Below are 57,671 nucleotides of genomic sequence, written 5' to 3'. Positions count from 1 at the left end.
CGTCAATGTCTTTTCAGGGTCGAAGTATTTTAATGAGAAAGCAAGGGATTTCTTTCCTTGTTCCATTTTTTCACCTTCGTACAGGTCAAATACCTGTACTTCTTTTAACAGCGTTCCTCCAGCTTCGGTAATGACCTTTTTAAGGTCGCCAGCAGCAGCTTCTTTCTCAACAACAAGGGCGATATCCCTTGTGATCGACGGGAAGCGCGGAATTGCTGTGTATTGAAGAGGTGCCGTTTCAGCTTCCAATAAAGCCTTTAGCGACAGCTCGAATACATAAGTCTCTTTCAAATCGAGCGCTTTTTGCATAGTTGGATGAACCTGGCCAATGAAGCCGATCACATTCCCATTCAGCAAAATTTCAGCTGTGCGTCCTGGATGCATTCCTTCCATCACTGCCTTCTGGAATCCGAGCTGGTTATCGAGGCCAAGCTTAGCGACAAGTCCTTCAACGATACCTTTTAGGACGAAGAAATCAACCGGCTTCTTTTCTCCCTGCCAAGGGTGGCTTTCCCAAAGACCAGTAACCGCTGCAGCAAGGTGCTCGCGCTCTTCTGGCAGATCGTCATTGCTGTTCTTAAGGAATACTGCTCCAGTTTCATAGACAGCAGCGCTATCGTTCTGGCGGGCAATGTTATACTTCAGCACCTCAAGCAGCTGAGGCACAATGCTCAAGCGCAAAATGCTGCGGTCTTCGCTCATCGGCATTGCCAGTTCAACAGGTTCTCGCTGATCCAAAGCATATTGAGCAGCTTTTTCAGCACTTGTTAGTGAGTAAGTCACTGCCTGATACAGGCCGGCACCTTCCATGAAACGGCGGACAACACGGCGTTTTTTCTGATATTCAGAAAGATGGCCAGGTGTTGAAGCGCCAATCGGAAGAGTTGTCGGGAGGTTATCGTAGCCAAACAGGCGGCCGACTTCTTCAATCAAATCTTCTTCGATTGTAATGTCCCCGCGGCGAGTTGGCACTGTTACTGTAATTGTATTGTTATCCACAGATGTTTCGAACTTAAGGCGGGCAAAAATGTCTTCGACCTGCTTCATTTCAAGATCTGTTCCCAATACTTTATTGATTTTTTCGAGTGTTGTTGAAACAACAGCTGGTTTGACTTCAAGTGAATCTGCCTCGACAACGCCGCCAAGAAGTTCGCCGCCAGCTAGCTGAATCATCAATTCAGCCGCACGTTCAGCAGCAGGGCGCACTCTCTCAGGATCAACACCCTTTTCGTAGCGTGAGCTTGCTTCACTTCTTAAACCATGGTCTTTTGATGCCTTGCGGATGGCTCCGCCTGTAAAATAAGCCGATTCAAGCAATACTGTTGTAGTATCGCTTCCTACTTCAGAGTTCGCTCCGCCCATAACACCCGCAAGCGCTACTGGCTCAGTTCCGTTTGTAATCACAAGGTGCTCTGAAGACAATGTTCGTTTTGCATCATCAAGCGTTTCAATCACTTCTCCATCCTTCGCACGGCGTACAAGGATTTCTTTCGATCCCAGTTTATCGTAATCGAATGCGTGAAGTGGCTGGCCATACTCCAATAAAATATAGTTCGTGATATCCACGACATTATTATGCGGGCGGATACCTGCAGCCATCAGCCTTGTTTGCAGCCAGACCGGTGATGGGCCAACCTTCACATTTTTGATGACTTTCGCCACGTAGAGAGGATTATCTTCTTTTGCTTCAACTGTTACGTTAATATAGTCATTTGCTTGTTCAGAAGAAGTTTCCGGCTGCGGATTAGGAAGTTTAATGTCCTTGCCAAGAATCGCTCCTACCTCGTACGCAACACCAAGCATACTCATGGCATCTGCGCGGTTTGGCGTCAGACCTAGCTCAAGGATTTCGTCATCCCTGTTTAAAGCTACCAAAGCGTCCTGGCCGATTTCCGTGTCTGGAGTGAAATTGTAAATTCCCTCAGCATACTCTTTAGGCGCGAGTTTGCCTTCGATGCCAAGCTCCTGCAGCGAGCAAATCATCCCATGGGATTCTTCGCCGCGAAGCTTTGCCTTTTTGATTTTGAAGTTGCCAGGAAGAACAGCTCCAACCGTCGCAACCGCAACCTTTTGGCCTTTGCCGACATTCGCTGCACCGCAAATGATCTGAACCGTTTCACCGTTGCCTAGGTCAACAAGTGTTTTGTTCAGTTTTTCCGCATTAGGATGCTTTTCACACTCAAGCACATGGCCAACCATTATTCCGCTCATGCCCTCGTTTAACTTTTCTACCCCTTCAACCTCTATGCCGCTCTTGGTGATTTTTTCAGCAAGCTCTTCCGCTGATACACCTGATAAATCAATATAATCCTGAAGCCATTTATATGATACCAACATGGTTAAATCCTCCTATTCCTTTATTCTTCGACTGAAAATTGCTTCAAGAAGCGGACATCGTTTGTGTAGAAATGACGGATGTCGTCGACTCCATACTTAAGCATCGCGATCCGCTCTGGACCCATACCGAATGCAAAGCCTGTATATTTCTTTGAATCATAGCCCGCCATTTCAAGTACATTCGGATGAACCATTCCAGCTCCAAGAATCTCGATCCAGCCAGTTCCTTTACAAACGCTGCAGCCTGATCCTCCGCAGATTTTACAAGAAATGTCCATCTCTACTGATGGCTCTGTGAATGGGAAGAAGCTAGGGCGCAGACGGATTTCACGGTCTTCACCGAACATTTTCTTAGCAAATACTTGAAGCGTGCCTTTCAGGTCGCTCATTCTGACATTCTCATCGACTACAAGCCCTTCAATTTGCATGAACTGATGCGAATGAGTCGCATCATCGTTATCGCGGCGGTATACCTTGCCCGGGCAGATGATTCTTACAGGACCCTTCCCCTGGTGCTTCTCCATTGTCCTTGCCTGGACCGGGGAAGTGTGCGTGCGCATCAGGATTTCCTCAGTAATATAGAAGGAATCCTGCATATCGCGGGCAGGGTGTCCCTTCGGAAGATTCAATGCTTCAAAGTTATAATAATCCTTCTCGACTTCCGGGCCTTCTTCTACTGTGTAGCCCATGCCGATGAAAAGATCTTCGATTTCTTCAATGATGCTTGTAAGCGGATGATGACTGCCTGTTTTGACAGGTCTTCCAGGAAGCGTCACGTCGATTTGTTCAGCTGCCAATTGCTTCTGTACTGCTGCTTCCTCAAGCTCCTGCTGCTTCACTTCAATTTGCCCAGAGATAGCGTCACGGACCTCATTGGCAAGTGCGCCCATCATTGGCCTTTCTTCAGCAGATAACTTGCCCATTCCTTTTAATACTTCTGTGATTGGACCTTTTTTTCCTAGATAGGAAACGCGAATGTCATTCAATTCTTTAAGGTCAGCTGCTGCAGCGACTTTTTCAAGTGCCTCAGCCTGCAGTTCTTTTAAACGATCCTGCATTGGTAAATCCTCCTTCAAATTCTTCTTTTTTAAACACAAAAAGACCTCATCCCGGATAAAGGGACGAGGTCTTGGTTTTCGCGGTACCACCCTTTTTAACAGGCAATACAATATGTATTACATGTTCGCTTCATTGAGATAACGGCTTTGTGCCGATGCATCTTTACGCTTATAAAAGCGGTCCCGATGCCAACTCGGGAGGTGAACTTCGCTTGCCTGTTCCATAAAAATGCTTCCAGTCACCGGCATTTTCTTCCTGGATGGCCATCTTCAAGCTACTTTTCTCCGTCAGTGTTTTTAAAATATTAATTTTGGTGTTTATTATAGTATATTCTTTGCGCAGTATCAAATGGTTTTAAGAAAAATTGCGCCTATTTAGCGGTTTTCAAATAATATAGCAGGATACCTGCCGCTACTGCGACGTTCAGTGATTCACTGTTTCCGTAAATCGGAATATAAAGATTCTGCGTCGTTTTTGCCAGCAGCTCTTTGTTTACGCCGCTTCCTTCATTTCCTACGAGCAGGGCGAATGATTCAGCAGCTGCTGCCTCTGTAAAAACAGCTCCGTTTTCAAGAGCCGTTCCATAGACTGGGATATTTTCTGCGACTAGCTTGTCAATCCACTCTGTTAGATCACCACTTAGTACTGGCAAATGGAAATGGCTTCCCTGCGCTGAACGAAGCACCTTAGGATTATAAATGTCAACACTGCCCTTTCCGACAATGACAGCATCTAATCCTGCTGCGTCGGCAGTTCTTATCATCGTCCCAAGGTTTCCGGGATCCTGGACAGAGTCGATCAGCAAATATGTTTTCCCGCTTGTAATGGACTGCTTGGGCTGGCTGCAAACCGCAAAAATGCCCTGGGTCGTTTCAGTATCAGCAAGCTGCCTGCTGATTTCGTCCGTCACAACAGTAACAGGAATCGAGCCGTAGTCCCAGCCTGGCGGCATTTCTGTTTTTTCACTTAAAATGATTTCTTCCACATCTTCTTTCATCACAAGGGCTTCTTCTACCAAATGGAACCCTTCAACGAGATATGTACCTGACTTATCTCGCTCTTTGCGCGTCAATAATTTTTTCCACTGTTTAACTTGGGGATTTTTATCAGATTGAATATACTTCAACTCTGGCTCTCCTTTAATATGGCTTGTTCAATTTTACTATTATAGCTCAAAATGAATACATAATAAAACCAAAAATGCTAAACCTATAACCAGTAATGGAAATTTGAAAGGAGTTTGAGCAAGGATGAACCTAAACCTTAGAAATGCTGTCATTACAAATGTCGCTGGAAATTCACAGGATGAGTTGAAGGATACTATTGTAGATGCCATCCAAAATGGCGAGGAAAAAATGCTTCCAGGTCTTGGAGTTTTGTTTGAAGTGATCTGGCAGAACGCATCTGCTGAAGAACAGCAGGAAATGCTCAACGCATTGGAAGAAGGATTGAAAGGAAAGCAATAAAATTGGAAGGACTCCTTCATTTTGAGGAGTTCTTTTTTTAGGTTTCTAGGGTAGGATGCAGCGAAACGGCAAGCTCCTTTTTCCAACAGATGGAAAAAGTAGTGATGAGGCTCTATTTCGTAGTGATCAAGGAACATTTCGTAGTGATAAGTCACTTTTTCGTAGTGATCATGGATCATTTCGTAGTGATAAGCCACTTTTTCGTAGTGATCATGGGTCATTTCGTTGTGATAAGCCACTTTTTCGCAGTGATCATGGATCATTTCGTTGTGATAAGCCACTTTTTCGTAGTGATCATGGATCATTTCGTTGTGATAAGCCACTTTTTCGCAGTGATCATGGATCATTTCGTAGTGCTTGTGACTTTTTCCGGAGTGACTCATATTTATATGGTAGTGATTGTGGTCGAATACGCAGTGATTATATAAAGATTAACAAAAAATGTCCAGGAAACCAGTACTCAAACTGATTTTCTGGACAACCCTATCTTAAATCTTATTCAAAAGTAATCTTTTCAACTGTTTCTTTATCAAGACGCTTGATGACTTCAACGATCAGTTTCACTGCATTTTCATAGTCATCACGGTGAAGCATCGCTGCGTGTGAATGGATATAGCGAGTTGCAATGGTGATTGACAAAGCCGGCACTCCACGATGTGTCAAATGGATGGCACCTGAATCTGTTCCGCCACCCGCAACAGCGTCGAACTGGTATGGGATGTTCAACTCGTCAGCTAAATCGGTAACAAAGTCACGAAGCCCTTTATGCGAAACCATTGAAGCATCATAAATGATGATTTGTGGCCCATCGCCCATTTTGCTTAACGCTTCTTTTTCCGTAACTCCAGGAGTGTCGCCGGCAATACCGACGTCTACACCGAAAGCAATGTCAGGCTGAATCATTTGAGCAGAAGTCCTTGCACCTCGAAGACCAACCTCTTCCTGTACTGTTCCAACACCGTACACAACGTTTGGATGTTCTGCATCTTTAAGCCCCTTAAGGACATCGATTGCAATTGCACAGCCGATGCGGTTATCCCACGCTTTAGCCAGAAGCATTTTTTCATTGTTCATGACTGTGAATTCGAAGTAAGGTACGACCATGTCGCCAGGAGTGACTCCCCATTCCTTCGCTTCGTCACGGCTTGATGCACCGATATCAATGAACATATCCTTGATATCAACAGGCTTTTTGCGCGCTTCCGCAGAAAGGATGTGAGGCGGCTTTGAACCGATTACCCCAGTGATTTCCCCTTTGCGTGTAACGATTGTCACGCGTTGTGCAAGCATGACCTGTGACCACCAGCCTCCAACCGTCTGGAAGCGGATGAATCCTTTGTCATCGATGCTTGTTACCATGAACCCTACTTCGTCAAGATGGCCTGCGACCATAATTTTTGGTCCATTTGCATCTCCGACCTTCTTTGCAACCAAGCTGCCAAGGCCATCAGTAGTCACTTCATCAGCAAATGGAGTTATGTATTTTTTCATTACTTCCCTTGGCTCACGCTCATTGCCGGGAATACCTTTGGCATCGGTCAAATCCTTTAACATTGTGAGTGTTTCATCTAATTTAGCCATTATTTCGACTCCCTTAATATGTAGTTTCGAATCCTATTATACTAGACATGCAGTTTATTGTACAAAAAATTCTGCCTAATATCCTTCACGCTGCCTATCATAATTTACTTCATTTTTCGCAATATATGCCTGTTCAATTTGTCCAGCTGATAACCCGAGCAATTCAGCCAATTTCATATAGCTTTCGAACAACAAGATAAAATCATTTTCCGTGCGGCTTTTCCTGAACCGATGCACAGATTCGTACACTTCAAGGAACTGGCTGCTGGTATTTTTTTCTGCACTAGTTCCTGATGTTATTGAACTGAGACTATCATAACCACACTCAATTCCAAGCGACAGGATAAAGTGGACCCCGTCGACAAACTCCTCTAAAATAACCTGTGCTTCAGAGGAAGGTTTCAAGCTCCAGAACTTGAAGCATCTTGTCTCATTCGCAAGCTCGCCGATTTCCACCAGCAGCGCCAGGACCTTTCTGTCAAATAAGTCCTCATTCTCCAGCCTGTGTTGTGACTCAATATGGCTGTCCAGTTCTTTTTGCATATTAAAAAGCTTTTTAGTATTCATTTCTTAACTCCATCTGTTAAAATTTTTATCCGTAAACCAATCCCAGAGTATAAATTTACGAAATCAGTTAAAAAAAGTATAAATCAAATAGAAATTTGATGAAACTATTTAGAATCTCATTCGTAAATAAGGAAAGTGAGTATTGGAGGGGCAGTCATGATCCTGCTTTTACGTTTTATCATATTGCTTTTATTTATTTTTCTAATATACAGCGCTGTGAAATATTTATTCCATCCAAAAAGAAAATTGGAGCTCGCGCATGAGCAAAAACGATTGTTCTTCCTTGATGACCCAGATAATGTGCGGAAGAATTTCTTATTGACTTATAAGGGCGTTTTATTTGAAGGGGAAAAATATTTGGGTACCACTCAATCTGCTTTCGAAGTCGTATCGATTTTCATCTGGCCAAAAAAGACGGCTGAATTAAAGGGGCTTGTTCTTGAGGATTTCCAGTTCATCGAACGAAAAGTGCGTGAGAGCTACCCTGTAGCTAAAATCGATTGGAAAAGTCCGATCAAAGAATTCATGGCGAACCATGATCAGGATGATGAATCATAGTCGTGCAAAAGTACAGACCAGATAACTTAACCAAAATAAAGCGTCCGACATAGCCGGACGCTTTTTTACGTCGTTGCACCAAAAAATCCCCGTCACTTTATAAAGGATAACTGGCGGCGTAATAAAGAGAAATTAGCGAAATACATGAAACAGGATATACACACCCGGAGAATGCTAGATTCCTGACTCAAAAACAATCTGCAGTAATGACCCATCTCTGTCACATGCCCAGCAATTCTATGATGCTACTAAAGCATTTAAAATAGCCTGAGCCGTTCTACTAATAACGTAAAAACATACACAAAAATACCAGCCTCGATGAGTGCAAGCATAGGCAAGCCATATTTGAACTGAGCATGCTTAGTCTTATGCCTGTAATGCTTCATCCCGGCCCATGCACCAATCGCACCGCCCAAAAAGGCGACATTCCACAGAGTGCCTTCACTTATTCTATATAGATTCTTTTGCGCGCGTTTTTTATCTGCTCCCATGATGAAAAACCCAGCCATGTTCATGACCACGATGATTCCCAGCAAAATCAATACTTCCATTTCCCCACGTCCTTCTAACAGCATTAAAGTATGTAAAATGAATCTTATGGTCCATTATATCTTAAAAGAATTTCGTGATAATACAATAAGGTCATATGTATTGGCCTAAAAAAAGAAAAAACCATCCTCAGGAAGAGAATGGTTGATCTTTTTGGTTAATTACTTGTTGAATTGCTTTTTAGCCGTTTCAGCCAATTGAGCGAATGCATTAGCATCGCTTACTGCAAGTTCAGCAAGCATCTTGCGGTTTACTTCGATACCAGCAAGCTTTAAGCCGTGCATTAAACGGCTGTATGAAAGACCGTTCATGCGAGCTGCTGCGTTGATACGAGCAATCCAAAGTTTGCGGAAGTCGCGCTTCTTCTGGCGACGGTCGCGGAATGCATACATTAAAGATTTCATAACCTGCTGGTTAGCAACCTTGTATAATGTATGTTTGGAACCGTAGTAACCTTTTGCTAATTTAATGATTTTTTTACGACGCTTGCGCGTAACTGTACCGCCTTTTACACGTGGCATGTAATTTCCCTCCTATATAAATCGATCGCTCGAATTTACTTAATGTTGTCAAGCATGTGACGAATACGTTTGAAATCGCCTTTAGAAACAAGTGCAGATTTGCGAAGCTTACGCTTAGCTTTCGTAGACTTGTTAGCAAATAAGTGGCTAGTGTAAGCGTGTGAACGCTTAAGCTTGCCAGATCCAGTTTTCTTGAAACGCTTGGCAGTGCCGCGGTGAGTTTTCATTTTTGGCATTGGGGACTTCCTCCTCGTTACTTTTCTATTTTAGGTGCTAAAACTAGAAACATGCTTCGGCCATCCATTTTTGGATGTGATTCGATCGTCGCTACTTCCTTGCATGCTTCAGAGAAGCGATCCAATACACGCTGACCGATTTCCTTATGCGTTATAGCACGTCCTTTAAAACGGATTGATGCTTTAACTTTATCGCCTTTTTCCAAGAATTTGATGGCATTGCGAAGCTTTGTGTTAAAGTCGTGCTCATCAATTGTCGGGCTAAGACGTACTTCTTTGGTTGTGATGATCTTTTGGTTCTTACGTGCTTCTTTGTCTTTCTTTTGCTGTTCGAATTTGAATTTTCCGTAGTCCATGATCCGGCCTACAGGAGGCTTCGCATTCGGAGCCACAAGTACAAGATCCAGATTAACGCGCGCTGCAATTTCAAGCGCTTCAGTTTTGGTTTTAATTCCTAATTGCTCGCCATTTTGATCGATAAGACGAATTTCGCGAGCACGAATTCCCTCGTTTAGTAACATCGCATCTTTGCTAATAATTAGCCACCTCCAGGGTTTTATCGAATACATCGTCAAGGAGAAGAAGTACATTGCCAAGCTCCAGCCCGTCATCTTGCTCACACTATGACATACGATAGTCTTTTTTTATTTTGCAATAAAAAAAGTGCAGGCGACAACACCCACACTTACGAAAACAAAATAATCAGACGTTTACGTATTACCTGCCAACAGCCTAATGCGTCAGCCAGGTGAGAAGCGGGTGCTTCTTCTTTCCTAAAACTAGTATTCAGTTCACTTTTGCTAATATAACACAAAGAAAAAGATGTGTCAAACGAAACACTTGCGTTAACTGCAACAAAAAGTATTGTATCAAATAGAATTACAGCCTGCAATACTTTTTTTATAAATAATACTCTTTGCGGATAATTTTTTTTATTCTTAAGTATCTTTGGCTTTTTCGAAATTCACATGACTGAGAAATCCGTAAAAATCCTTTGAAGGCAAAATAACAAACAAAGCAATCGAAAAAAGCCTTTAAAATTAAAGTTCCAATCCTTAGCGAATCCTAATTTGGTATAATTTATTATAATAGTAAAATTAAGAAAGCTGGTGTAAATTTGCTAGTTGCCATCATGATCACCGGAGTTGTAACTGGTCTGCTTGCGGGCACTGCTCTAAAGTTTTTCCGGACAGGCTATGGATTTGCAAATGATATTGACAATAAGCCGCTGCTGTTGAAATCATGCATGCATTGCGGACAGAGGATCCAGCGCACCTATACGAAAAATCTGTGTCCATCCTGTTCGAAACCATTGGAATAAGGATATTTTGCACGTACATACCTATTCATACTTAAACAGCATAACAAAAAATAAGAGGAGCCAGATGGCCCCTCTTATTTTTATTTCTTCGCTTCTTTCCTGAAGGACTCCAGGAATTCATCGAATGAAACTGTCTCTGATTTCTGTTCACCGTATTTACGGACATTTACTGCTCGATCAGCCACCTCATTATCTCCGACTACGAGCATATAAGGAATTTTCTGCATTTGTGCTTCACGGATTTTATAGCCGATTTTTTCATCGCGGCCATCAATTTCGACACGGAAGCCTTCTGCTTTAAGCTTTTCCTGGATTTCTCTGGCATAGTCATAATGGACAGATGGAGATACCGGGATGACTTGTGCCTGGACCGGCGCCAGCCATGTTGGGAATGCCCCTTTGTATTCTTCGATAAGGAATGCGACAAATCGTTCCATAGTTGATACAACACCACGGTGGATAACAACTGGGCGATGATGCTTGCCGTCTTCACCGATATAAGTCAAGTCAAAGCGCTCAGGAAGCAAGAAGTCGAGCTGGACAGTTGAAAGAGTTTCCTCTTTGCCTAGTGCTGTCTTGACCTGGATATCAAGCTTAGGGCCGTAGAATGCCGCTTCGCCTTCAGCCTCGAAGTACTCAAGACCCATCTCATCCATAGCTTCTTTTAACATTGACTGTGCTTTTTCCCACATTTGGTCGTCATCGAAGTATTTTTCCTTATCCTCAGGATCGCGGTAAGAAAGTCGGAATGAGTAATTGTTCATATCAAAGTCTTTGTAGACTTCAAGCACAAGCTGTACGACACGCTTGAACTCTTCCTTGATCTGGTCAGGGCGGACGAAAAGGTGAGCGTCATTCAATGTCATGCCGCGCACACGCTGCAATCCAGCTAATGCTCCGGACATTTCATAGCGGTGCATTGTTCCTAGCTCAGCAATCCTGATTGGAAGTTCCCTGTAGCTATGGATGCTGTTTTTGTATACCATCATGTGGTGCGGACAGTTCATCGGTCTTAAAACAAGCTGCTCGTTTTCCATTTCCATGACCGGGAACATGTTTTCCTGATAGTGGTCCCAGTGGCCAGAAGTTTTATATAGCTCGACACTTCCCATTACCGGAGTGTAAACATGGTCATAGCCGAGGCTGACTTCTTTATCGACGATGTAACGCTCAATAATGCGGCGGATAGTCGCACCTTTTGGAAGCCAGAGCGGAAGTCCCTGTCCAACCTTCTGGGAGTTTGTAAATAAGTTAAGCTCTTTGCCAAGTTTGCGGTGGTCGCGCTCCTTCGCTTCTTCAAGCAGCCTTAAATGTTCTTTCAAATCTTCCTTCTTAAAGAAAGCAGTACCGTAAATGCGCTGCAGCATCTTGTTGTCGCTGTCACCGCGCCAGTATGCACCGGCAATGCTCAGTAATTTGAACTCTTTCAGCTTCCCTGTGGATGGGACGTGCACTCCGCGGCAAAGATCAACAAAATCTCCCTGCTCATAAAGAGTCACTTTTTCATCTGCAGGAATCGCTTCAATCAACTCAAGCTTATATGGGTCGCCGAGCTCTTTGAAAAAGCTGACAGCTTCCTCGCGGCTTACTTCTTTACGGATAATCTCAATGTTTTCATTGATGATTTTGCCCATTTCTTTTTCAATTGCCGGCAAATCTTCCGGAGTCAATGAGTGCTCCATATCGATATCATAGTAGAATCCGCCTTCGATTACAGGCCCTACTCCAAGATTAACGTTTTTATAAAGGCGTTTAATCGCCTGTGCCATTAAATGCGCTGAGCTGTGGCGCAGGATTTCAAGCGCTTCTGGATGATCTGGAGTGACGATTTCAATCGACGCATCCTCCTCGATCGGTCTCTTGAGATCATACGGCTGTCCATTCACCATACCGGCAATGGCTTTCTTCTTAAGGCCCGGGCTGATTGAGCTGGCAATGTCTTCAGTTGTTGTTCCTGCCGGAAACTCCTTTACTGCTCCATCTGGAAACGATATTTTTAACATGTCTGCCATTGGCTTTTCCTCCTTATTAGATATTGCGCTTAATTTAGCGCAAAAATAAAAAAACCCGTCCCTGAAACAGGGACGAGTTTGATCACACGTGGTTCCACCCAATTTTACATTCTCACGCGAAAAAAGCGGGAAAATGACTCTGGCTGCGATAACGGCTACTGCCGCCAGTCAATACTTGCCTTGGGCGTTCATGACTGAAGTTCAGAGGTGGTAAGCGTTTCTTTTTGTGTTAGGAAGTTTTCAGCCTTGCCTTCCCTCTCTGCAAACCTTTCAAGAAAGCCCATGTCCTCATCATTACATTTGATTGATTTATTATGTACGTAATTATAGTTTGTAATGTTTTGAAAATCAAGTGGGCTATCGTATATTTTCATTCTCTTTGCTGAAAAAGTTTATCTTTTCGTCTTCAAGTGCTGAGATTGTGCTGATTTTCACTCGTTCTTCAAAAATGTTAATGATGGTCCGCACTAATGGCTGCTGTGGATCATCTGTGTATAAGTAAATCGTATGAGGGGCGATTGACAGCAAGGGAGCAATCGTTCCCGAATCGACATAGACTGGATGGTTAACGAGAAGCTTGCGGTCAATTGCTTTAAAAAGCTCGCTCCGTTTCATTTCAATAAAATGCTGATTGTAAAAAACCATATTTTCATCGATAACGAGGTACAAATGAGTCAATAGCGGTTTCCTGCCCGCAAGGAAATCCCTAAGAGTTTGGATGAACACCTGGTATTCCTGCTCCATTTTATACTCATCGATCGCAATCTCCACCCATTGGGAGAGTTGTTCAACATAAACCTTCAATCTGAACATAACAAAGGAATCAAACGAGAAGGAAACTCTTTCGTTTAGAATTTCGTTGACGGCACACTCGATCAGACTGTTCTCTTCAACCCCCTCCATAAATGGAGCCAGTTCTTTTCGGTTTCCTTCAAGTACTGAGTAAATAATGTCCATGATGTGATCCTGCTCTTCCACATCGGTAAAAAGATAGGAATCCGCCAGAATTGATCTGAACCATTCATCACGTTTCGCTTTTACGATAAAATCATAAAAACTTTTTTTCAGTTCATTCAGCATTTCATCTTTATAATATTGTTGCGGAATAAGCACTCTATTTCGATCTTCATAAAGAAGAATTGAATTCGTTTCCTGCCACGAAGCAAGCCTGGTGATTAAATGCTGGTACAAATTCCAGGCATCCTGCTTTTTTTGGAAGATGATTTCAATCAACCATATCCCCCCTTTTTATATAATCCCTGATTATATATATGGGGTACTTGGACACTTTAGAAGTATCCAGGATACGGAAGGTTCGTTATCTCCACAAAAAAATTGGACGCAGCTTGATAGCCGCGGCCTTAACCTTACATTCTTCTGTTTTTACCCTCAACTTTTACCGGATCGGCAAGGTACTTGATCCGTTCCATGATTCTTGCTGCCTTTAATTGTTCTTCTTCTCCCCGCTGGCTGTGTGTAAGATGATGCTCCAGGCCTTTCAGGTCGAAATTAGATGTAAAGAACGTTGGCAGGTTCTCAAGCATGCGGAACTGCAGGATCGTCCCTAAGATTTCATCACGTGCCCAGCTGCTCATCGTTTCAGCGCCGATGTCATCAAGCATGAGTACATTTGCTTTTTTGATTGCTTCCAGCTTGTCGTTGACAGTATGGTCTCCAATCGCATTTTTCATCTCCCTGAAGAATTCAGGGACATAGACAATCAATGAGCTGACTTGTTTCTGTGCAAGTTCATTTGCAATCGCACCAAGGAGATATGACTTCCCAGTACCAAACGGGCCATGAAGAAACATGCCCTTTTGCTTTCTGCCTGGCTGGTAATTCTCGACGAAATCCTTGGCCATTTTAATTGCTTTGAACCTTCCCTGGTCATCAAGCTCAATATCACCGAATGAAGCCTTTAAAATTTCCTTAGGGACGAAAATGCTGTTAATCAATCGTACATGTTTTTGCTGTTCATCATGCATGACCTTTTTCTTGCATTTGTCATATTTTATATCAATATAATTTCCTCTTATAAAAAGCTTCGGTTCATATCCCTGTATCATGTTTTTGCATGCTTCAAGGCTTTTGCAGTCTTTGCACCCTTTGCTCTGGTTAGTGAACTCATACAGTTTCGTCATGCTCTGGTCAAGCATTTCCCGGGTGATATGCTCTGCATTCTCTTCAAGGAACTCCTTGACTCGCTTATCATTCATAACCTGCTGCCTAAGTGCTTCATAACGTGCCTGGAAATTCTGGTTGTTCGCCAGCTTCTTCAATGTTTCATTTATGTTTTGCATATGAGTCACCTCCCAGATTTAAATTTCTTGAGTTCCTCTTCAAGCTTTTTCTTCTCTATTTCAAAGTCAGGATCCATATCCGGTGACTCTGTTTGCTGTTCCGGTTCACCTTCACGCTTTTTCTCAAACCAATCAGGCAAAACTTCCTTGCGTACAGGTTTACGTTTGCCCTGAGAGGTCGGGGCCTTCTTGCCATCTGCCCAGTCAAGATATTGGCGGTGCTCGTTTTTAGCAAGCTGCATCGCTTCATTGACTGTCGAGATTTTCTTCCTGGACCAGTGGCTTGCGATTTTGTCTATATATCCCTTAGCAAGCTTCATATCTGTCTTCAGCATAACATACTGTACTAAAACGTTCACGACTCCAGGCATCAGCTTCTGCTTGAACATGACCTCTTCAATTATTTGCAAATCTGCTTTCGAAGGCTCAGCACCTCCTGAAATATCAATCAAGAGCTGACGGGGAGAAGTTTTCTCAAAGTAATGAATCAACTCTTCTTCCTTCGTTTTCGGCTTATCGATGTCTGCCTTGTATTGTGCCGGCTGCACTCGGTCCAGCAAGGCAGGAAGCTGATCCTGGTATTCGAATTGATACCAATCCCTCGCGGCCTTGCGCAATTCCTCGATATCTATTTCGTTTTCGGAATTTACGGCACTCAAGACAATATTTTTCATCTTAAGGGCATCTATTCCATACAGGAAGGCCAGGTTGCTGATTGCCTCCTTCACTCTCGCTGTAAAAGCTTTTTTTGGAATAAGCGATTCCTTCAGTCCGCCCAAAAGCAAATCAAAATTAAATTCTTCAGGATCAATCTGGATTTTAGACGGTTCAGTCCTGCCAATAAAAGAATTTCCATCCTCTGCCCGAAGATCGGAGGCTGAATCTGGGTTGTGTTTCAGTGCATCAGTAGGAACGGAAAGGAACACATCTTGAAAAGCTTTCGTGACTTCATCATAATCCGGTTTTGACGCTACAGATTTATCACTAAAAAATCGCTTAAGACGTAAAAACTGGTTCTTGCCGACTTTGCGATACAAATAGACATTCAGCATACCATCAAGAAAAAACTGTTCCGGAGTAAGCGGCGGCTGCAATTCATAAATAAATGAACGGCCTTCATCACCATTTTTGACATAGGTCTTGAGCAATCCCATACCTTCAAGCTTCTGGCGCGCATGGAAAATATCCTTCAGGTTCATATCCATGATACTCATCAAATTATGGTGCTTCACCGGCTCCGACCAGAGGCGATTTTCTTCCAATTCAGCCCATAGAGTCATATACAGGCTTAAACAAGCTGGCCCAATCAATGGCTGATACAAAAAAGTCAGCACCTTGCGATCATATTCATGCAACAGGCCGCCGGAAGCAACTATATATTGGTCTACAGGTAAAGTCTCCTGCCAATGCTGAGCCATCCCTATCCCTCCCAATCGTTAAGAAAAGCGCAAGCGCCTTGGTCAGCCCCGACAAGCGCTGGAGGGCCGACCAGTGAAGTCGTTCTTTGACTTCATTGGGCGGACCGAAGCGACTCGAGGGGCTAGGCGCTGGAGCTGGACAATTCTCGAAGTAAATTTTATACTTTCTTATTTAGTAAAAAAAGCTGAAGTTCCCTTCAGCCCCTTCAGGATTTCCCATGAAGTTCACCGGGAACTCCATGACTCCTAACGTTCTTTCTTTTAGGAGTTTTCTTTCTTTAATAGTTCTTTCAGCTCGTCAATAAAAACATTGATATCTTTAAATTGGCGATACACGGATGCGAACCTGACGTAGGCAACTTCATCGACCTTGGCCAGCCTGTCCATCACCATTTCGCCAACCGCTTCGCTTTTCACCTCAGATACACCCTGGCTGCGGAGCTCTTTTTCAACCTCGGATGTAAGATCCTCGAGTTCTTTTAGGGCTACCGGACGTTTTTCACATGCCTTTATTAATCCGCGAAGGAGTTTCTCACGATTGAATTCCTCGCGTGTACCTTCTTTCTTTACTACGATCAATGGGATTTCTTCCACTTTTTCAAAAGTGGTAAAGCGAAATCCGCATGCTTCACATTCACGTCTGCGTCGAATTGATCGGCTATCGTCAACCGGTCTTGAATCAAGAACCCGGGTAGAGTTATTTTGGCAAGTTGGACATTTCATTTCGATCAGCTCCGAATATTTGAAATCTAGATTGAGCGATGGACAATTCGCGTATTCCACTAAGTACGTCCACAAGTATTATTCTCTAGTATTATCTTATAAAAAAGATAGTATCTGGACAAGAGGAACTATGCATTTCCATATTTGCCTGAGCCAATAAATGTATGCGAACGATCCAATTTCTCGTAAATCTTCATCAATTCATATTTCAAAGCGGGATTGATGCCTGCCACAGAAAATTTTTCAGTTGAGATATGTAAGTCGACCGCCGTCTCAAAAGGCTTTGTGGTTATGACTGTTACCGTTAAAAAAGAAGGCACCTTCCCATTCATTTCGGCTGATATCTCACCATGTTCCTTTGATACGCTCGTAATCCTGTAAGTTGGTTCAGCCTTCAGCAGTTCTTCAACTGATTGGAACACCTGGTTGAAATTCGCTTTATAATAACGAGTCTTTAATTGCTCGTCCTTATTGTTTTCACTGGTCCCGCTAAATTTTTGATACCGTCCGGTAAGGGCTTTTAAAAAAGACATTAAAGGGCCTCCTGCACATTGTGATACTTACAGTGTACCGTATTTTTGCATAAATTAAAAAAGAGGTGTATCGCTACACCTCCTGTTAACATATCGTATTTAAATTATAGAGCTTTAGCCTGTGCTTGTTTCACATGCACTGGACCCATTCCGCGCGGGATTTCAATGTTCTCGCGAGTTTGAGCACCAAGAGCTTCAGCAATATAGTCAGCTGCAATATTAGGATTGAGATCACCGCATGTATAAACATCTATGCTGGCGTATCCATGTTCTGGGAAGCTGTGAATAGTTAAATGAGATTCAGAAATAATGACAACTCCGCTTACACCTTGTGGTGCAAATTTGTGAAAAGCCACTTCGCGGATTTCAGCACCCGATTTTAATGCAGCTGAAACGAAAGTTTGTTCAATATAATCCATATCATTCAATTTTTCAAAATCGCAACCCCAAAGTTCAGAAATTACATGACGACCCATTGTTTCCATATTCAATTTCCCCCTCTAACATTATTAGAATGAAGTCCTTAGTTTCAATGGTATCTTAACTACCACGGGGGAAAGTTAGTCCAGAGAGGTCCTAACCCTTTAAGTAGCCAATTGGTACCGTTATTAAGAAGTTCACGATGACTAGTATACTTTGTTTATATTTTTTTTGCAACACATGAAAACAAAATTTTTCAATGAAATTTTGCTATTGTTACGCACAGATTGATAGATACCTATTTAATAGGCTTTACAGTAATTTTACCGCGTAAAAAGAACAAAAAGCGCAAGCGCCTCGTTCAGTCCCGACAAGCGCTGGAGGGCAGACCGGTGAAGTCGTTCTTTGACTTCACCCGAGCGAACCGAAATCGAAATGTATAGCCGACTGTCCAGAAACGCAGAAACTGGAGGCTCCGACAAAGAAGCGCTTTTTGCTTCTGCCGGGGGAGTTGAAGTTTCGGAGTTTCTAGGAGGTGACACTAGACAAGCGTCTCGAGGAGTTAGGAGCCGCAGCTGGACAAGCGACTCGAGGGGCTAGGCGCGGGAGCTGGATTAAGAATACTACATGTAGTTATCCATAAGAAAATAATTTTATAATTTCCTTAAAAATAAGGCTGTGTTAAAGATCATTGTTGATTTTACGCTCTGTTGATTGCAGTGGAGGGCGCGAAGACTCCTGCGGGATGCATGGGCCAGGGGAGACCCCGCAGGAGTGAAGCGACGAGGAGGCTCCCCGGGGCGCCCGCAGAAAGCGAAGCGCATGTAACGGAAATCAACAGCCAAGTTTAACACAGCCAAACATAAAAAAGCTTGCCTGATCGGGCAAGCTTTTTTGCGAAATATCATTATCCAACCTTAACAGTTGCTGAATTAAACATTGTGTGGGCAACATGCATTGTCAAGTCTACAACCCTGCTTGAATATCCCCATTCATTATCATACCATGCAAGAACCTTCACCTTATTGGCGCCAATCACCATTGTCGACAAGCCGTCGACGATAGCTGAGTGTTCATTTGTGTTGAAATCAATTGAAACAAGTGGATCTGTCGTAATATCAAGAATTCCCTTAAGCCTGCCTTTTGAAGCTGAATAAAACGCATCATTGATTTCATCGATTGTCACTTCACGTTTCAAATCGACAACCAGGTCAACGAGCGAAACATTTGGTGTTGGAACCCTTAGCGCCATTCCGTGAAGCTTTCCTTTCAACTGAGGAAGCACAAGCGATAATGCCTTTGCTGCTCCAGTTGACGTAGGAATGATCGATTGTCCGCAAGAACGTGCCCTGCGCAAGTCCTTATGCGGATTGTCGATATTATTCTGATCATTTGTATAGGCATGCACAGTTGTCATCAAGCCGTTTTCGATGCCAAAAGTATCTTCAAGAACCTTTGCAACTGGAGCAAGGCAGTTTGTCGTACATGACGCATTGGAAATAATATCATGTTTCTCAATATTTAATGCGCTTTCATTTACTCCCATCACAATAGTGATATCTTCATTCGTACCAGGTGCAGTCAAAATAACCTTCTTTGCACCAGCATCAAGATGGAGCGCAGCTTTATCACGTGAATTGAATTTGCCTGTAGCTTCTATGACAATATCAATCTTCATTTCCTTCCAAGGTAGCTCGGCAGGATTTCGATTGCTTAATAATTTTACAGTTTTTCCGTTAACGATCAAATGATCGTCAGCAGGAATTACTTCCCCAGCAAATTGACCATGTGTTGAATCATATTTAATTAAATGCGCCAGAGTTTCTGCAGGATAGCTCGCATTAATTGCTACAATCTCAAGATTTTCTTCAAGAATGGCTCTTCTGAATACCATTCTGCCAATTCTCCCAAAACCGTTAATCGCTATTCTCGTCTTCATTGTACGGCCCCTTCCGAATTAGTGTTATACTTAATAACCCCTTTATATGGTATTAGTATAACATATTAAATTTTATTTGTGACTAATAAATGCACACATTTAAAATATAAAATAATTCTGATAATAGTAATCACCATGAAATTAAACAAATAAAAAAGGGCCTATTTGGCCCAAAAGATTCCCCATTTATTTAAAATATCGATTAGATGCTGCCTTGTTTGCTCAATGCTCCCGCCATTGTCAATCACTGCATCGGCGAGCTTGACTTTATCGTTCAGCGGCATTTGCGACTTGATTCTTGAAAGAGCTTCGGCTTCTGAAAATCCATTTCGCTTCATGAGCCTTTCCAGCTGTGTCTTCTCATCCACATACACCAGGATGATTTTTTCAACAAGTCCTGTCAGCTTGCTTTCGAAGAGTAGTGGTATGTCCATGACAATCGCTTTTTCATTTGCCGCTTCGGCTAGTTCTCTCTTTTGCGCCATCCGCTCTCGCACTGCTGGATGGACGATCGAATTTAGCAGCAGTCTTTTATCCTCATCGTTAAAAATAATTGAACCCAACTTTTGGCGATTAATCGCGCCAGCTTCTTCTAAAATTCCAGAACCAAAATGGCTGACAATATCATTGTATGCTTTTTCTCCTGGTTCAACAGCAAGCCTCGCTTCGATATCGGCGTCAATCACAGTGATTCCCATATCGGCAAACATTGCAGACACTGTGCTTTTCCCGCTTGCTATACCTCCGGTTAATCCAATAACTAATGACATCCTTGGCTAATTCCTTTCAAAGGACTGCTAAAGCTTCAGCAGCCCAATTATGATCAATAGTATCCCTGGTATAAACGAGAACTTTTGCATCCAGCCGCTATCCGAAAAGAAACTTCCCATTCTCATCCCGGCATAAACGAACAACGAACTCATACAGGCTGCTGTCAGCGCTAAGTAGCCCGGTGAAAACCCCAATAATGCTGCACCAATTCCTGCGCCGAAGGCATCAAGGGACAGGGCAAGCCCAAGCATGACTGCTTCGATTCCATTGATAGTGCCTGAACGGTCAAAGTCCGCAGTCATCGGCTTTTTCAAGATGTTGATGACAATGCCGAGTGATTTAATCTCAAAATTAAGAATGATTTTTTCGTGGCAGAGCAATTCTGTTTTGTCCGGGCGAAAAAATTGGTAGAGTACCCACCCGCCTAGTACGATCAAGACAGTGCCACCCAGCTTCTCTGCCAACTCAGGTGAAAAAAAGCTCTCAAGAAAACGCCCGATCATCATGGCAGCCACCAGGACGACGGCTGAACAAACCGCAATAACGGCAATCGATTTGATCGGGATCTTCATTTTCCGCAATCCATACGTTAACCCTACACTGAAACTGTCAAGACTGACAGCGAATGCAAGTAAAAGCAGGGAGATTGTTTGTGCCATAAACTGAGCTCCTTCCTGTCAATCGCTACGTTAGTATATGGAAGGAGCCTATTTATGGTGAGAGAATCAACAAGCCATTATGCTATTTAAGCTTCTGGCAGGCTGGACAAAAATGCGTCCCGCGGCCGCCAACTACTGTTTTCTCAAGCATTGTGCCGCAATCCTTGCACGGTTCATTTTTACGGCCATACACAAAGAGCTGGAGCTGGAACATGCCTATCTGTCCCTGTGAGTTCACATAAGAACGGATGGTGCTGCCGCCTTTCTCAACAGCTTCAGACAGGGTGCTGACTATTTCCTTGTAAAGCACAGCCTCCTCTTCTGGAGTCAATGAATTAGCAATTCTTTCGGGATGGATTTTCGCACGGAAGAGTGCCTCATCTACATAGATATTGCCCAGGCCAACAAGGATCTTTTGGTCAAGCAGTGCAGGCTTTATTTTTCTATTTGTTTTTTTAAGCTTATCGGACAGCCATTCAACAGAAAAATCTTCAGAGAAAGGCTCAGGACCTAAATCGGCGAGCGGCTGCGTTTCAAATTCTTTCCCTTTTTCATAAAGATGCATGGTCCCGAATTTCCGAACATCTTTATAACGTAATTCCGTTCCGTCGGAAAAATGGAAAATGACATGTGTATGCTTGTCTACCGGGTCTTCAACAGCAAATAGCCCGTACTTGCCTTCCATTCTTAAATGGGAAACAAGCGCAAATGATTCTGTGTAAAAGATCAGGAATTTTCCCCTGCGTCCAATTTCTTCGATCGTCTGGCCCTTGAGCGCATCTTTGAATTGTTCAGCCTCATCAGGCAGCTTGACCATCTTCGGCCAGAATACTGAAACATGTTTAATTTCTTTTCCTACTGCGAGCATCTCTAAGGTTCTCCGTACGGTTTCAACCTCTGGTAATTCAGGCATGAAATCCCGCCTTTCTTTATTGCCGTCTTCTTTTCAAGCTATTTTCGCAAAGATAGTTATTTTTCGAACTCATAGAGTCTCTTTTAATGAACTGAATGAGTGTTATCAAACTTACTTTGCGTCGTACCAGGTTGGGCCATATGAATAATCCACTTTTAGCGGTACTTTCAATTCAATGGCATTTTCCATTACGTCCGGCACAATTTTCTTCAGTGTATCAATTTCCTCCTTAGGAGCTTCAAAAATCAATTCATCGTGCACCTGAAGGAGCAGTCTTGTTTTAAGCCCTTCCTCCTTGAGTCTGTCTGCCATATCGATCATTGCTTTTTTAATGATATCAGCCGCACTGCCCTGGATTGGTGTATTCATGGCTGTGCGTTCAGCAAAACTCCTCAGATTGAAGTTCCGGGCTGTGATTTCAGGGATGTATCTGCGGCGATGCAGCAGAGTCTGGACATACCCTTTCGCCTTTGCATCCTTTACGATTTCATCCATATATTCTTTTACACCAGGATAGCTCTCCAGATAGCGTTCGATAAATTCGCCCGCTTCCTTCCTGGTGATGTTAAGGCTTTGCGATAACCCATAGTCGCTGATTCCATAGACAATTCCGAAGTTTACCGCTTTAGCATGGCGGCGCATATTGGAAGTGACTTCGTCTTTACCGACTTTAAAAACTTCCATCGCCGTTTTCGTATGGATGTCCAAGTCATTCTGGAATGCCTCGATCAACTTATCGTCACCGGCTATATGTGCAAGCACACGCAGCTCGATTTGCGAATAGTCAGCCGCAAAGATGACCCAGCCTTCCTCGGAAGGCACGAAAGCCTGCCTGATCTTCCGGCCTTCTTCAAGACGGATTGGGATATTCTGAAGATTAGGGTCTGTAGAGCTTAATCTTCCTGTCGCTGTTAATGCCTGGTTGAATCTCGTATGGACTTTTTCAGTTTCTTTATTGACTATTTTTTGCAAGCCTTCAATATATGTGGATTGAAGCTTCCCGAGCTGACGGTAATTAAGGATTTCTTCAATGATTTTATGTTTAGAAGCCAGCTTTTCAAGAACATCCGCAGAAGTAGAGTAACCCGTTTTCGTCTTCTTCGCAGCAGGCAGGCCAAGTTTTTCGAACAAGATGACCCCTAACTGCTTTGGTGAATTAATATTGAACTGCTCTCCAGCCATCTCGAATATCTTATATTCGATTTCTGTCAGGCGCCCTTTTATTTCTTCGCCCATTTTTTCCAGACGCTCCATATCAAGTTTAATGCCCAGGTATTCCATATCTGCCAAAACAAGTGATAGCGGCATTTCCAGGCTGTTGAACAGGTCATGCTGGTCGTTATCCCATAGTTCGTTTTCAAGTTTTTCTTTTAATGGAGATAATGCAGAGGCCTTTCGCACGAGATGTTCCCCGAGCAGTTTGTCATCAGGGATTTTCCGCTTTGCACCTTTTCCATAGACAGCTTCATCCGTCTGCACACTCATCAAGCCATGCTGCTTGGCAACAGCGGCTAAATCGTCAGGTGATTCGGAAGGATCAATGATATATGACGCAAGTGCCACATCAAAGTCTGCGCCTTTAAGGTGGATTCCATGATGACGCAATGAAACCTCAGAGCGTTTGGCATCATAGACTGTCTTTTTGCTCGTTTCATCCTCTGCCCATTTCTTGAATTCTTCAGATTCCAGTGCTGTTTTTACAGGCAGATAGAAGCTGCCTTTTTCATTCACGACCGCAAAGCCGACAATATCAGCATAGTGGTAGTTATCTTCAAGCACTTCAACATAAAAGGCGCTTTCTTTTGCAAAAATCTCAGGACCAATCGTATCCGGCTGTTCAAACTCTATATCCTCAAGCTCGATTGTGTCTCCAGCTTCGATATCTCCTCCGAGCTTGTCCAAAAGGGAATTAAAGCCGAGCTCTTTAAAAATCCTGACAACCTTCTCTTTCTCTGAACCTTCATATTCCAATTCACTCAAGCTTACATCAACCGGAGCTTCGCGGGTAATTGTCGCCAATTCCTTGCTCATGACAGCCTGGTCCTTAAATTCAGCCAGCTTTTCCTGCAGCTTTTTTCCGCTTACTTTGTCAATTGATTGAAGGAGGTTTTCAAGCGTTCCGTATTCCTTTAACAATTTGATTGCCGTTTTTTCGCCTACTCCAGGAACTCCTGGGATGTTATCCGATGCATCGCCCATCAGGCCTTTCATGTCGATGATTTGATCGGCCGACAGTCCGTATTTCTCCTGGATATGTGCTGGTGTATATTCTTCTATGTCCGTGATGCCCTTCCTCGTTATGCTGACCGTAGTCTTGTCAGAACTTAACTGCGTCAAATCCTTATCGCCGGAAATGACCTTTGTTTCGAAGCCTTCTTTCTCTGCCAGCAAGCTTAAAGTACCGATGATATCATCAGCTTCATAATTTTCAAGTTCATATTGTGAGATTCCATATGCCTTAAGCAATTCGCGGATAAACGGAAATTGCTCCGAAAGCTCAGGCGGTGTCTTTTGCCTTCCACCCTTATATTCACTGAAGGTCTTATGCCTGAACGTCGTTTTACCCGCATCAAATGCAACAAGAATGTGTGTTGGCTGCTCATCCTCAAGAATTTTCATCAGCATCATCGTAAAACCATAAACCGCGTTCGTATGTATTCCTTTTTCATTATTCAATAGCGGCAGCGCAAAGAAAGCGCGGTAAGCAATACTGTTACCATCTATCAAAACAAGCTTTTTAGACATGTAGTTTCTCCTCCTTATAAAAGCTAATGCGTCCAGGTAGTGTTTTAATCAATAAGGTTCTGTTGATCTTCTCTCCAATCAACATGAAGTTTTAAAGTAGCCTGAATAAAAAAAGACCGTTAAATTACTTCCTATTTTATCATGAGATAAGATAGAAAGAAAAATAACGGCCTTTTCAGGCTGAACCTATTTATGATTCGCCTACTTGCTCTAAAATTAGCAATATGTTTACAAGAGCATAATTAATTTGTATAGCCCATCAGCATTCTTGCATAAGGGGAATCTGATGGAAGGACAATGACGGTTTCTCCATTGATTGTCTTTTTATAGGATTCCAGCGTACGGAACATTGTATAGAATTCTGGATCTTTTGAGAAAGATTGGTTGTATACTTTTGCTGCTTCCCCTTCGCCCTCGCCTCGAATCGTTTCAGCATCGGCAGTTGCCTTTGCGATGATTTCCTGCACTTCCCGGTCAGTCTGGGCAACGACCCTGTTCTTCTCGGCATCCCCCATTGAGAGATATTCCTGGGCTTTCGATTCACGTTCCGAAATCATCCTTGTAAATACGGACATCTCGTTCTCAGCAGGCAGGTCTGTTCGCTTCATGCGGACATCGGTCACCACAACTCCGTAATTACCCCCAGCTAAAAGTTCATTTACCTTTTCAGTCACCCTGTCATTCAGGGAACCTCTTGAGGACTTCTCATCATTGATGATTTCGTCGTAATCCAGCTGACCAAGCTCTGAACGCACGACAGAATAGATGAATTCCTCCATTCTTGATTCTGCGCCCTCTAGAGTTCTTGCATTCGAAATCATCTTTTTAGGATCTTCAATACGCCAAATGGCATAGTTATCGATCAAAATTCTCTTCTTATCCTTTGTGTTGATTTCCGCCTGTGTAACATCATATGTCAATTGATACTTAGGCAGTGTAGTGACGCTCTGGATAAATGGCATCTTATAATTAAGCCCCGGTTCCTTAACGATCCTTACTACCTCTCCAAACTGGCGGATCACTTTATATTCTCCTTGTTTCACGATGAACACATTGGTGAAGATAAAGATTAGGAGGGTGATAAGAATGATCAGGAAGAGACCGAACTTCGAATACTTACGCCAATTGAATGAACCGCCAGTGCGATCATTCAAATTAATCACGTTTTGATCAGCCATTATTCTTTTCACTGCCTTCCTTTTCTGACTTCGGCTTTTCCGTTTCCAGCGGACGGATCGGGAAATACTTCATTGTGTTGCCATCATCATTCATGATATAGATTTCAGTTCCTGGCAGCACCTGTTCCAGCGTTTCAAGGATAAGACGCTGTTTCGTTATGTCAGGGTTCGCCTTATATTCAACATATAGCTTATTGAAGACTGCAACGTCTCCTCTTGCCCGTTCGATCCTGGAAGCTTTTTCACCTTCCGCACGCGAAATCAGGGCATCTTTTTCACCTTGGGCTTCATTCAGCTGCTTGTTGCGGTATTTCTTTGCTTCATTGATTTTCGTGTTCATTGTTTCACGGGCATCTGTTACGTCGGTAAATGCCTTACGCACTTCTTTATTGGGCAGTTCTACGTCTTGAAGTTTGACCCCAAGCACCGAAATACCCATATCATATTTTTCAATTAAAGTTGACAGCAAATCACGTACCTCGGCTTCGATCTCGGCTTTTCCTGAAGTCAATGCATCATCAATTTTCGAGCTGCCGATGATGCTCCTTACGGAAGCGGAAGTTGCATCATAAAGAATTTCTTCAGGGTTATCCGCATTGTATAAATATTTCGCCGGTTCAGTTATTTTCCACTGTACAACCAGGTCTGCCAACACAATATTCTCATCACCAGTAATCATTTTCGTTTCATCAGGAAACTCTTTAATTTCACCGTTTTTCTCCTCATAGCCAAACTGAAGGCTGAATGTTTCCTTAGATAGCTTTTCTACACTTTGAATTGGCCAAGGCAGCTTGAAGTGCAGGCCAGGTTCGCTGATCCCATCCTCAACCTTACCGAACGTCAAGATTACCGCTTGTTCAGACTCATCTACTGTATACCAGGTCGTAAACGCCAAAAGGCCTAAAATTAAGGCAAGAACGACAATTCCGGTGGTCACATAGATCTTTTTTAAGCTCACCATTTTTCTCCCCACTTTCTGTGCTTCTGTATATGTTTGTTTTTACGTATTAAGGAGCGTAAAAGTTTCAGAAGAAGCTTGATCAAAAAGTTATTTTATAGCAAGGGTGGTTTTTGCATGTGTCAAAACAACTGATCATGTGGAATTCAGGACTGCCAGAAGAAGTTTAGCGCAAATGAAAAAAGCACAAGCGGGGTCTGCTTGTGCTTTTCTCTAGCTCCTTGGATGAAGGGGTTTTCACTTATGATTGTAGCAACGGAGTGTTAAGGAAAAATAAATCCCTTGTTAAGGTAATGTAAATTTATCCAAAACCGATTCCCATCTAACGGTAGTTAAAGACAAGCTGGATTGCTGACAAAATTGTTCCTGATTTCAATATCATTTAACTTTTATCCTAAAAATAGAAAAAACCGGCCGAATAAATCGACCAGCTTTAACGAGGCAATTTTTTTAAAAGCTTAATTGTAAAGGTCGTTCCCCTGCCAATCTGGCTGATTACCTCAATATTACCTCTATGGGCTTCTACAATGTGTTTTACAATTGCCAGACCTAGCCCTGTACCTCCAGAGTTCCTGCTTCTGGCTTTATCGACCCGATAAAAACGTTCAAAAATCCGCGGAATTTCACTTTTTTCAATCCCTATCCCGGAATCCTTCACTTCTATCGAAACCGTATCTTTATGCTCGATCAAGCAAACTTTGACCGTTCCGCCATTAGGTGAGTACGTGATCGCATTGCTGACAAGGTTGATAAATACTTGCTTCAGCCTGTCAGGATCCCCTTCAATGACCACATTAGGGCTGGACTGTTCCAGTTCCAATGTGATATTTTTTTCATCCGCCTTACCTCTTAAAATCTCAAGTACATCGTTTGATTCTTTTAAAAGATCAACCTTGCCAATTGTCAACTTGAAACCATGCTGCTCAATTTTAGAAAGGTCCAGCAGTTCCTGGATAAGGACTTGAAGGCGGTCACTTTCTTTTAAGATAATCTCCAAAAAGGCTTCAAGTGTGGCTTTATCATGCATTGCCCCATCAAGGAGCGTTTCCGAGAAACCTTTTATAGAAGTGATCGGTGTCTTTAGTTCATGGGAGACATTCGCGACAAAGTCCTTACGCATTTGCTCAAGCTTTTTCAGTTCGGTGATATCGTGAAAAACAAGCAGGATACCTTTCCAGACATTGTTTGTCCCGATAATCGGCACTCCGTAAACTTCAAAATGGCGTCGTTCTATGTCCAAAGGCAAAACAACTTGTTTTCGGACTTTTTGTTCAGTCATGAAAATTTCTTCAACCATCTGGCTAATTTCTTCATGAACAAACACTTCATAATAAAGCTTATAGAGATACTCTGCAGATTCGACATTGAAAATTTCTTTGAAGGGTCTATTGATCAGGTTAATATAGCCCCTGCTATCAATAAGAATCAAACCGCTGCCCATATTTTCAATCAGGGTAGTCAGACGATCCTGCTGCGATTCCTTCAATTTCATCAATTCCTGGAGGTTTCTTGCAAGAATATTGATTGATGAACTGAGCATGCCTGTTTCGTCAATATGGTCCTCATATGTCCTTGCGCGATAGTTGCCCTTTGCAAGTTCAATGGCAACATTCGTCGCTGATTCGATCGGTTTCGTATAGCGGTTCGTTATCCTTGTCCCAAGCAGGATGATGACGATCAACGCCAGACCAAGGCTGATTGTCAGGATCCACCAAATCTGGCGATAAGCCCTTTGCAATTCATCAATTTTTGTTGTTAAAAAGACGTAGCCTTCCTTTTCACCATTATGAAGAAGCGGTTTCCAATAATAATGAAGGTCATAGCCACCGCCAATTTCTAGATCGCCCTGGTTTTCTGGAGTACCTTCGACGATATCGCCAATGATATCTCTATGCCTGCTGATTTTCGTGCTGGAAATTTCACCAGTATCATAATGGATTTCACCGTCAAGGTCGACGATTGTAATCCTGGCGTTGAGAAGTTTGCCCATCCTCGCAATTTCCTCGGAATTGAGTGATCCCAATCCGCCGTTTTGCTCAATATTGGAAGTAAGAAGATTCATCTCAATTTTCAGTCGTTCATTAAATGAATTAATATAGTAGTTCTTGAATAATTGCCCCAAAAGCAGGCCTAAGCCTATCAAGACGATGATGATCAGGGTAATGAGGGCAAATAGGAGACGTGTCCGGTACTTAGTCATTCTCCCTTTGGTTCCTCCAGCTTATAACCCAGGCCTCGGATTGTTTTTATATAAGACGGCTTCTTTGTGTTTGATTCGATTTTTTCGCGCAAATGGCTGATATGTACATCCACGATTCTTGTATCACCTGCAAAATCATAATTCCAAACCGCGCTGAGAAGCTGGTCGCGGGTCAGTACCCTTCCTTTATTCTTGGAAAGATATAAAAGCAGTTCAAATTCCTTTGGTGTCAGTTCAAGCAATTCACCCATGAAATAAGCTTCATAAAAATCAGGCATCATTTTCAAATCGCCAATTTTAATCTGGCCCTCATCCTCTTGCTTTTCATCAATAGGATCAGTCTGTGTCTGCACCCGTCTTAAAATCGCCTTCACCCTTGCAACAACTTCTCTGGGGCTGAATGGTTTTGTCATATAATCATCTGCACCTAATTCAAGGCCCAGCACTTTATCAAACTCGTCATCCTTTGCCGTAAGCATCAAAATAGGAACATTGATTTTCTGCTGGCGAAGCTGTTTGCATACTTCAATGCCGTCAAGCTTAGGAAGCATTAAATCCAATATCATTAAATCCGGATTTTCTTCAGCAGCAAGATTGATCCCATCCTCGCCATCCATTGCGGTTACCACCTTATATCCTGCCTGTTCCAGGTTATATTGCAGCAGTGTAACGATTGACTGTTCATCATCAACAACCAAGACCTTCTTGTTCATATAAGCCTCCAAAAAAGTTATTACCCCTGTTTCATCCAATAGCTCTATTTACATTATAATATCAACTCATCCATTAAAATCAAATTTAAGGTACAAAAAAGAGATGTACATTATCTGTACATCCCTGCTCTGATTAAAAATTATCCAGTGCCTTGCCATCCATGCGCTGGACTGGATACGGCGGGCATACTAGCAGCTTTCCCTTTATAACTGTCTCATCGTCTTCATTCTTTCCTGAAACAGAGATCTCTACTGTATGCTTGCTTTTGGTGACTTCTGTTACTTCAAAAAGAAACTGCACGGTTCCATAGTGGTAAACAGGCTTAACGAACTCAATATCCTGTTTCAAAATATGGCTTCCTGGTCCAGGAAGATACTTTGAAACAGCAGAAGTGATGATGCCATTAAGCATGATTGCCGGAACGATCGGCTTTTCATATGGAGTCTGCGAAGCATAGTCATGCTGGATATATAACGGATTAGCATCATTCGTCAACCCTAAATATAAAAGTAAATCCTTATCCTCGATTTTTTCTGTTAAAGTTAACTTTTCTCCGACAGTGATTTCTTCTATCTTCCTGCCAAGCTTTCGTTTTCTTCCAAGCAGCATAGCATTTACCCCTTTGCAATAGAAGTTCAGATACTTGTATTACATTCCCTTGTCCAAAAACAATATACTTATAAATTTGTGCAAAAAAATCGGGGAGCATTCCCCGATTCCTGTTTTTAAATAAAAATTTACTATGGATTAAGCAAGAACCGCCATTACATTGCGGACTGCTTCTGCCGACTTATCAAGTGCTGCTTTTTCTTCTGCAGTCAATTCAAGCTCGATTACTTTCTCGATACCGCCAGCGCCAAGGATTGTTGGAACTCCAAGGTAAATTCCTTCGTATCCATACTCTCCTTCTAGATATGCAATAGAAGGCAATACACGGCGCTGATCCTTCAAGATCGCTTCGCACATTTCAACCAAAGAAGCAGCTGGCGCATAATACGCGCTTCCGTTACCAAGCAGGTTAACGATTTCGCCGCCGCCTTTGCGAGTGCGCTCAACGATTGCATCAAGGCGATCTTTTGGAATAAGCGTTTCAAGAGGAATGCCTCCTGCATATGAATAACGCACAAGTGGAACCATGTCATCGCCGTGGCCGCCAAGTACGAAACCGGTTACATCTTTAACTGACAGGTTTAATTCCTGCGCCACGAATGTACGGAAACGTGCTGTATCCAATACACCTGATTGGCCGATTACGCGGTTTTTAGGGAAACCGGACTCTTTGAAAATAGTATACGTCATAGCATCAACTGGGTTAGTCAACACAACGATGAAACTATTAGGAGAGTGCTTAGCGATTTCCTGGGCAACACTCTTCATGATCTTTTGGTTCGTCTGAACCAGGTCATCACGACTCATGCCGGGCTTGCGGGCAATACCAGCTGTTACGACTACGATGTCAGAGTCTTTGGTATCTTCATAGCTTGAAGTACCAGTAATGTTAGCATCGAAACCTTGAACAGGGCTCGCTTCAAGCATATCAAGCGCTTTCCCTTTAGTAGGGTTTTCCATTTGAGGAATATCGACTAATACTACATCCCCAAGTTCTTTTTGCGCCAGTAAAAATGCTGTAGTTGCTCCAGTGAATCCTCCACCAATGACAGAAATCTTTTTGCGTTTCAATGACATAAGGCTTCCTCCTCAGAACGATTATATTTTTATGAAAATATAGAAATTCTTATATAAAGGCTATCCCATTAAAAGGATAGCCTTCGTACCTTAATTAGCCCATGTTCTTGATCAGTTCATCACCGAACTCAGAAGTTTTGACTTCTGTAGCGCCATCCATCAAACGTGCAAAGTCATATGTTACAACCTTTGAAGCGATTGATTTTTCCATTGACTTGACGATCAGGTTAGCTGCTTCAGTCCAGCCAAGGTGTTCAAGCATTAGAACGCCTGAAAGGATTACTGAAGACGGGTTAACTTTATCCAAACCAGCATATTTCGGAGCAGTACCGTGAGTCGCTTCGAAAATAGCGTGGCCAGTTTCATAGTTGATGTTTGCTCCAGGAGCGATACCAATACCGCCTACCTGTGCTGCAAGTGCATCTGAAATGTAGTCGCCGTTCAGGTTCATTGTTGCAACAACATCGAACTCTTTCGGACGTGTAAGAATCTGTTGAAGGAAGATATCAGCAATCGCATCTTTAACGATGATCTTGCCAGCAGCCTCTGCATCAGACTGAGCTTTGTTTGCTGCATCCGTACCTTGGTCTTCCTTAATCTTGTCATACTGAGCCCATGTGAAAACTTTATCACCGAATTCTTTTTCAGCAAGTTCATAACCCCAGTTTTTGAACGCACCTTCTGTGAATTTCATGATATTGCCCTTATGTACCAGCGTTAATGACTTACGGCCTTCTGTGATGGCGTAATTGATCGCTGCACGTACAAGGCGCTCTGTTCCTTCTTTGGAAACAGGCTTGATACCGATACCTGAAGTTTCAGGGAATCGGATTTTATTTACTCCCATTTCGTTTTGCAGGAATGCAAGAAGTTTTTTGACTTCGTCAGATCCGCTTGCATATTCGATACCCGCATAGATATCTTCAGTGTTTTCACGGAAAATAACCATGTCAGTGTCCTGAGGACGCTTTACAGGTGAAGGTACACCTTCGAACCAGCGAACAGGGCGCAGGCACACGAATAGGTCAAGTTCTTGACGCAATGCAACGTTAAGGGAACGGATTCCGCCACCGATTGGTGTTGTAAGAGGTCCCTTGATCGCGATTAAGTATTCATTGATCAACTCTAAAGTTTCGCTTGGAAGCCACTCACCAGTCTGGTTGAATGCTTTTTCTCCAGCAAGAACTTCTTTCCAGACAATCTTGCGCTCACCCTTATAAGCTTTTTCAACAGCTGCATCAAGAACTCTGACTGACGCTGCCCAAATATCTGGACCTGTTCCGTCACCCTCGATAAATGGAACGATTGGATTGTTTGGTACGTTTAATACTCCATCTTTTACAGTAATTTTTTCACCTTGCATTTTTTTCTCTCCCTCCAGTATCATTCGACAGAATCAAAGGTTAGCAGGCAAGCTTGCCCCTAACCTTTCACTTTGGAAGCGAAGCATCTACTTCACAGCACAACCGGAAGTGATGCTTAACTTCCCACTCTCCTATTACAGCAATTTTTCACTGAAAAGTAAAATATTGCTCTATTTTTCTCTAATTATCTTTCTTCGATTGCTACATATTCCTGTTTACCAGGGCCTGTGTAATCAGCACGAGGACGGATCAGACGATTGTTATCATACTGTTCAAGAATATGAGCAAGCCACCCAGATACACGGCTGACAGCAAAGATCGGCGTGAACAAGTCATGGTCGATTCCCAGGCTGTGGTATACAGATGCTGAGTAGAAATCAACGTTTGGCGGAAGGTTCTTTTCGCCTGTAACGATTTCCTCAATCTTTGTAGACATCTCATACCAGTGTGGTTCACCAGTAAGCTCAGTCAATCTTTTGGACATTTCCCTTAAATGCTTAGCGCGTGGGTCTCCCTGGCGGTATACACGGTGCCCGAAGCCCATGATTTTTTCTTTGTTAGCAAGCTTTCCACGGATTGCCGGCTCTACATTTTCAAGAGTGCCGATCTCAGTCAGCATTTTCATAACTGCTTCATTCGCTCCGCCGTGAAGAGGTCCTTTCAATGCTCCGATTGCAGCTGTTACACCTGAATATACATCCGAAAGTGTCGCAACACATACACGAGCTGTGAACGTAGATGCATTCAATTCATGGTCAGCATGCAGGACAAGCGCTTTGTTCATTGCTTCTACTGCTACCTCTTCCGGCTCATCGCCAGTAAGCATGTAAAGGAAGTTTGCAGCGAAGGTAAGGTCTTCTCTTGGCGCGATTGGCTCAAGGCCTTTTCTTACTCTAGCAAAAGCCGTTACGATGCTAGGCATTTTTGCCTGAAGGCGAATTGCCTTCTGGTAATTCGAATCTTTTTCCATAACATCTGCTTCATCATCATATAATCCCAAAAGAGATACTGCCGAGCGAAGTGCAGCCATAGGATGGACTTTGTCGATCGGGTACATCTTGAAATGTTCTAGTACTTCTTTAGGCAATGCCGCATTCTCTGCAAGCTGCTTCTTCAACTCTTCCAATTCAGCTGCTGTTGGAAGCTTGCGGTGCCATAACAGATAAATAACTTCTTCAAAACTAGCATTTTCAGCTAGATCATCAATGTCATAGCCAACATAAGTGAGCGTGTCATCAATAATAGAGCTGATAGAGGATGTTGTTGCCACTACCCCTTCAAGACCACGTGTTACTGTCATACTCAATCTCTCCTTTGTAGTTAATTTCCCCATATCCCATTTGTCTGTATGTTGAAAATGCTGTAAATGAACAGCTATCAGAAAAAAGAAATTTCTGACACTTTATAAGCCTAGAAGGCTACGGTAAGCCGGGCCAGGCTCCGGCGACAGACCAATTCAATTGGATGCCTTTATCTATCATAAAAAACTCTAAATCGAGCGCTTGCTCAGGCAATCCCCAAAAAGAAAATGCTTACATTTTATTTTATAAAAAACCGTGGATCCCGCTCTTTCTCCACCCTTTTTAAGAATGGAAGCAGTTACAAGTCCTATTATAAACAATTATCTGACATTTGTGAATGAAAACAACTTAAATCACTATAAAATATTATTTTGAAAAAAGACTACTTAAAGAATTCGAAAATTCTCATCGCCGCAAAGGCAATACCTGCTCCAATCAGCGGTCCTACTGCGACTCCCTTGAACAGTGATACTGCCAGGATTGTGCCTAGGACTAAGGCCGTTGTGATATGTGGATCTTCTGCAAGCAGGGTAACTCCACCTTTGGCTAGCAAGGCTACTGCCATTCCAGACACAAGAGCGATCCATGCATAAGGTGATTTGAACGCGCCGGACAAATCCTTAAAACCAATGTCTCCGCTTGCAATCGGTGCCAGGACAGCAATAGTGATAACCGTCACACCCCAATTGATTCCCTTGCCCTGGAGCAGCGAAAAAGTTTTTGCTTCGAAACCAACAATTTTCATTACTAGCAAAACGAGTACTGCAATGATTAATGACTGATTTTTGGCCAAGAAAGCAATTGCTAATAAAGTTAATAAAAATAGCATTGGTTCTAGCATTAAGATAGCCATCCTTCCACGATTAAAACTATTGTAACATAATTAAAAATATTACACCAAAAATAGCAGCAGCCTCGTATCATAGTATCTTTTGATTATACTCCAATATAGATTGTACCTACAAAAATGCCCATTTGCTTGGCTAATACGTCTCCATGGTAACTGATTTACTTTTTCAATTAAATGTATTTTTTGTTAAGCAAGACTAGAATTAAGCACGATTCCATTGAGCAATTTTAAGCCCTTTATATAGGAAAATCCACAAACCTTCCAAATCCCTTCCTGGTTTAAAGAGGATTTTTTATTTTCAGGTCGAATCTTTTTTACACATACACCGTATATTAGTGGAAACTTTTCCGATTGGCGGCCAGCTGTTAAGATATAAAATAGCAGATGTACCCAGTCAGTACATATTTCCAGAAGGAGGAACCTCTTTGAATCCCGTTTATCTTTACCGGACTTTTAGATTTATTTTAGTAATTGGTGCCATTGTTGCTGGCGCGCTGGCATTGTTTTATGTATCAAAAGTTACTTATCCATTCATCATTGGTTTTCTTATTGCCTTCATGATGAACCCGCTCGTCAATTTCTTTGAATCAAAGGCAAAGATGCCGAGGGCTCTAGCCGTGCTCGTCGCTTTGATCATGATCATTTCGGTATTTGCAGGGCTCATTACATTGCTTGTAGTCGAAATCGCCTCAGGCGCTGAATATTTAGCAAGGGTCGTACCGGATCACCTGGTGACATTGATTGATTACATAGAACATTTCTTTGCGGCACAAATTATACCGCTATATAACCAATTAGCAGGATTGTTCCAGAATCTGGAGGCAGGACAGCAAGATACGATTATGGATAATATCCAGAACGTCGGTGCAACAATTGGGACGACAGCAGGCAATTTCATCAAGAATCTGTTCGGCAACATCCCAAACATTATTTCCTGGCTGCCAAATGCAGCGACAGTTTTAATTTTCTCCTTGCTTGGAACATTCTTCATCAGTAAAGACTGGTACAGATTGTCCGCGATGGGTAACCGTATAATGCCGAATCGTGCCCGTACCAGCAGCAAAACCGTTTTTGCTGATTTGAAAAAAGCTCTTTTCGGATTTGTTAAGGCACAGGCTACATTGATTTCAATCACAACCGTCATCATTCTAATCGGATTGCTGATTCTACGTGTTGATTATGCCATCACAATCGCTCTTGTTACAGGTATTGTAGATATCATTCCATACCTTGGAACGGGAGCCGTCTTCGTGCCTTGGATCATTTATGAAGCCATCACCGGGGAAATGAGCACCGCGATTGGCTTGGGCATCCTTTATGTCGTCGTCCTTGTGCAAAGGCAAGTCATGGAACCGAAGATCCTTTCATCCAGCATCGGACTTGATCCGCTGGCTACCTTGATCGCCTTGTTTGTCGGCTTCAAGACAATCGGCTTTCTCGGATTGATTGTCGGGCCTGTCGTGCTTGTTATTTTTAATACATTGCAACGCGCGAATGTTTTCCGGGATTTATGGATTTTCATTAAGGGAAAAAATGAAGAGATTATTAAATAATTATCATTTTATGCGAAAATAGCCAATAAATTAAAACGCCAACCATGCCGGCTGGCGTTTTTATATTATCGTATTACCTTTATATTGCCTTTATTTATCCAGTTCCTAAATGCCTTCATCATTATAACTTTGAAAAATTTCCTGGTCGGCGGTGCCAACAGCAAGAAACCTAGAGTATCGGTTACAAAACCTGGTGTAAGAAGCAGGGTACCGCCGACCAGAATACTTACTCCATCAAGGATTGCATCTCCTGGCATCTCGCCTCTTCTTAGTTGCTCTTGTGTCTTTCGTATTATTTCAAGTCCCTGCTGCTTTGCCAAATATGCTCCAAGGAATCCGGTAAGGATAATTAACAGAATTGTAGTCCAAACGCCAAATGTCTGTCCTGCGTAAAGCAAGATTCCAATCTCTGCTGCCGGGACAAGAACTAAAAATAGAAAAATGTATTTCATCTTCCACCTCAATTTGTTGGAATAGCTTGTCTCTCTATTATATGTGCCGTTTCTGGGAGAATACAACTAATTGAATTTTCCGATGGTATTAACATGCGATTTGATTTAATATATTTATTTTTACATCCTTTTTCTTCCATTATTAAATGAATTCCTCGAAAGGAAGGGTTTTGACGCGATAAAGTCGAATATCAAAGAGATGTTTGTCATTACCAGTCTAAATTGACACCATTTAACAAACAAACAAATCCGCCAATCAAAGTTAGTCATCTAAATGAATAGACGAATAAGGAATTTCTAAGTTAAGTGAAGAACAGAATTAGTAAATTAATATGATTTGTTTAGTAGGTGAGAAAATGATTAATTATTCTGGAACACCAACCTTAGAAACGGATCGATTAATTCTAAGGAAAATTGAACTTACAGATGCTCAAAGTGTATTTGACCATTGGCTTTCGATGATCGGGTAATGGATAATCTTATAAAAGGAGCACACAAGTCTGTCTCGGAAACAATTGAGAGGGTAACAGAAATCGTAAATAAGTATGATACACAAGAATTCTGCTATTGGGGTATAGAACTGAAAGCAAGTGGCGAATTGATCGGAGCTATTGATTTGTTCAAATTCGATAACATGACTGAGAATTGTGATGTAGGTTATTCAATCGGTTACAAATGGTGGAACAAGGGGTATGGAACTGAGGCATTGAGAGCTGTCATTGAATTTGGATTTAGACATATGAAAATCCACAAAATATCAGCAGCACATAATACTGACAACCCAGCCTCTGGAAAGATTATGCGTAAAGTTGGAATGGAACATGAAGGAACCATTAAGCATATGATTCGCAATGCCAAGAATCATTATAAGGATTGTGCTGTATATGGGCTTCTTCAAGAAGATTATCTTAAAACTGAAGTGATTAAATAATTTCTTAAATAGTATTAGAAAATGGGTTTTTTACTTAGGTGAATAAGCATTAAAAAAGAGGGTGTCCCAAAAGATAAAAACTTTTGGGCACCCTCTTGTCTTTTAGCGGCTTGTAAAAATGGTCCGTTGATTTCCGTTCCAGGCGCTTTGCTTTCCGCGGGGGAAGAATTATGAAAAAGCTCAAGTGCCAGCTTTTTCAAAGACTAAATTCTTCTTGGCTGGCGCTGAGCCTCCTCATCGCTTCGCTCTTGCGGAGTCTCACCTGTCCAGCGGATCCCGCAGGACATTGATTGACTTCCTCGAACCAGCCAACGCACGATGGAAATGCGTTAGCATTTTCGGAGGAGTCTTCGCGCTTTCCACTCCAATCAACTCAGGTTATCGCAAAATAAAAACAAGAAAATCCCTCTTTTGTTATAAATAAGTCACCACAACCAACCAAACAAAAGGAGAGATTTTCTTGTACAAAAATTATAAATTAATGGCCTTTGGTTATAGCCTAACATTACAAAAAAAGTCACCAATTTGACCCAAAAACTGGATAAAACACTAAAAGAGGCGACTCTCAGGTTGAGTTTATTCAACCTTTTGAGTCAGCCTCTTTTTTAATACGCAAATATCAAAGTTTTAGTTTAGCAGAGCCTAAATAATAAAAAAGGACGAGGCATTAACCTCATCCTATCACTTCATTCAATTTTACAATACGCTGGCATGTCCTCTATAAATGACGCCTCTTGCAGAGTCAACAGTGATCTCCTGGCCGTCTTCGAATAGCTTCATTGCGTTTTCTACGCCTACGATCACAGGGATTCCCAGGTTCAGTCCAACTACAGCCGCATGGCTTGTCAAACCGCCTTCCTCTGTAATCAACGCACTGCATTTTTCAAGGGCAGGTACCATTTCTCGGTCTGAGCCGATTGTTACAAGAATGCTGCCTTCTTTCACTTTGCTTAATGCTTCCTGCGCATCTTTCGCGATCACAACTCTGCCATAAGCAGATTTACGGCCAATTCCCTGTGCCTTTGCAAGGATATCACCGACTACATGGATCTTCATCAGGTTTGTTGTTCCTGCTTCACCTACAGGTACACCAGCTGTGATAACAACTAGATCACCGTGTGAGACAAGGCCGCTGTTCACACTTTCTTCCACTGCGATTGCTAGCATTTCATCAGTCGTTTCTGCTTTCTGGCCAAGCTGTGGGTATACTCCCCAAACAAGTGCCAGGCGGCGAAGAACATGATCATTTGAAGTTGCAGCAATGATTGGCGCCTTAGGACGGTATTTTGAAATCATACGAGCAGTATGGCCGCTTTCCGTTGGTGTGATGATTGCATTCACTTCCAAGTTCAATGCTGTATGCGCAACCGATTGCCCGATAGCATCAGTAATGTTGTGTTCAGTGTCTTTACTGCGTGCTGACAACAATTCCTTGTGATCAAGGGCTTGTTCTGCACGGGAAGCAATGTTATGCATCGTTTGTACAGCTTCAACTGGATATTGTCCAGCAGCTGTTTCGCCTGATAACATGATTGCGTCAGTGCCGTCAAAAATCGCGTTTGCTACGTCACTTGCTTCCGCACGTGTAGGGCGCGGATTGCGCTGCATGGAATCCAGCATTTGGGTTGCCGTAATGACAGGCTTGCCAAGTGTATTGCACTTTTTGATTAGATCCTTTTGTACAAGCGGCACTTCTTCTGCCGGAATTTCAACACCAAGGTCACCACGGGCAACCATCAGGCCGTCAGAAACTTCAAGAATTTCATTGATATTGTCGACGCCTTCCTGATTTTCGATCTTAGGGATGATCTGGATATGGGAACCGTTGTTTTCTTCAAGAAGCTGGCGGATTTCCAACACATCAGTAGCACGGCGCACAAATGATGCTGCGATGAAATCTACACCTTGCTCAATGCCAAAAAGAATATCCTGTGCATCTTTTTCTGTAATGCCTGGAAGCTTTACAGAAACACCAGGTACGTTAACACCTTTTTTGTTCTTGAGTGTTCCGCTGTTCATTACCTTAGTCTTGATTTCGTTCTTAGCTTTATCGATGCTGATTACTTCAAGGCCGATCAATCCGTCATCGAGAAGGATTTTCGCTCCTGGGTGGACATCATCAATCAATTGGTCATAAGTAACAGAGAACTTTTCAGGTGTACCTTGAACCTCTGTCATGGAAACGATGCACTCTTGGCCAGTCTGAAGCTCAATCGCGCCATTTTCCATATCATTCGTCCTGATTTCAGGGCCTTTAGTATCAAGCAGGATACCTACCTTTTTCCCTGTTCTCTCAGCGGCTTCTCTGATATTCTTGATACGTGCTGCGTGTTCCTCATGATTTCCGTGGGAAAAATTCAAACGGGAAACATTCATGCCTGCTTCTATCAATTGAACCAATTTATCTACACTTTCACTTGCGGGGCCAATCGTACAAACAATTTTTGTTTTGCGCATAGCTCGCAACCTCCTGGTTTACTGTTAAGAGATTAAATAGATAATTCTTTTGATAATTTGTATAAGTTCAAGTCAACTGTATGCTGCTTTGCCAGTGCTTCAATGATATCATAATCTACCATTTCATTCTTTTCCATTCCGACAGCACGTCCACCCTTGCCTTCCAGCAAAAGTTCTACAGCACGCGCTCCAAGCCTGCTTGCAAGCACACGGTCAAACGCCGTTGGAGTTCCACCCCGCTGAACATGGCCAAGAACTGTTACCCTCGTATCAAAGTCCGTTTCTTCTTTCAATTGTTTTGCGAAATCATACCCATTCATGACACCTTCAGCCACGATGATGATACTGTGCTTCTTGCCGCGCTCATGGCCCTTTTTAAGTCGGTTAGCAATATCCTTCATATCATGAGGATCTTCAGGGATTAGGATTGTTTCCGCTCCGCCCGCTAAGCCTGCCCAAAGAGCAAGATCACCTGCATTACGTCCCATAACTTCAACGACAAACGTTCTTTCATGTGAAGAAGCCGTATCACGGATTTTATCGATCGCATCGATTACAGTGTTAAGAGCCGTATCAAAGCCGATCGTGAATTCAGTACCTGGGATATCATTGTCAATCGTTCCTGGAACACCTACGCACGGGAACCCTTGTTCAGTCAGAGCTTTTGCTCCTCTGTAAGAACCATCTCCACCAATGACAACAAGGCCATCGATTCCAAATGCTTTTAGCTGCTCGATTCCTTTTTGCTGGCCTTCCCTAGTCTTGAATTCCTCACTGCGCGCAGAATAAAGGAACGTACCGCCGCGATGGATAATATCACCAACTGAACCCAATTCAAGCTTTTTGATATTTCCGCTCATCAGCCCAGCGTATCCGCCAAATACACCATACACTTCAATATCATGGTAAATCGCTTTCCTTACAACTGCACGAACTGCAGCATTCATGCCGGGCGCATCCCCGCCACTCGTTAATACACCAATTCTTTTCATAGTCTTTCACCTCATTCGGTATCATCTATGTACATTTTTTAACATAGGGCTCTTGAAAAGAGCCTTTCTTAAAAACATAACTGTAGTATTCTGTTAGCTTGTCTTATTATAAACAGAATACCCGGGAATATTTCTAAAATAACACGTAGAATATCGTATCTCAACTGAATCCTTAATATTGACATAAAGACGGAATAATCATATAACTGCAAGCGCTTTAAAAGGGTTAAAGCTGGAAAAAAAATAAAACGTACCTGAAGGCACGTTTTATTTTACCCCTATAAATTCATTTGGAAACGAATACTCCCCAATTGCTTTATATTTTTCATAGCGCTGGTCAATCAGTGCATCTTCGCTCATAGCCAGCAATTCAGACATCGAATCCTTCAAGATTTTATCCATATATTTGGCCTGCTGGGCAACATCCTTATGTGCTCCCCCTTTGACTTCGGGAATGATTTCATCAATTATCCCCAAACCTTTGAGGTCAGGAGCTGTGATTTTCATCGTTTCCGCAGCTTTTTTTGCCAAAGTGGAATCCTTCCATAGAATAGCTGCAGCCCCTTCCGGAGAAATAACAGAGTACGTGGAATTTTCCAGCATATGAATGTAATTTCCGACTCCAAGTGCCAGCGCACCGCCGCTTCCGCCTTCGCCAATGACAACACAGATCACAGGAACCTTCAATCCGGCCATTTCAAACAGATTGCGGGCAATCGCTTCACTCTGGCCGCGCTCTTCTGCTGCTTTTCCAGGGTAAGCGCCCTTCGTGTCAATGAAGCAAATGATCGGGCGTTTGAATTTTTCGGCTTGCTTCATCAATCTTAATGCTTTTCGATAGCCTTCAGGATGAGGCATGCCAAAGTTCCTGCGGATATTTTCCTTTGTATCTTTTCCACGCTGGTGGCCTATGACTGTGACCGGATAACCGTGGAACTTCGCGATCCCGCCGACAATAGCTTCGTCATCACCGAATGACCTGTCCCCATGGCACTCAAAAAAATCAGTGAATAGTAAAGAAATATATTCCAGAGTGGTTGGGCGGCTAGGATGGCGGGCGATCTGTACCCGGTCCCACGGTTTCATATTTTCATAAATTTCGGATTCAAGCTTTTCTAGCCTAGCTTCCAATTTATCTATTTCAGATGTCAAATCAACGTCAGTATTCTTAGTGAATTCTTTTAATTCTCCAATTTTCTTCCTTAGTTCAATTACCGGCTTCTCAAATTCTAGTTCTCCTGCCATTCGAACGTCCCTCCTGGCTGATGGATTTCAAGTATTCCTGCGATTTTTTCCTTTAAGTCCACTCTCGAGATCACTGCATCAAGCTGACCATGCTTCAGCAAAAACTCAGATGTCTGAAAGTCTTCAGGAAGATCTTCACGGATTGTTTGTTCAATGATTCTTCGGCCTGCAAAGCCGATAAGCGCGCCAGGCTCGGCCAAATTATAATCTCCAAGGGATGCAAAGCTCGCAGAAACTCCCCCAGTAGTCGGATGAGTCATGATCGATATGATCAATCCGCCGTTATCACTGAATCTTTTTAAAGCGACGCTCGTTTTGGCCATCTGCATCAGACTCAAGACGCCTTCTTGCATTCTTGCTCCGCCTGATGCCGTAAAAATAATAAATGGAACAGAAAGTTCATCTGCTTTTTCAATAGCCCTTGTAATTTTTTCACCGACAACAGATCCCATGCTTCCCATCCTGAAAGTGGCATCCATGATCGCTATGGATACATCATATCCGTTCACACTGCCCAGACCAGTTACTACAGCTTCATTAAGGCCTGTCTTCTCGCGATCCTTTTCAAGCTTCTCGACATATTCGGGAAAACCTAAAGGATTGCCAGAGACCATTTCACGGTCTAGTTCTCGGAAACTTCCAGCATCCAGGAAGCTTTTAATTCGTTCTGCGGAGTCCATTTGATGGTGGTAACCACATTGGATACACACCTTGCAATTTTTATTCAGTTCTTTCGTATACATAATCTTTTTGCAGTTCGGGCATTTTGTCATGATCCCTTCTGGTACATCCTGCTTGGCTGCTTCAGAAGGAATCGTTGCGTACTTTTTCTTTTTCGTCTTCGTAAAAAGCTCTTTAAGCAAAGTATAACCTCCTCCGTATATTGCTAGTTGTAGTTTAAAATCCATTTTTTAGTCAAAAAGCACTAGTGGCCAGACCACTTAAGTAAAAAAGAAAGAGATTCTGCCATCCAGGTATCATAAGCATGTCCACTAGTATATAACATCCAGATAACAAAAGATGTTAGTTCATGTCGTCAATCTGTCGACATTTTCCGCAGCATGCGATACCTTTCCAGGATCAGTTCTCCTCTTCTGGTAGCCAGTGAATCTACGAGCCTGTGATATTCTTCTTTTTCAGCAGGCAATACCTTCAACTGGAGTGCATTATAATAATCATTCAATATATTCCATATGCGATAAAAAAGATGATTGTCAGCTAGTTCGGCGATTTTTTTGAAGAATTCTTCGTCCTTAAAGTTATGTTCATCAATCCAGACTTTTAGTCTTTCGAATTCCTCATTATGGAATTTTTCAGCTGCCAGGTAGAGACAATCTACCTCAATCATATTTCTAGTTTCGACAACGTCAAATTTAGCTTTTTCATCCTGAAGGATAAAGGTACTTAATAATTGGACGAGCTGGTTTCCACGGAAATCCCTGATAAAAGTTCCTTCTCCCCTTCTAGTCTCTATCAGGCCTAGAAGTTCGAGGGCACGCAGAGCCTCCCGAACGGAGGAGCGCCCTGCGTTGAGGCGCTCCGAAAGTTCACGTTCTGAGGGAATTTTATCTCCGGTCTTCAAACCGTCTTTCTCAATCATTTCCCTTAGCTGCCTGACTATTTCCACATATACCTTTGTGTTTTTTTCAGGTTTTGACACTAAGCGCTCACTCACCTTTTCCAATGCTGGCAAGGCGCCTTGTACGGTCTTTTACTTCTTCAGGGTCCACTTTTATGCGTGCGACACCCGTTTCCATCGCAGCATTCGCCACAGCAGCGGCTACTTCCGGCGCTACACGAGGGTCAAATGGGCCAGGGATGACATAATCGCTTGAAAGCTCTGACTCATGAATTAAACTAGCGATTGCGTTAACGGCCGCAACCTTCATTTTTTCATTGATATGGGTTGCTCGTGCGTCTAACGCACCACGAAAGATTCCTGGGAATGCAAGGACGTTATTTACCTGGTTAGGGAAATCTGAACGGCCTGTACCAATAACTGCTGCTCCAGCTGCCTTGGCTTCCTCTGGCATAATTTCCGGAACGGGATTGGCCATCGCAAAAATGATTGGATCGCTGTTCATTGTCTGGATCATTTCTGAAGTCAATGCCCCTGCGACTGAAACACCAATGAAAACATCAGCACCTTTGATGGCATCAGCAAGTGAACCTTCCACATTATCACGGTTCGTGAATTTAGCGACTTCTTCCTTGATCGCGTTCATCCCTTTAGGACGTCCTTCATAAATAGCGCCCTTGGTATCACACATAATGATATCGCGTACACCGTATGAGTAAAGAAGCTTAATGATTGCAATTCCTGCAGCACCAGCTCCGTTTGCAACAACTTTGATTTCATTCATTTTCTTGCCGACGATCTTCAGGGCATTCACAAGTCCTGCGACCGTTACAATGGCAGTCCCATGCTGGTCATCATGGAATACAGGTATATTTGTTTCTTTTTTCAAGCGCTCTTCAACAGCGAAGCAATTTGGCGCAGCGATATCTTCTAAGTTCACGCCGCCAAATGTTGGCTCAAGCAGCTTGACAGTTTCAACGATTTTATCGACATCTGTCGTATTCAGGCAGATTGGAAAGGCATCGACACCTGCGAAGCTCTTAAAAAGAACTGCTTTTCCCTCCATGACAGGTAGCGCAGCTTCAGGGCCGATATTTCCAAGTCCCAGTACTGCCGTTCCGTCGGATACGACTGCGACCATATTGCCTTTCATTGTATAATCGTAGACTGTTTCCGGCTTATCATATATTTCCTTGCAGGGCTCGGCCACACCTGGCGAATAAGCAAGGCTTAAATCTCTCGCATTCCTGACAGGCACTTTAGATTTTGACTCTAATTTACCTTTGTTTACACGGTGCATGTGCAAAGCTTCTTCACGTAAAGTCAACTTAGGTCCACTCCTTAGTAATTAAAGGCTTTTTCGTATTAATCATTATAATTCGTCTAAGGCATTATTCCCATATATAAATTGGCCTCGTGCTCTTTTCGAGTAGCCCATAATAAAAGACTTACATAAAACCGTAATTCTTTAGGATCTACTGGCAACAAAGCATACGAAAAGAGCCCATTTGAAAAAGTTGCCTTTTCCAGTGGTCTGACCACACATATCCTTTTCCAATATAACACATCTATTATACTTGTAAAGGACTAATTTTTCAGGACAACGTTGCTGTCACCCAATAATTTCTTTAATTGAACCATACTGTCAGCTTGAGTGCTTACATTGTATTCGTTTGTTAGCAGGACTGATTTTTCTGTTTCCTCATTATAGACAATAACAGGAACTGCTCCATGATGTTTTTGTAATAATGTTTTCAAATGATTCATTTTCTCTGCAGAATCGGTTCCCCTTGCAATCCGTAAATACAGGACGGGCTTTTTTTCTTTCACTTTCGCTGCTTCCGCTTCAAGATCAAGAACAGTTTGTACCACGAATTGGCTCTTGCCATCTCTTTCATCAAACTTTCCCTCTAACAGTGCCATTTTCCCTTGGACCAAGGCATTCCCGTATTGCTTGAAAACAGACGGGAACACGACCGCTTCTGTTTCACCGCTTGCATCGCTCAGGGTCAGGAAAGCCATTGCTTCTCCCTTTTTAGTGCGGATTTTCTTTTGCTCAGTAATATAGACACCAAGCCTGGTCTTCGCTCCGGCTGACTTGGAAGCAATGGTTTTAACGCCTGCAGCCTTGAATTCCTTTACGTGTATTGAAACTGGATGTTCCGAAAGATAAACTCCAAGCACTTCTTTTTCGAGGCTGAGCTTGTCTTCAACCCGCATTGGGTCAACTTCGGTGTATTTCGGCTTAAGCGAAAACTCAGCTTCTGCGAACATATCGATTTGCCCGGAATCATCGGGAGCCACAAGCTGTGCGTGTTCAATCGCCACATCAATCGTTGCGAGGAGGATGGCTCGATCCTGGCCAAATTCATCAAATGCACCTGAATAAATCAATGATTCCAGAACTTTTCTTGAAGCAGCCTTTTGCGGCACTCTGATACAAAAATCAAAAATATCCTTAAACGGCATACTCCTTCTTGCTTGGAATATATCCTTCAATGAGGCCAGTCCGACACCCTTGATGCCGGCCAGGCTGTATCGGACCGCGTCGCCTTCGGGCTGGAAGCTGAAGGTGCTTTTATTGATGGATGGCGGAAGCAGCTTGATACCCATTTGCTGCAATTCTCTTGCATACTGGGCTATTTTCATATCATTTCCAATTGCCGAGGTCAGGAGTGCTGCCATGAAATAGAGTGGATAGTTAGCCTTCAAAAATGCAAGCTGATAGGCAATCATACTGTAAGCGACCGCATGGCTTCTGTTAAAGCCATAATTCGCAAACCTGACGATCAGGTCATAAATAATATTCGCTGTCTCAATGTCATATCCTTTCCGCAAAGCACCGTTCACAAAATGCTCACGTTCCTGGGAAAGTACTTCCTTTTTTTTCTTTGAAACAGCTCGACGCAGCAAGTCAGCTTCACCGAGTGAAAAACCAGCTAATTTGGATGCGATTTGCATAATTTGCTCCTGGTAGACAATTACACCATATGTATTTCCAAGGATGGGTTCAAGATCCTTGTGATAATAGTCAATAGGCTGCCTGCCATGTTTCCGGTCAATGAACAAAGGAATATTTTCCATTGGTCCAGGCCTGTAAAGCGCATTGACTGCTACGATATCCTCGAACCTTGTTGGCTCAAGCCTGGTTAAAACCTTCCTCATCCCTTCTGATTCAAGCTGGAAGATCCCGGTAGTCTCTCCCCTTCCCAGCAGCTCAAATGTTTTTTGATCATCAAAGGGGATATCGTGGATATCCAGCTTCAGTCGTGTCCTTTGATAAACGGAATGAAGGATGGAATCGATCAAAGTCAAATTCCTGAGCCCTAAGAAGTCCATCTTCAACAAGCCGATTTCTTCGAGGTGATCCATCGAATATTGGGTCAGAAAAACCTTTGACTGACCTGCCTGGATTGGTACCACATTGGTTAACGGCTGCTCACTGATCACAACTCCCGCCGCGTGCGTGGAAGTATGGCGCGGCAAGCCTTCCAGCTTGATTGCCGTCTCCAGGATTCTTTTGTTTTTTACAGATTCCTCGATGAATTTTCGCAGGCCTTCTGATTCCTTGATCGCTTCCTTGAGTGTAATACCAAGTTTTGAAGGCACAAGCCTTGAAAGGCGGTCAAGCTCACTCGCATTCAAACCGAAAGCCCGGCCGACATCTCTAACCGCAGCCTTTGCTGCCATCGTTCCAAAAGTGGCAATCTGGGCAACATGGAGTTCACCATATTTCGAAGCGACATATTCAATCACTTCATCTCTGCGGTTATCAGGAAAATCGATATCGATATCAGGCATTGATATACGTTCGGGATTCAGGAATCTTTCAAATAGTAATTCGTGTTCAATCGGGTCCACGTCAGTTATGAATAATACATAGGAAACGATTGAACCTGCTGCCGACCCCCTGCCTGGTCCGGTCAAGATTCCTTTATCCCTGGCATATTTCATGAAATCCCACACGATCAGGAAATAATCACTGAAGTACATTTTCTTGATGACGGATAGCTCATATTTAAGCCTGTCCACGTGTTCAGGCGATGGTGTTCCATAACGCTCCTTCAAGCCTTTAAAGCATAACTCCTCAAGCATTTCATTAGCGTTTTGTCCATGCTCAACAGGATATTTAGGCAGATGCCTTGATTCGAAATCAAGCATGACATTGCAATTTTCGGCAATTTCAAGCGTGTTCTCGAGCGCTTCCGGATACTCTGAGAATAGCTCGCTCATCTCATGAGCGGTTTTAAGGTAAAATTCACTGCTTCCCAGTTTCTCACGGTCATCGTCCTTAAGCTTTTCGCCATTTTTGATTGCAAGCAGACATTCCTGGGCAAAGGAATCCTCCTTGTCCAAATAATGGACTTGATTTGCGGCCGTCAAGCGAGTATTGGTATCTGTTCCGAGCCTTGCCAGCTTGTCTATTAATTCCTTTTGGCCAGGAAGCCCTTGATCCTGCAATGATAGATAAAAGTTCTGCCTGCCAAAGATTTTCGTATATAACTCCAAAGTCCGGAGGGCATTTTCTTGTTCGCCGTTTGATAAGTAATATTCTATTTCCCCCTGGCTTCCCGGTGTCATGGCGTATAACCCGGAAGCATAATGCCTCAGCCATTTCACTGGTATTCCCTCTGGCGATTTCGTCTGTACAGCACTGGAAATCTTCATCAAGTTCTGGAAACCCTCGTTGTTTTTAGCAAGGAGTACAAGTGGAAATGATTCATGTTCGAGCGTTTCGCTTACAACGTCAACTGTCAGTCCAAGTAAGGGTTTAATGGATTTTTTCAGACATTCTTTATAAAACGCCACCGCACCATACATTACATTCCGGTCCGTTAGCGCAAGTGCAGGAAATCCTTTTGCCTCGGCATCGCGGACAAGCTGCTGTATTGTTGCCGTGCTCGTCAGCAGGCTGTATGCACTATAGACATGAAGGTGAATAAATGTCATTTCTCTCACACCCTTAAAGGTTCATCTTCTATTATTATAGGCTCTTAACGCAAAAAAAGAAAATATGTTCTCATTTATTTCGGGAACTTTAAACATATTAAAACCTGTTTGTCCATATGATGGATTACGAGGAAAAATTGACTTCTTATCAAAGGGTGTTTTCAATGAACCAGCCATTTATTCCACATTTATTCGAAGCTTATTTTATAGCGCTCGGTGTCTTGCTTGGAGGTTCGCTGATTGGCGGACTTGCATCTTTTTTAACTGGGCAGCCGCTGCTGACGGAAATAGCTCGCTTTTCTAGTTCGATCAGGATCTGGGCAATCATAGCCGCAATAGGCGGAACATTCGATACGGTTTACAGCTTTGAAAAGGGCTTATTACATGGGGAAACGAAGGATATTTTCAAGCAATTCTTATTGATACTTACAGCGATGGGCGGGGCACAGACCGGGGCGCTTCTAATCAGCTGGCTGACACAGGAGCATGTGTAAAATGAGAATCCCCCCTTATTACCATAGGCCTGAATGGCAGAGGTTTTTTTCAGGTATGGCTATAGGCGCTGTCTTGAGCTGGTGTGTGTTCCTGTATATCAATGGTGTATCCCTGGAAAAAAATGCGAAGACTATACATGAACAAAAGGATGAGATTGCTGAATTAAAAAGTGATATTCAAATCTGGATGGATGATTACGCGGAATTAAATAAAAAAAATCAGGAAAAACTGACCGTCCAGGAGATTAAAGTGAAGATTGTTAACGACCAAAAATATAAAAAATATCTTGATACACTCAGTATCTATGAAATCGAAGAGGAAACTAAAGCTCAGCTCAACATGCTGCTAGCGAAGGATTTGGATTCCGTTTTTAAAAGCAGGGATTTGATTACAAAGCTGATTGAAAACAAATCAATCAAGGTGAATGAAAAACGGTATAAACTTAAAATTAAATCGATGGTCATTTACACATCCGTCAGCATCCAGGTGGAGATCAGCTTGGATTAATTTTAAAAAAGCCCCGCTCCCGCATTTGAGAGACGGGGCTTTATGAGGTTAATCCTTGCAGGCGTCAATTAAATCATTGAGCACGTGATCGACATCGTCCCATGAATAGATAGAAGCTCCAGCTGCAAGCGGGTGACCGCCGCCATTATACTTTCTCGCAATGCTGTTGATTACCGGGCCCTTTGAACGCAAACGCACCCTGATCTGGTCTTCCTCTTCGATAAAGAACACCCAGGCCTTAATTCCGGCAACATTCCCCAGTTCACTGACAAGCAATGAAGCTTCCGATGGCTTAACCGAATACTTATCGAGCAGCTCCTGCTTCATCACTACTTTTGCAGCGCCATTTTCAAGCACTTCAAAATTCTGCAGTACGTAGCCATTCAATTTCACTACATTTGGAGCAAGTTCATACATCCGGTCATATAACTCTGTACGCGAGAAGTTATAATGGATCAGTTCCCCTGCATAAGCGAAAGTTTTATTCGTCGTGCTAGGATACAGGAAACGGCCGGTATCGCCGACAATCCCGGCATACAGCAGCCTGGCTGCCTCATCAGACATTTTCAATCCTTTATCCTTGAAGGAAAGATAGAATTCATAAATCATTTCGCTCGTCGAACTCGCGGTGGTATCAACCCACTGCAAGTCGCCGTATGGGTCTTCATTCGGGTGGTGATCGATTTTGATCAGCTGCTCACCTAAGCGGTAGCGATCATCACATATGCGTTCGGCATTCGCTGTATCACATACAATCACAAGTGCCCCTTTGAAAATCTCATCAGGGATCGAATCAAGCCTTCTTAAATAATTGAGCGACGATTCCTCTTTCCCAACAGTGTATACATTCTTGCCTGGGAACGAAGCTTTGAGGATTTCAGCAAGCCCTCCCTGGGAACCGTATGCATCAGGATCCGGTCTCACATGGCGATGGATAATAATCGTTTCATAATTTTCAATTGCTTCTAATATTTGCGCTTTCATCAACATGCTCCTTCAACATTTTCATATTTTAATTATGAACATATTTACTGGAAAAGAAAAGCAGAAGCATTTTATTGTTATTCCAGCTGGATTATCAAAACGGAAATTTTAGTTCGTGAATAATAGGTACTATTTTGCGGATTAATGAGTGGGGATCTTGTGGATAATCACACCTTCATGCAATGGTTATCCTTTTCTCAAAAAAACAGCCCAGAAGTGTACGTACCTATGAAGCTATTTTATCTTCACTAAAAGACCAAATGATTGATCTCTGGTATGGAAATCCTCTTAAAATAGCGGTAAAATAGGGGGGATTCTAAATTTGGAGGAAACGCAATGCCAATATTTGTGCTGCTAATTGTCCTGTCTTTCGTCTTTTATATCTTTTACAAGATTAAATATGTGCGCAGCAAACGCCCTGCCGAACGGAAATGGCTTTCTGCCAAATCCAGCATCGCATTAGGATTGTTCGTCGCTTTATTTGGTTTGAACCAGCTATTTCTTTTCCAGACAACTGTTACCTATATCGTCGGCGGACTATTTATTGTTATTGGGACATTGAGCGTCTGGGCTGGAATAAAAGCATATAAATTCTATCTGCCCCAAGCTGCTAAGGAAGCTGAAAATAAATAAGCTAAAAAAAGCCGATCCGTAGTGGATCGGCTTTTTCTATTCTTATAGTAGTCACAAATCAATGCCTGTCGATGAGCTGGCACATCATCATCGCTTTTCCTACTAATACTCCATCATTGAATGCTTCGATATCGACCTTCCCGAACTTCCTTCCTACCTCCAGCACTTTTGGATAAATCTCGATTACTCTGTCAATCTGGACCGGTTTAATGAAATAAATGGTCATATTCTCTACAACCAAATCTCCTTTTTTATAGCCCCTGAGTACCCGGTTAGCTGCTTCGGTAACGATCGTTGTAAATACCCCATATGAAATCGTGCCAAGGTGATTTGTCATCTGTGGTGTAACCTGGCAGCGGAAAATGTCCTCATCCTTTGTTTTCCCCTTTGCCAGCACCATCTGGTTTGTCACCGTATCATCCAGCGTCTCGCCCACCTGCGGCTGACGCTGTATCATCTGCAGTGCCTTCAAGACATCCTGCCTGCTGACGATGCCTTCAAGACGATTTGCGTCATCCACCACTGGCAAGACTTCAATGCCCTCCCAAACCATCATGTGGGCTGAGGAAGCGACACTCGTCGATCCACTGACTGACATCGGATTCTTCGTCATGATTTTTTCAATCAGCGTATCCTGCTCATGGCCCATGACATCCTTTGAAGTGATCATCCCAATAACCTTCATATTGTGATCGACTACCGGGAAACGGCTGTGGAGCGTTTCGTCCTTATGACGATACCAATCCGAGACACGGTCGTCACTTCTGAGAATGATTGTTTCCGAAACTGGAGTCAGGATATCCTCTACAAGGATGATTTCCTTTTTGATTAATTGATCATAAATTGCGCGGTTGATCATCGTTGCGACGGTAAAAGTATCATAGCTGCTTGAGATGATTGGCAGCTGAAGTTCATCCGCCAGCTTTTTAACATGGTCTTCCGTATCGAAGCCGCCTGTCACTAAAACAGCAGCTCCGGCTCTTAGCGCCTGTTCATGCGCCTTGTCGCGGTTACCGACGATCAGAAGGTTGCCTGCACCAGTATAGCGCATCATTGCCTCGAGCTTCATAGCTCCAATAACGAATTTATTCAATGTTTTATGAAGCCCCCCGCGGCCGCCCAGGACCTGTCCATCGACGATGTTCACGACTTCTGCAAACGTGAGCTTCTCAATGTTCTCTTTCTTTTTCCGCTCAATCCTGATAGTGCCGACACGTTCGATCGTGCTGACATACCCTTTATTTTCCGCTTCCTTTATGGCTCTGTATGCAGTTCCTTCGCTTACGTTAAGCGCCTTGGCGATTTGGCGTACCGAGATTTTTTCTCCTATTGGCAATTCATCTATATATTGAAGTATTTGTTCATGCTTAGTTGCCAAGACTTTCACCCTTTATCATCATTTTCCGTTCAATGTAGTTCTATCCATTTACATTATAAGGGGAAAGAAGCCTTGATTCAATCAAACCCTTCACAAACCTGGTCCTGACTCTGCCTATATAAACAAAAAAGGCAACCATATAATTTCTGGGTAATAAAAAAACTGGCTGATCATCTCAGCCAGTAAATACGCGTGATTTACTTTTCGGTATGCTTTCCACTCTGCCCCTGCCAGTCTGGGCATACTTTTTAGGTGTGTATAAAAAGGCTGCAAGGTTTCCTGCGAAGACTAGCAGTGCCAGGAACAGCCAGGAACCAGCGAACAGAGCTTCCTTGCCGCCTGTTGAAAATGATAGCTCGGGCATAGCTATATAAAACATTAATCCGCATAATAGCAAATATAAAAGATAGCGGTTCTTTTTCATTTTCCCCCTCCTATAGGTTGTCTTATTTTATATCTATGCCTGTTAGAGGAAAAAAAGCATTTTAAACACAAAAAAGCCGCACAACTTTTTGTGTGCGGTGTATTGTGAGTTACAACTCAATGGCCTCCCCTGCCTCCAGAACCCGGCCGTTGTTTTTCTTAAGAGATGCAACAAAGGCATGAGGATCCTGCTTGATTGGCGGGAATGTATTGAAATGGATCGGCACGACTTCCTTCGCATCAAGGAATTCTGCTGCAAGTGCTGCATCCTCCGGTCCCATTGTAAAATTATCGCCAATCGGCAGGAATGCGAGGTCAATCGGATGTCTTTCGCCAATCAGCTTCATATCTGAAAATAATCCCGTGTCTCCGGCATGATAGACCGTCTTTCCTTCTGCCATAAATAAGATGCCTGCAGGCATCCCTCCATAAATGATCTCATTATTATCGGTAATCATTCCAGTTCCATGGAAGGCAGGTGTCATCTTCACTTTTCCAAAATCAAATTCATAAGCACCCCCGATGGACATGCCGTGCGTGTTAAGCCCTTTCCAGCTTAAGTATGTAGCAACTTCGAAGTTGGCAATGACAAGTGAATCATTTTTCTTTGCAAGCTCCACAGTATCACCGAGATGGTCCCCATGTGCATGGGTCAGAATAATCACATCCGGCTTGACATCTTCAACCGTCAAATCCGTAAGGTCGTTGCCAGTGATGAATGGGTCAATCAGAATTGTTTTCCCATTCGTCTCAATTTTAACAACAGAATGGCCGTGATAAGATACTTTCATGTTATCGCTCCTTTCAATCATCAATAAATTATTTCAACGCTTTTTGTCTATCTCCTGCATCATTTTCTTTATACCCACGAAACCTCCCTAATAAAAGTTTTACTTTTCACCCTCGAATTGCTACTCTCATAATGAGATATACATATCAGAGGAGGAATAATGATGTCTGAAAGATTGGCTGCTTTATCAGGATGGATGAAAGAAAACGATGTAGATGTCACGTTCGTTTCATCCCCTGACAACGTTTTTTACTTAAGCGGATTTTTAAGCGATCCTCATGAACGCCTGCTTGCGATTGCTGTTTTCCAGGATGCTGACCCATTCATGATCTGTCCGGCAATGGATAAGGAAAATGCGAGAAACGCCGGATGGAATCTTGAAATTATCGGTCACAGCGATACAGATGATTCGATGGAGCTTGCTTACAATGCCATCAAAAAGAGAATTCCTTCCATCAAGAAGACTGCAATCGAGAAGGAACAGCTGAATGTAGAGCGCTATGAAAAAATGTCTGCACTTTTTGGAGGTTCAGCATTTGTTTCCGCCGAAGAAAAGCTGAGGCTGATGCGGATGGTCAAGACTGAAGATGAATTGCAGAAGCTAAGAAAAGCATGCGAGCTAGCTGATTTCGCGATTGAAACAGGCGTCAATGAGATTCAAGAAGGCAAAACGGAGCTCGATGTCCTCGCTGCCATCGAATATGAACTAAAGAAAAAAGGCGTTACAGAGATGTCTTTTTCAACAATGGTCCTTACCGGTAAAAACGCGGCTGCTCCCCATGGTACTCCTGGACTGACTAAAATCAGCAAGGGTGATTTAGTCTTGTTTGACCTTGGTGTTGTCATGGATGGCTACTGCTCTGATATCACAAGAACAGTTGCATTTGGCGAGATCAGCAAGCAGCAAGAAGAAATTTATAACACAGTCCTTAAAGCACAATTAAAAGCTTTGGAGACTGCGCGTGTCGGAGTTGCCTGTTCTGAGGTTGATTTAGCTGCACGGAATGTGATTGAAGCTGCGGGATACGGAGAGTACTTCCCTCACCGCCTTGGCCACGGGCTAGGCGTAAGCGTGCATGAGTATCCTTCATTAACAAGTACTAACTCTCTGTTAATGGAAAAAGGAATGGTCTTTACTGCTGAGCCGGGAATATACGTGCCTGGCGTTGCCGGCGTAAGGATTGAGGATGATGTGGTCATTACTGAAGCTGGAATCGAGATTTTAACTAAATATCCTAAGGAATTAGTATTTGTATCTTAATAATTTGGATTTTTAATAAATCCAGCTCCTACGGAAATCTTAGCATTTGAAAAGGCATTGTTAACTAACAATGCCTTTTTACTGCCGAATTACTAATATACTGTTGTCTCTATTAGTTTTGTTGCATCCTGATAAATTGTAGTACGTTCCTTCATCAGTTTCTTTTACAGTTATTGATTTGCAAGTTGCGGTACTAACACTTCCTTTACCAAATTGGTCTCTAGTAGTATCAGTGGTTGAAGTGATGATTTCCCCGTCGTATTCAAGGTCGTGCAACATTGGGTCTCCTTCGATTGTATATCTTACAACTCTAATTTGGTCTTCCTTACCTTGATTTACATTCTTAACGAATTCCATAAACTTTCCAAGGTTGGTTATTTCATCGTGCGTATCAACAATATCTTCATCAGAAGGATTATAACTACAACCTGACATAAGCAGAAGAATTAACATAAACCAAATTACTTTCTTCATTTATGGACCCCCACTAATTGATTTCCTTAGAAACATTATATCACCTAAAAGAATTACTTGTTATAAATTCCCAATATTTGTGTCGATGTAGATATGAGAGATTTCGTATCATTTTGTTAAATAGGGGTAACAAGGTTAAATCCTACTGAGTATAACTTTAGATTTAGTTTTTAATGAATAACCATAGCAATTGTATTTACATAAAAATTCGCAAGGTACTATAACCTCTGTCATCCTGCTGAAACGGTGCGAATTACAGGGCAAATTCAACAAAATTTAGTCCCTAAACCCTGTAAAATCAGTCAAACTGCGAATCAGATTATATAGGATTGTATTTTACCGTTTTGTACTCTGTTTTTTTATATTTGCTTAACTTTTTTAACATGAATTCAAATTTTATAGCGATATTCTAATTTTTATAGCGAATTACAGGGTTTTATGGTTCCGTCAAGAATTATGTGTAAGCATCCATACTCCATGAGTTATATTTGGAGGGGTAGTCAGGCAGCCGAGGCTGCCTGACTACCCCTTTTTGGCCATTGTATATCGTTGTTCAAACATTTTTAAAATCTTATCGTAAGCCAGTCCGAATCCTCCCAACCTTCTTCTTGCCCATCGCTCGTTATAGTCGATGGAGGTCAGGTAAATAATTTTCTCAGCTGCTTCGATATTAGGCAAACTGTTCATAGTCTTTAATCTCTTACGGACTTCCTTGTTCGTGCGCTCAATTAGGTTCGTAGTATAAATATACTGTTGGACCTCTTTAGGGTAACCTAAAAAAGTCAGGAGGACTGGCAGGTCTTCTTCCCAAGAGGCGAGTTCCCGGCTATAATTCTTTTTCCATTTCTTCTTTACCATTTCAAACACTTCTTCTGCTTCTTCATATGTGCTTGATGTGTAGACCTTTTTCAAATCGATACTTAGTTCTGCCTGATCCTTCTTTCGTGCTTTATTCATTGTTGAGCGAACCTTGTGTATGACGCAACGTTGAACATCTGCTTTTGGAAAGATGGACCTAAATGCCTCTTCGAGACCGGTCAATCCGTCAAAAACTCCAAGTAATACTTCCTGTACCCCTCTGTTACGCAGGTCCTGGAGGATTTCCTTCCAGCCATTTGAGGATTCTACTCCACCCACATAGAAACCAAGGATTTCCCTGTGACCTTCTGGAGTAATACCTAGGACAATATAGACAGCTTCCTTGCCGACTGTATCCCTGCGGACTTTTACAAATAAGGCATCAAGAAATAAAGCACAATAACGTTGATTAAGAGGACGATTCTGCCATTGTATGACGTCCTCCATTACAGCCGAAGTAATATTGGAAATCGTTCCTGGGGAGTATTGTTCGCCAAGAAGGCTTTTCATGATTTTTCCTACCTGCCGAACTCCAACCCCGTGTTGATAAAGCTGGACAACCAATTCATCTACGGCAACCATTCGCCTTTGGTAGGGTTCAAACATATTGGTTGTGAAGTCTCCCTTGCGATCCCTTGGAACAGAAAGATCGTCTACACGTCCATACATGGTGTCAAGAGTCCGAGGATAGTATCCGTTACGTGAGTTCCCATCTCCGACAGGTTCGTTTTCCAGGACACTCTTAATCTCCTCACGCAAGATGTATTCTATTTTCTCTTTAAGAATGTCCTGCATGGAGGCTTTTAGCATAGTGGCTAAATCTAGTTGGT

Annotated in this window: 56 protein-coding genes and 3 other annotated features (1 of these 59 running past the window's edge); of the genes, 11 read left to right on the top strand and 45 right to left on the bottom strand. The window is 42.7% G+C overall.

Annotation, left to right across the window (positions count from 1 at the left end):
- The 3 genes from pheT to M3204_RS04970 form a co-directional block, all read right to left on the bottom strand.
- A protein-coding gene (gene pheT, locus M3204_RS04980) for a phenylalanine--tRNA ligase subunit beta (protein WP_251479185.1) crosses the window boundary here: on the bottom strand, positions 1-2,337 show its 5' portion. The gene continues 78 nt to the left of window position 1, outside the view; only the first 2,337 of its 2,415 coding nucleotides appear in the window; its start codon is at positions 2,335-2,337; the stop codon falls past the left edge of the window.
- Between the two features lie 20 nt (positions 2,338-2,357).
- The gene (gene pheS, locus M3204_RS04975) at positions 2,358-3,395 is read right to left on the bottom strand and encodes a phenylalanine--tRNA ligase subunit alpha (protein WP_251479183.1); all 1,038 of its coding nucleotides are present in this window, start codon (positions 3,393-3,395) and stop codon (positions 2,358-2,360) included.
- 56 nt (positions 3,396-3,451) lie between these two features.
- Positions 3,452-3,696 (bottom strand) — a binding site (T-box leader).
- A gap of 70 nt (positions 3,697-3,766) precedes the next feature.
- Complete coding sequence (locus tag M3204_RS04970; RefSeq protein WP_251479181.1) at positions 3,767-4,522, bottom strand: TrmH family RNA methyltransferase; 756 nt, start codon at positions 4,520-4,522, stop codon at positions 3,767-3,769.
- Between the two features lie 124 nt (positions 4,523-4,646).
- On the opposite strand from M3204_RS04970, the gene sspI reads away from it, so the two are divergent.
- Positions 4,647-4,862: a small acid-soluble spore protein SspI gene (gene sspI / locus M3204_RS04965; protein WP_102263813.1), complete on the top strand. Its 216-nt coding sequence runs from the start codon at positions 4,647-4,649 to the stop codon at positions 4,860-4,862.
- A gap of 101 nt (positions 4,863-4,963) precedes the next feature.
- Positions 4,964-5,290 carry a hypothetical protein gene (locus tag M3204_RS04960; protein WP_251479180.1) on the top strand — a complete coding sequence of 109 codons (327 nt, stop codon included), beginning with the start codon at positions 4,964-4,966 and terminating at the stop codon, positions 5,288-5,290.
- A gap of 67 nt (positions 5,291-5,357) precedes the next feature.
- On the opposite strand, the gene M3204_RS04955 is transcribed toward M3204_RS04960, so the two are convergent.
- Both M3204_RS04955 and M3204_RS04950 read right to left on the bottom strand, forming a co-directional pair.
- Positions 5,358-6,443: a M42 family metallopeptidase gene (locus tag M3204_RS04955; protein ID WP_251479178.1), complete on the bottom strand. Its 1,086-nt coding sequence runs from the start codon at positions 6,441-6,443 to the stop codon at positions 5,358-5,360.
- A gap of 75 nt (positions 6,444-6,518) precedes the next feature.
- A complete protein-coding gene (locus M3204_RS04950) occupies positions 6,519-7,010 on the bottom strand; it encodes a dUTP diphosphatase (RefSeq protein WP_251479176.1) in 492 nt (163 codons plus the stop codon).
- Positions 7,011-7,166: 156 nt separating this feature from the next.
- Between M3204_RS04950 and M3204_RS04945 the strand changes: the two genes are divergently transcribed.
- Entirely contained in the window at positions 7,167-7,568 is a 402-nt protein-coding gene (locus M3204_RS04945) for a sigma-w pathway protein ysdB (protein ID WP_251479174.1), read from the top strand.
- Positions 7,569-7,825: 257 nt separating this feature from the next.
- Here M3204_RS04945 and M3204_RS04940 read toward each other — a convergent pair whose 3' ends face one another.
- The 4 genes from M3204_RS04940 to infC all read right to left on the bottom strand — a co-directional run bounded on the left by M3204_RS04940 (position 7,826) and on the right by infC (position 9,395).
- The gene (locus tag M3204_RS04940) at positions 7,826-8,119 is read right to left on the bottom strand and encodes a DUF1294 domain-containing protein (RefSeq protein ID WP_435367719.1); all 294 of its coding nucleotides are present in this window, start codon (positions 8,117-8,119) and stop codon (positions 7,826-7,828) included.
- Positions 8,120-8,278: 159 nt separating this feature from the next.
- On the bottom strand, positions 8,279-8,638 hold the full coding sequence (rplT, locus tag M3204_RS04935) for a 50S ribosomal protein L20 (protein ID WP_251479172.1): 360 nt from the start codon (positions 8,636-8,638) through the stop codon (positions 8,279-8,281).
- Positions 8,639-8,673: 35 nt separating this feature from the next.
- The gene (gene rpmI / locus M3204_RS04930) at positions 8,674-8,874 is read right to left on the bottom strand and encodes a 50S ribosomal protein L35 (RefSeq protein ID WP_213369010.1); all 201 of its coding nucleotides are present in this window, start codon (positions 8,872-8,874) and stop codon (positions 8,674-8,676) included.
- A 17-nt stretch (positions 8,875-8,891) separates the two neighbouring features.
- Entirely contained in the window at positions 8,892-9,395 is a 504-nt protein-coding gene (gene infC, locus M3204_RS04925) for a translation initiation factor IF-3 (protein ID WP_251479890.1), read from the bottom strand.
- Positions 9,396-9,525: 130 nt separating this feature from the next.
- Positions 9,526-9,651 (bottom strand) — a sequence feature (ribosomal protein L20 leader region).
- A 340-nt stretch (positions 9,652-9,991) separates the two neighbouring features.
- On the opposite strand from infC, the gene M3204_RS04920 reads away from it, so the two are divergent.
- The gene (locus tag M3204_RS04920) at positions 9,992-10,195 is read left to right on the top strand and encodes a hypothetical protein (protein WP_251479170.1); all 204 of its coding nucleotides are present in this window, start codon (positions 9,992-9,994) and stop codon (positions 10,193-10,195) included.
- Between the two features lie 80 nt (positions 10,196-10,275).
- On the opposite strand, the gene thrS is transcribed toward M3204_RS04920, so the two are convergent.
- The 4 genes from thrS to M3204_RS04900 form a co-directional block, all read right to left on the bottom strand.
- Positions 10,276-12,207 (bottom strand): threonine--tRNA ligase, encoded by a 1,932-nt coding sequence (gene thrS / locus M3204_RS04915; RefSeq protein WP_251479168.1) that lies wholly within the window; start codon positions 12,205-12,207, stop codon positions 10,276-10,278.
- A gap of 65 nt (positions 12,208-12,272) precedes the next feature.
- Positions 12,273-12,511, bottom strand: a binding site (T-box leader).
- A 53-nt stretch (positions 12,512-12,564) separates the two neighbouring features.
- Entirely contained in the window at positions 12,565-13,440 is an 876-nt protein-coding gene (gene ytxC, locus M3204_RS04910) for a putative sporulation protein YtxC (protein ID WP_251479166.1), read from the bottom strand.
- A 134-nt stretch (positions 13,441-13,574) separates the two neighbouring features.
- Positions 13,575-14,507 (bottom strand): primosomal protein DnaI, encoded by a 933-nt coding sequence (dnaI, locus tag M3204_RS04905; protein ID WP_251479164.1) that lies wholly within the window; start codon positions 14,505-14,507, stop codon positions 13,575-13,577.
- Between the two features lie 5 nt (positions 14,508-14,512).
- Positions 14,513-15,925 (bottom strand): replication initiation and membrane attachment family protein, encoded by a 1,413-nt coding sequence (locus M3204_RS04900; RefSeq protein WP_251479162.1) that lies wholly within the window; start codon positions 15,923-15,925, stop codon positions 14,513-14,515.
- 73 nt (positions 15,926-15,998) lie between these two features.
- Between M3204_RS04900 and M3204_RS04895 the strand changes: the two genes are divergently transcribed.
- Positions 15,999-16,175 (top strand): hypothetical protein, encoded by a 177-nt coding sequence (locus M3204_RS04895; RefSeq protein ID WP_251479160.1) that lies wholly within the window; start codon positions 15,999-16,001, stop codon positions 16,173-16,175.
- Positions 16,176-16,186: 11 nt separating this feature from the next.
- On the opposite strand, the gene nrdR is transcribed toward M3204_RS04895, so the two are convergent.
- The 17 genes from nrdR to M3204_RS04810 all read right to left on the bottom strand — a co-directional run bounded on the left by nrdR (position 16,187) and on the right by M3204_RS04810 (position 34,870).
- Positions 16,187-16,648: a transcriptional regulator NrdR gene (gene nrdR, locus M3204_RS04890; RefSeq protein ID WP_251479158.1), complete on the bottom strand. Its 462-nt coding sequence runs from the start codon at positions 16,646-16,648 to the stop codon at positions 16,187-16,189.
- Positions 16,649-16,776: 128 nt separating this feature from the next.
- On the bottom strand, positions 16,777-17,181 hold the full coding sequence (locus tag M3204_RS04885) for a hypothetical protein (protein ID WP_251479156.1): 405 nt from the start codon (positions 17,179-17,181) through the stop codon (positions 16,777-16,779).
- A gap of 104 nt (positions 17,182-17,285) precedes the next feature.
- Positions 17,286-17,666: an adenosylmethionine decarboxylase gene (gene speD, locus M3204_RS04880; RefSeq protein ID WP_251479154.1), complete on the bottom strand. Its 381-nt coding sequence runs from the start codon at positions 17,664-17,666 to the stop codon at positions 17,286-17,288.
- Between the two features lie 842 nt (positions 17,667-18,508).
- Positions 18,509-19,540: a glyceraldehyde-3-phosphate dehydrogenase gene (locus M3204_RS04875; protein WP_251479152.1), complete on the bottom strand. Its 1,032-nt coding sequence runs from the start codon at positions 19,538-19,540 to the stop codon at positions 18,509-18,511.
- 161 nt (positions 19,541-19,701) lie between these two features.
- On the bottom strand, positions 19,702-20,310 hold the full coding sequence (coaE, locus tag M3204_RS04870) for a dephospho-CoA kinase (RefSeq protein WP_251479150.1): 609 nt from the start codon (positions 20,308-20,310) through the stop codon (positions 19,702-19,704).
- A gap of 27 nt (positions 20,311-20,337) precedes the next feature.
- A complete protein-coding gene (gene ytaF / locus M3204_RS04865; protein WP_251479148.1) occupies positions 20,338-20,970 on the bottom strand; it encodes a sporulation membrane protein YtaF in 633 nt (210 codons plus the stop codon).
- A gap of 82 nt (positions 20,971-21,052) precedes the next feature.
- Entirely contained in the window at positions 21,053-21,883 is an 831-nt protein-coding gene (gene mutM, locus M3204_RS04860) for a DNA-formamidopyrimidine glycosylase (RefSeq protein WP_251479146.1), read from the bottom strand.
- A gap of 111 nt (positions 21,884-21,994) precedes the next feature.
- Entirely contained in the window at positions 21,995-24,628 is a 2,634-nt protein-coding gene (gene polA, locus M3204_RS04855; protein WP_251479144.1) for a DNA polymerase I, read from the bottom strand.
- Positions 24,629-24,870: 242 nt separating this feature from the next.
- Positions 24,871-25,806 (bottom strand): protease modulator HflC, encoded by a 936-nt coding sequence (gene hflC, locus M3204_RS04850; RefSeq protein ID WP_251479142.1) that lies wholly within the window; start codon positions 25,804-25,806, stop codon positions 24,871-24,873.
- On the bottom strand, positions 25,799-26,767 hold the full coding sequence (hflK, locus tag M3204_RS04845; RefSeq protein ID WP_251479140.1) for an FtsH protease activity modulator HflK: 969 nt from the start codon (positions 26,765-26,767) through the stop codon (positions 25,799-25,801). The genes hflC and hflK overlap by 8 nt, the downstream gene beginning before the upstream one ends.
- Before the next feature lie 430 nt (positions 26,768-27,197).
- Positions 27,198-28,964, bottom strand: a complete 1,767-nt coding sequence (gene pnpS, locus M3204_RS04840; protein WP_251479138.1) for a two-component system histidine kinase PnpS — start codon at positions 28,962-28,964, stop codon at positions 27,198-27,200.
- Positions 28,961-29,677, bottom strand: a complete 717-nt coding sequence (locus M3204_RS04835) for a response regulator transcription factor (protein ID WP_251479135.1) — start codon at positions 29,675-29,677, stop codon at positions 28,961-28,963. The genes pnpS and M3204_RS04835 overlap by 4 nt, the downstream gene beginning before the upstream one ends.
- A 133-nt stretch (positions 29,678-29,810) precedes the next feature.
- Positions 29,811-30,287 (bottom strand): MaoC/PaaZ C-terminal domain-containing protein, encoded by a 477-nt coding sequence (locus M3204_RS04830; protein ID WP_251479133.1) that lies wholly within the window; start codon positions 30,285-30,287, stop codon positions 29,811-29,813.
- Positions 30,288-30,425: 138 nt separating this feature from the next.
- Entirely contained in the window at positions 30,426-31,364 is a 939-nt protein-coding gene (gene mdh, locus M3204_RS04825) for a malate dehydrogenase (RefSeq protein WP_251479131.1), read from the bottom strand.
- Between the two features lie 94 nt (positions 31,365-31,458).
- Positions 31,459-32,727: an NADP-dependent isocitrate dehydrogenase gene (gene icd / locus M3204_RS04820; RefSeq protein ID WP_251479129.1), complete on the bottom strand. Its 1,269-nt coding sequence runs from the start codon at positions 32,725-32,727 to the stop codon at positions 31,459-31,461.
- A gap of 185 nt (positions 32,728-32,912) precedes the next feature.
- Complete coding sequence (gene citZ / locus M3204_RS04815; RefSeq protein WP_251479126.1) at positions 32,913-34,028, bottom strand: citrate synthase; 1,116 nt, start codon at positions 34,026-34,028, stop codon at positions 32,913-32,915.
- Between the two features lie 383 nt (positions 34,029-34,411).
- Positions 34,412-34,870 (bottom strand): DUF441 domain-containing protein, encoded by a 459-nt coding sequence (locus tag M3204_RS04810; protein ID WP_251479124.1) that lies wholly within the window; start codon positions 34,868-34,870, stop codon positions 34,412-34,414.
- A 434-nt stretch (positions 34,871-35,304) separates the two neighbouring features.
- On the opposite strand from M3204_RS04810, the gene ytvI reads away from it, so the two are divergent.
- Entirely contained in the window at positions 35,305-36,432 is a 1,128-nt protein-coding gene (gene ytvI, locus M3204_RS04805) for a sporulation integral membrane protein YtvI (protein ID WP_251479121.1), read from the top strand.
- Positions 36,433-36,497: 65 nt separating this feature from the next.
- On the opposite strand, the gene M3204_RS04800 is transcribed toward ytvI, so the two are convergent.
- Positions 36,498-36,884 (bottom strand): FxsA family protein, encoded by a 387-nt coding sequence (locus M3204_RS04800; RefSeq protein ID WP_251479119.1) that lies wholly within the window; start codon positions 36,882-36,884, stop codon positions 36,498-36,500.
- Between the two features lie 448 nt (positions 36,885-37,332).
- Here M3204_RS04800 and M3204_RS04795 point away from each other — a divergent pair, with 448 nt between their 5' ends.
- The gene (locus M3204_RS04795) at positions 37,333-37,815 is read left to right on the top strand and encodes a GNAT family N-acetyltransferase (protein WP_251479116.1); all 483 of its coding nucleotides are present in this window, start codon (positions 37,333-37,335) and stop codon (positions 37,813-37,815) included.
- A 14-nt stretch (positions 37,816-37,829) separates the two neighbouring features.
- Here M3204_RS04795 and M3204_RS04790 read toward each other — a convergent pair whose 3' ends face one another.
- The 8 genes from M3204_RS04790 to dnaE all read right to left on the bottom strand — a co-directional run bounded on the left by M3204_RS04790 (position 37,830) and on the right by dnaE (position 49,038).
- Positions 37,830-38,015, bottom strand: a complete 186-nt coding sequence (locus M3204_RS04790; RefSeq protein ID WP_251479113.1) for a hypothetical protein — start codon at positions 38,013-38,015, stop codon at positions 37,830-37,832.
- Between the two features lie 496 nt (positions 38,016-38,511).
- A complete protein-coding gene (gene pyk / locus M3204_RS04785; RefSeq protein WP_251479111.1) occupies positions 38,512-40,272 on the bottom strand; it encodes a pyruvate kinase in 1,761 nt (586 codons plus the stop codon).
- A gap of 32 nt (positions 40,273-40,304) precedes the next feature.
- Positions 40,305-41,264, bottom strand: coding sequence for a 6-phosphofructokinase (gene pfkA / locus M3204_RS04780; protein WP_251479109.1), 960 nt, complete (start codon positions 41,262-41,264; stop codon positions 40,305-40,307).
- 267 nt (positions 41,265-41,531) lie between these two features.
- Positions 41,532-42,509 carry an acetyl-CoA carboxylase carboxyl transferase subunit alpha gene (gene accA / locus M3204_RS04775; RefSeq protein WP_251479107.1) on the bottom strand — a complete coding sequence of 326 codons (978 nt, stop codon included), beginning with the start codon at positions 42,507-42,509 and terminating at the stop codon, positions 41,532-41,534.
- Complete coding sequence (accD, locus tag M3204_RS04770; RefSeq protein WP_251479105.1) at positions 42,494-43,372, bottom strand: acetyl-CoA carboxylase, carboxyltransferase subunit beta; 879 nt, start codon at positions 43,370-43,372, stop codon at positions 42,494-42,496. Before accD ends, accA begins: the two co-directional genes overlap by 16 nt.
- 173 nt (positions 43,373-43,545) lie before the next feature.
- Positions 43,546-44,109: a GntR family transcriptional regulator gene (locus M3204_RS04765; protein WP_251479887.1), complete on the bottom strand. Its 564-nt coding sequence runs from the start codon at positions 44,107-44,109 to the stop codon at positions 43,546-43,548.
- Between the two features lie 67 nt (positions 44,110-44,176).
- On the bottom strand, positions 44,177-45,415 hold the full coding sequence (locus M3204_RS04760) for an NAD(P)-dependent malic enzyme (RefSeq protein WP_251479103.1): 1,239 nt from the start codon (positions 45,413-45,415) through the stop codon (positions 44,177-44,179).
- A gap of 260 nt (positions 45,416-45,675) precedes the next feature.
- Complete coding sequence (dnaE, locus tag M3204_RS04755; protein WP_251479102.1) at positions 45,676-49,038, bottom strand: DNA polymerase III subunit alpha; 3,363 nt, start codon at positions 49,036-49,038, stop codon at positions 45,676-45,678.
- Positions 49,039-49,202: 164 nt separating this feature from the next.
- On the opposite strand from dnaE, the gene M3204_RS04750 reads away from it, so the two are divergent.
- Together M3204_RS04750 and ytrI are read left to right on the top strand one after the other, a co-directional pair.
- Positions 49,203-49,532, top strand: a complete 330-nt coding sequence (locus M3204_RS04750) for a YtrH family sporulation protein (protein WP_251479100.1) — start codon at positions 49,203-49,205, stop codon at positions 49,530-49,532.
- A 1-nt stretch (position 49,533) separates the two neighbouring features.
- Positions 49,534-50,040, top strand: coding sequence for a sporulation membrane protein YtrI (ytrI, locus tag M3204_RS04745; protein ID WP_251479098.1), 507 nt, complete (start codon positions 49,534-49,536; stop codon positions 50,038-50,040).
- 48 nt (positions 50,041-50,088) lie between these two features.
- Here ytrI and M3204_RS04740 read toward each other — a convergent pair whose 3' ends face one another.
- Positions 50,089-51,024 carry a DHH family phosphoesterase gene (locus M3204_RS04740; protein WP_251479096.1) on the bottom strand — a complete coding sequence of 312 codons (936 nt, stop codon included), beginning with the start codon at positions 51,022-51,024 and terminating at the stop codon, positions 50,089-50,091.
- 336 nt (positions 51,025-51,360) lie between these two features.
- Here M3204_RS04740 and M3204_RS04735 point away from each other — a divergent pair, with 336 nt between their 5' ends.
- Complete coding sequence (locus M3204_RS04735) at positions 51,361-51,657, top strand: YtpI family protein (RefSeq protein ID WP_251479094.1); 297 nt, start codon at positions 51,361-51,363, stop codon at positions 51,655-51,657.
- A 58-nt stretch (positions 51,658-51,715) separates the two neighbouring features.
- On the opposite strand, the gene M3204_RS04730 is transcribed toward M3204_RS04735, so the two are convergent.
- The 3 genes from M3204_RS04730 to M3204_RS04720 all read right to left on the bottom strand — a co-directional run bounded on the left by M3204_RS04730 (position 51,716) and on the right by M3204_RS04720 (position 54,249).
- Complete coding sequence (locus M3204_RS04730; protein ID WP_251479092.1) at positions 51,716-53,035, bottom strand: CBS domain-containing protein; 1,320 nt, start codon at positions 53,033-53,035, stop codon at positions 51,716-51,718.
- A 175-nt stretch (positions 53,036-53,210) separates the two neighbouring features.
- Positions 53,211-53,459, bottom strand: coding sequence for a hypothetical protein (locus M3204_RS04725; RefSeq protein ID WP_251479090.1), 249 nt, complete (start codon positions 53,457-53,459; stop codon positions 53,211-53,213).
- 109 nt (positions 53,460-53,568) lie between these two features.
- Positions 53,569-54,249 (bottom strand): metal-dependent hydrolase, encoded by a 681-nt coding sequence (locus M3204_RS04720; protein WP_251479088.1) that lies wholly within the window; start codon positions 54,247-54,249, stop codon positions 53,569-53,571.
- 162 nt (positions 54,250-54,411) lie between these two features.
- Here M3204_RS04720 and M3204_RS04715 point away from each other — a divergent pair, with 162 nt between their 5' ends.
- Entirely contained in the window at positions 54,412-55,509 is a 1,098-nt protein-coding gene (locus M3204_RS04715; protein ID WP_251479884.1) for a M24 family metallopeptidase, read from the top strand.
- 78 nt (positions 55,510-55,587) lie between these two features.
- Here M3204_RS04715 and M3204_RS04710 read toward each other — a convergent pair whose 3' ends face one another.
- Together M3204_RS04710 and M3204_RS04705 are read right to left on the bottom strand one after the other, a co-directional pair.
- Entirely contained in the window at positions 55,588-55,983 is a 396-nt protein-coding gene (locus tag M3204_RS04710; RefSeq protein WP_251479086.1) for a DUF4362 domain-containing protein, read from the bottom strand.
- 522 nt (positions 55,984-56,505) lie between these two features.
- On the bottom strand, positions 56,506-57,671 hold a 1,166-nt coding region (locus M3204_RS04705), incomplete at its 5' end, for an IS256 family transposase (protein WP_435371086.1).

Source organism: Mesobacillus subterraneus (assembly GCF_023715485.1).
Lineage (GTDB): Bacteria > Bacillota > Bacilli > Bacillales > Cytobacillaceae > Mesobacillus > Mesobacillus subterraneus_B.
Note: the sequence above shows the minus strand (reverse complement) of the source record. Positions and strands in the feature narration are given on the sequence as shown.

Excerpts from the sequence above, each read along its gene's own strand:
- polA (WP_251479144.1), bottom strand. The coding sequence starts at position 24,628 with ATGTCTAAAAAGCTTGTTTTGATAGATGGTAACAGTATTGCTTACCGC.
- pnpS (WP_251479138.1), bottom strand. The coding sequence starts at position 28,964 with ATGACTAAGTACCGGACACGTCTCCTATTTGCCCTCATTACCCTGATC.
- M3204_RS04940 (WP_435367719.1), bottom strand. The coding sequence starts at position 8,119 with ATGGAAGTATTGATTTTGCTGGGAATCATCGTGGTCATGAACATGGCT.
- M3204_RS04830 (WP_251479133.1), bottom strand. The coding sequence starts at position 30,287 with ATGCTGCTTGGAAGAAAACGAAAGCTTGGCAGGAAGATAGAAGAAATC.
- infC (WP_251479890.1), bottom strand. The coding sequence starts at position 9,395 with ATGTTACTAAACGAGGGAATTCGTGCTCGCGAAATTCGTCTTATCGAT.
- M3204_RS04900 (WP_251479162.1), bottom strand. The coding sequence starts at position 15,925 with ATGGCTCAGCATTGGCAGGAGACTTTACCTGTAGACCAATATATAGTT.
- mutM (WP_251479146.1), bottom strand. The coding sequence starts at position 21,883 with ATGCCTGAATTACCAGAGGTTGAAACCGTACGGAGAACCTTAGAGATG.
- ytrI (WP_251479098.1), top strand. The coding sequence starts at position 49,534 with ATGAGAATCCCCCCTTATTACCATAGGCCTGAATGGCAGAGGTTTTTT.
- speD (WP_251479154.1), bottom strand. The coding sequence starts at position 17,666 with ATGGAAACAATGGGTCGTCATGTAATTTCTGAACTTTGGGGTTGCGAT.
- hflK (WP_251479140.1), bottom strand. The coding sequence starts at position 26,767 with ATGGTGAGCTTAAAAAAGATCTATGTGACCACCGGAATTGTCGTTCTT.
- M3204_RS04710 (WP_251479086.1), bottom strand. The coding sequence starts at position 55,983 with ATGAAGAAAGTAATTTGGTTTATGTTAATTCTTCTGCTTATGTCAGGT.
- M3204_RS04765 (WP_251479887.1), bottom strand. The coding sequence starts at position 44,109 with ATGATTGAGAAAGACGGTTTGAAGACCGGAGATAAAATTCCCTCAGAA.
- dnaE (WP_251479102.1), bottom strand. The coding sequence starts at position 49,038 with ATGACATTTATTCACCTTCATGTCTATAGTGCATACAGCCTGCTGACG.
- icd (WP_251479129.1), bottom strand. The coding sequence starts at position 32,727 with ATGCAAGGTGAAAAAATTACTGTAAAAGATGGAGTATTAAACGTACCA.
- M3204_RS04885 (WP_251479156.1), bottom strand. The coding sequence starts at position 17,181 with ATGTCTTTTTTAAAAGCCCTTACCGGACGGTATCAAAAATTTAGCGGG.
- M3204_RS04740 (WP_251479096.1), bottom strand. The coding sequence starts at position 51,024 with ATGAAAGCGCAAATATTAGAAGCAATTGAAAATTATGAAACGATTATT.
- citZ (WP_251479126.1), bottom strand. The coding sequence starts at position 34,028 with ATGACAGTAACACGTGGTCTTGAAGGGGTAGTGGCAACAACATCCTCT.
- dnaI (WP_251479164.1), bottom strand. The coding sequence starts at position 14,507 with ATGCAAAACATAAATGAAACATTGAAGAAGCTGGCGAACAACCAGAAT.
- M3204_RS04875 (WP_251479152.1), bottom strand. The coding sequence starts at position 19,540 with ATGAAGACGAGAATAGCGATTAACGGTTTTGGGAGAATTGGCAGAATG.
- M3204_RS04950 (WP_251479176.1), bottom strand. The coding sequence starts at position 7,010 with ATGAATACTAAAAAGCTTTTTAATATGCAAAAAGAACTGGACAGCCAT.
- pfkA (WP_251479109.1), bottom strand. The coding sequence starts at position 41,264 with ATGAAAAGAATTGGTGTATTAACGAGTGGCGGGGATGCGCCCGGCATG.
- mdh (WP_251479131.1), bottom strand. The coding sequence starts at position 31,364 with ATGTCATTGAAACGCAAAAAGATTTCTGTCATTGGTGGAGGATTCACT.
- M3204_RS04800 (WP_251479119.1), bottom strand. The coding sequence starts at position 36,884 with ATGAAATACATTTTTCTATTTTTAGTTCTTGTCCCGGCAGCAGAGATT.
- M3204_RS04835 (WP_251479135.1), bottom strand. The coding sequence starts at position 29,677 with ATGAACAAGAAGGTCTTGGTTGTTGATGATGAACAGTCAATCGTTACA.
- ytaF (WP_251479148.1), bottom strand. The coding sequence starts at position 20,970 with ATGGCACAAACAATCTCCCTGCTTTTACTTGCATTCGCTGTCAGTCTT.
- pyk (WP_251479111.1), bottom strand. The coding sequence starts at position 40,272 with ATGCGCAAAACAAAAATTGTTTGTACGATTGGCCCCGCAAGTGAAAGT.
- M3204_RS04945 (WP_251479174.1), top strand. The coding sequence starts at position 7,167 with ATGATCCTGCTTTTACGTTTTATCATATTGCTTTTATTTATTTTTCTA.
- accA (WP_251479107.1), bottom strand. The coding sequence starts at position 42,509 with ATGGCAGGAGAACTAGAATTTGAGAAGCCGGTAATTGAACTAAGGAAG.
- M3204_RS04750 (WP_251479100.1), top strand. The coding sequence starts at position 49,203 with ATGAACCAGCCATTTATTCCACATTTATTCGAAGCTTATTTTATAGCG.
- M3204_RS04955 (WP_251479178.1), bottom strand. The coding sequence starts at position 6,443 with ATGGCTAAATTAGATGAAACACTCACAATGTTAAAGGATTTGACCGAT.
- M3204_RS04735 (WP_251479094.1), top strand. The coding sequence starts at position 51,361 with ATGCCAATATTTGTGCTGCTAATTGTCCTGTCTTTCGTCTTTTATATC.
- M3204_RS04720 (WP_251479088.1), bottom strand. The coding sequence starts at position 54,249 with ATGAAAGTATCTTATCACGGCCATTCTGTTGTTAAAATTGAGACGAAT.
- M3204_RS04725 (WP_251479090.1), bottom strand. The coding sequence starts at position 53,459 with ATGAAAAAGAACCGCTATCTTTTATATTTGCTATTATGCGGATTAATG.
- coaE (WP_251479150.1), bottom strand. The coding sequence starts at position 20,310 with ATGTCATTAGTTATTGGATTAACCGGAGGTATAGCAAGCGGGAAAAGC.
- pheS (WP_251479183.1), bottom strand. The coding sequence starts at position 3,395 with ATGCAGGATCGTTTAAAAGAACTGCAGGCTGAGGCACTTGAAAAAGTC.
- hflC (WP_251479142.1), bottom strand. The coding sequence starts at position 25,806 with ATGGCTGATCAAAACGTGATTAATTTGAATGATCGCACTGGCGGTTCA.
- M3204_RS04715 (WP_251479884.1), top strand. The coding sequence starts at position 54,412 with ATGTCTGAAAGATTGGCTGCTTTATCAGGATGGATGAAAGAAAACGAT.
- rplT (WP_251479172.1), bottom strand. The coding sequence starts at position 8,638 with ATGCCACGTGTAAAAGGCGGTACAGTTACGCGCAAGCGTCGTAAAAAA.
- nrdR (WP_251479158.1), bottom strand. The coding sequence starts at position 16,648 with ATGAAATGTCCAACTTGCCAAAATAACTCTACCCGGGTTCTTGATTCA.
- sspI (WP_102263813.1), top strand. The coding sequence starts at position 4,647 with ATGAACCTAAACCTTAGAAATGCTGTCATTACAAATGTCGCTGGAAAT.
- rpmI (WP_213369010.1), bottom strand. The coding sequence starts at position 8,874 with ATGCCAAAAATGAAAACTCACCGCGGCACTGCCAAGCGTTTCAAGAAA.
- M3204_RS04810 (WP_251479124.1), bottom strand. The coding sequence starts at position 34,870 with ATGCTAGAACCAATGCTATTTTTATTAACTTTATTAGCAATTGCTTTC.
- thrS (WP_251479168.1), bottom strand. The coding sequence starts at position 12,207 with ATGGCAGACATGTTAAAAATATCGTTTCCAGATGGAGCAGTAAAGGAG.